Below are 57,671 nucleotides of genomic sequence, written 5' to 3' on the forward strand. Positions count from 1 at the left end.
ATCGCCACCAAAATTAACATCGGCGTTAATAACTGAGCCGGAGTAAAGTTGAGCATTTTTTTCAAGCCAGTAGTAATAAAGCCTGAAGAATCAGCAACGCCAACCCCAAGCATCGCTACGAGTACAATGCCTAATGGAGCAAAACTGGTGAAAGTGGTCACCATATTGGCTAAAAAGTTAGCTAACTCTTTGCCGGTTAATAAATTATTAACTTGCAGCGCTTCGCCAGTACGAGGATTGATCAAATCGAAGCTTGCCTGCGATAGTAAAGCTGAAGCGACCCAAACGATAATGAGAGCCCAGAAAAAAAGTATCGCAGGATCTGGGATTTTATTGCCCACCCGCTCAATTAAATTTAAAAAACGATCCATACGACTCGATGGTTGCGTAGGTGCTGAGTTTACCGCTTGATTACTCATCCGAAGTTCCTAGTTCATGTTGTGTCTATCCCCTTGCTGATTAATGACGAGGTAAAACTCCTCCCGATCCTATTCATGGATCTTCGTTCGTCACTAACTGGGCAAGCCAAAGTGTCTAGGGGGATATCTGGTTAATCAGAGTCACAGTGTGCATTTGGATAGATTGATCTTATTGACGTTATCCTATCGATATCTGTGCTCAATTATTGTGAGTCATAGCCCATGATGAGATTCTATAAAACAAGCCTAGGCGAAGCACAAAGTTCCAAACCAATTGAAACATCTAGAGACACTTTGCCCAACCTTGCTATATCAAAGCAACATTACATCAACAAACCATCGACAACACTCCCTACAATTGAGTAATCAACGTATAAAGCTAGCGATAAATCGTAACGTCGATACCCAAATGACTTGGAGTTGCAGGTAGGCGGCGAATGAGTGAATACCCATGAGCATAGACAAACTATGCGATTGGGGTGAACGAACGTAGCCAACACCGCTGCAGCTTCAAGTAAGAAGGGTAGATAATGCAAAGATATATTGATTGGACCTGTATAAAAAGAAGCAATAAAACCTCTAATCGAACTCGCTGTGTTGGGAAATCATCGTTTTGAGTTGTACGGATTGATCTTTGCCATACCTGTCTTTCCAAGTGGCTTGAACAACGATGGTTTTTAATGCTCCGGATAGCTGGGTAGAGGGTACGCTCCACTGCAACAGGTAGAGAGGATGACTACTATCCTCCCCATCGACAAAGTCATGAGGATAATTCGCGACTAAACTCGCCGTCGCGGCTGAAGCACCACGGGTGCGAAACCATTCTAATTTTTGCTCAGCAAGGTTGAGTGCAGTAATGCTGTGCTGCGCAGAATCTGCACGCTGCTCAACAAAGGCTTGCAACTTAACTAAACTCAATGCGCCGACGCCGATGAGCAGAAAAGCAATCATCACTTCTATCAAACTAAAACCATATTGTTTAATAGCCATTCCAGCTCCCTTGTTGTAATGAAAGGATCTCTAAGCGATCATAGGGGTTATTACTCGATCTATAGTGCAAAGCAAACGCACCGCCAATCACTATTTCTGCACCATCAGCATCAAACACGATTCCTCCATCCGGTCGAAAAGCACCACGATCAACGTACACCGTATTACTGGTTAACAAGTCCTTTATCGCCTCGTAAAACGGTGCTTGTTGCCAAGCGTTCGATAATGTCGCTGAATTAGCAAACTTAGGCAAAGACGTATCGACCATATGGAAAAATGCGCCTCCATACACTGAAGCTCCATTCGTCGCAAATAAACCGTTTTCTACCACTAAAGAACGACCATTCGGTGCTGAGAAGCCAGCATTGATAAAACAATCCCCCTGCAACCAAACTTTCTTATGACTTTCAAAAGCCTGTTGGATAACATGACTACAATTGATCGACTTCTCAGCATTTAGCTCAATTAGATAATGTTCACTCTTAATTTTTTGATAGTTATCAGGGGTATAAGCGAGACCAAAATAAGACTCAAACGGCTTAATATGCTTATCTTGTACAAAATCGGTTTTAAACTCTGGCGAATCTTTGGTACTAAATTCTCCTTCACGGCTACCTGCTATCGAGGTTTTACTATTAGGTTTACAAGGTTTAGTACCAGCATCGGCATCTTGAGTCTGTAATCCACTGCCTGAGCTGGGATGAAACTCAACTTGATACTTATAACGCACTGCGATGCAATCATAAAAACCGTCGTTATCGGCTTCTCCTACTGCCTCCGGTTGGATATCAAAACTTCCCACTAAACGTAAATTCGCATTGGTTTGAATCGCTCCCGTACCGGGCGAATGTAAGTAAAATTGCTTATTAACTTGGCTATAGCCTGCGCGAGAATAAATGCGATAAGCACTATTAACCAATGCTTGACTGTACAATTCATCAAGTTCAAGCGGCTGCTTACAAATCGAACCTAGCTCGTGATTAGCGACGTAAGAAAGGGAAGCCACGCGAGAAGGATCTTGTGCGATATAAGCATACAAACATTCAACGCCACCTTCTGCTAACCAATAACTTTGCCGAGCACTCACTTCATTTTGCGCCCTCTTAATTTGATAGAACAAATTTTTATACGAGCCAAGAGTTATCACTAAGGTAATAGAGAGCAAGACTGCTGTGATCAGTAATGTCGCGATGCCTTGTTGATGACGCCTCATGATTGCCAATTCCTTTGCGTAATATGCAATTGCATCGAATGAGCCACCTCCGGGTTAGCAACTAAAGAGGCACTAACATCAATCGAAATGACTGCACTTTGTACCGCCTGACCGTTAAGAGGGAAACGCTTTACAACAAAGTCCGTCACTTTGACTTGTTTGGGTTCAAACAAGTCATAGCAACGTTGTGAGCTTATTGATTGCTGAGTTTTGATCTGATCACTATTTGCTTGGCAATATTTCAACATTTTGTCGCCTACACGATACAAAGTATGACTGAATTTTCCAGACGAAGAGTTAGGGGTATAATAGACATAACCTATCGAGGTTTCGGTCACTGCCAGCAAGTCATCTTGATCGCTAAATATGACTGAATGATTACTGATACCATTATAACCAGCACGTAATACATCGCGTTTCAATTGATACATCACCATACTCATTTGTTGCTGAAGCATAATGTGTTGGCTACGCTGCAATGCTACACGCTGGTTAGAGAGAAAGACACTACCTATGATTGCCAAAGCGATGCTGCCTACTAAGCTAGCTATCATAAATTCAACTAAGCTGGCCCCCGATTGCCGGTATTTAGCACGCTGAAAAGCCATACAACTCTCCTTGAATACTGCAGATCCTTACTCGCCCAGCACCATTATGAAATCTCACATTAAGTCCTTGGATGCCTCCCCCTTGCCCTTGAATCGTAATCCTGCCAGCACTCGTCGGATTGCCCATAACAGGCTCAAATGTAACTGGATTGATTCGACTATTATAAGAAACAGATAAGCTATGATAGCGATCGCCGTTCAAGACAGAAATGATCGTTTCTGGTGACAAAGTAGAATGATTTTCATGGCTAGAAAGTAATAAACGCCATTCTCCTGTATTCGAGGGCATCCCCTCTATATGAACCCAGATCTCTTGGTTACGAAACACCGCCTCAGATTTGGCTTGCATAAAAAAGCCATGTAAATCATTGGCCAGTGCCGTCATTTTAATTTGCTGATTTACCTGACGATAACTCGGCGCAGCAAAGGCTAGCATCAGCGTCACAATACTGAGCGTAATTAATAGTTCTAAAAGAGTAAAGCCGCGAACCATTTCCCAAAATCCTTTGCAAACATAGAGATAGTCGTAAATCAACTTGCCTCGATATTAACAGTAATCAACACTAGGCAAGGATTGGTTAACAGAACGAATGGACATGATTCGAATAAATAAATGCAATGAATTGCACAAAAAGATGGGCGGCATGACACTGATCGAATTAATGATTGCCGTGGTGATCGTCGGTGTGCTGGCAAGTATTGCTTACCCAACTTACAGCCACTACGTGAAAGAGGGGCACCGTCGCCAAGTAATGGCTGATATGGTCAAAGTACAGCTCTATTTAGAAGAGAACTATCGCCATAGTGACGGTTATCCTATAGACGAAATATTTGACAACAATAGCGTCTGTTCATTTTGTGACTACGATAATGAACGATTTGAACTTACCATTAAATCTATTAACGATAACAGGCAATACACCATCATCGCTAAGCCACTGCTACAAAGAGGACAAAACACCGATACCTGTCGCGGAGAACAATATGATCAATTAGAACTGAAAAGTAATGGTGAAACGCTGCCTCGGATATGCTGGTAAATGAGATGAGACGAACCAAGCGTAGACAAGCTATAGCAAAGATTACCCCAACAAAAGCCAGAATGCGACTGCGAGCATTAGCGTTCCCGAAATCCGGTTCATCAAACGAACGTTATTGGTATGACCTAAAGCATGTTTCAAGCCTTTACCGCCCGTTGCGTAAATCGTCATACAGACAAACTCCGAAATCATGATGATTGAAATCAACCAGAACAATTGCGGTGCAATCGGAGCTTGGCTATTAATAAAAGGCGGCAATAATGCAATCATAAACGCCCACCCTTTGGGATTAGCAATGGCAGTCACAAAGCCTTGGACAATCAAATCCCAATCTTTACGAACAATAGGGGTTTCAACATTTTGATTCAACGCTAATTTACCTTTTGAGCGCCACATTTGAACCCCGATATAACCAAGATATGCCGCACCCAATGTTTTAAATACCGTAAATAACCAAGGATAATTGAGCATAACGGATGCCATCCCCAATACTGCCGCTATCGCTACTACAGCAACGCCAATCAGTTCGCCGAACATCATCCATAAGGTACGTCGATAACCAATGCTCATCCCCAAGCTCAGCGCTAATGTCATGCACATACCGGGAGTGATAGAGACAAAAAAGAAAGTCGGCACAAAAGCGAAAAGTAGCGCACTCGTCATGATCGATCCAAATGAAAAAAGAGAGTTAGAAAAGAAAAACTACGGCGTGGTATTGAACCTTTAATCTACCGCAGTTGTCTTGCGTATTTCAAGTAACAAAAAAGCTACCTAAAGTAGCTTTTTTGTCAATCATAGTACAATTACTTGTTGCGGTTTTTTAAACGGTTCATCATTGATAAACGACGTTCAGCAGAAGCTTGATCTGGCTTATCTTCATTCGGGTTGTTACGACGGCCTTGACGATCTTTAAAAGCCGCTTTCGTCTGCAATTTTTCAAGGTAAGCATCGCGTTTTTTCGGTTCATACCCAGGCTGCTCAACACGACGAATGCGTTGCTGAATAAGCTTCTCAACTTGAATTAGTGTTAACTCTTCTTCACGACTGACAAACGATACTGCATGACCTTGCTTACCCGCCCGACCAGTGCGCCCAATGCGATGCACATAATCCTCAGCTAAAAAAGGCATATCATAGTTAATGACATGAGGCAGATCGACAATATCTAACCCACGCGCAGCAACATCCGTAGCGACCATCACTCGGGCTTTGCCCTCTTTAAATTCATCCAATGCACGGCGACGGGCACTTTGTCCTTTATCACCATGACAGATCACCGCTTTAATGCCATCTAATTTGAGTTCTTTAACCACTTGATTAGCGGTTTCTTTGTAGTTCACAAACACCAAAACCTGCTGCCAGTTTTTACGGCCAATCAACTCAGAAAGCAGCTCCGTTTTACGTTCTTGATCCACAGGATAAACTACATGCGCAACAGTACTTGCTGTCGTATTAGCACGATCGGCATTAATCCGTTTCGGCTTACGTAAAATATCACCAGCCAATTGGTTGAGTTGAGTTGATGTGGTCGCTGAGAACATCATGATTTGTGGCGATGTTTCAACTTCCAGCATGATCTTGCGTACTGGGTTGATAAACCCCATATCTAAAATACGATCCGCTTCATCAAAAACCAAAAACTCTAAATTGGCCAGTGAGACATTGCCTTCACTTAAATGCTCTTCTAAACGCCCCGGAGTTGCGACCAAGATGTCAACCCCACTCTCGAGTTGACGTACTTGCGAAGACATTTTATTGCCACCGTAAACGGCGGTAACACTCAGCGAAGTATATTTAACGTAGTCTTTAATATTTTGAGCGATTTGAGCAGCTAATTCACGAGTTGGCGCTAAGATCAACGCTCGCGCAGTATGCGGAGAGGGCTTTTTGCCACTATCTAATAAGCGTTGGATAACTGGTAATGAAAACGCGGCTGTTTTGCCAGTACCGGTTTGCGCCGTTGCAAAAATATCATGCCCTTTGCGAGCCTCGGGGATCGCTTGTTGCTGAATTGGGGTTAATTTTTCATAACCACATTCTGTTAGCGCTTTAACCAATTCAGGGGCAAAACCTTGAGATAAAAATGACATTTAACGGGTTCCTTAAACAGACAGCCGATGATTCTTAATATTAGCCGAGCACTATAGCGGATTTAGGGTGATTTATCTCACATTTATCGTAACCAAGGATAAATTCTCTTCTTGTCACTAACAAATATAGTATCAAGTGATTGGTGGGAAAAACGAAGTGAACGAATCCCGATAACGATAGAGGACCGCATGACGAGGCTCAGAAAGGGAGTTAAGGCTGGAAATTCATCTTTCCAGCCTTATTATATAAAACCGCGCTAATTAACTGGTCAAATCATCAAAAAACTTTTTAACGCCGTTGAAAAAGCCCTCTGATTTCGGTTTATGCTTATTTGCCGCATCTCCACCACAAGAGTCTTCAAGCTCACGCAGTAACTCTTTTTGACGTGCGCTGAGTTTAACCGGCGTTTCCACGACCAATTTGACAATTAAATCACCAATAGCACCGCCACGAACACTCTTAACCCCTTTACCACGCATGCGGAACATACGTCCGGTTTGAGTTTCTTCTGGCACTTTGAGATTCACTCGCCCATCGAGCGTCGGTACTTCAACTTCACCACCTAAAGCGGCCATAGCAAAACTCACCGGGACTTCACAGTACAAGTTATTACCATCACGCTCAAAAATGTGATGTTCTTTAACATGAACTTGTACGTATAAATCTCCGGCTGGTGCGCCCATATCTCCCGCTTCACCTTCGTTGGCTAAACGGATGCGATCCCCAGTGTCGACTCCCGCAGGAATTTTGACGTTAAGGGTTTTGGTCTTCTGCTTACGACCTTGACCATGACAAACATTACAAGGATCTTTAATGATTTTGCCTTTACCATGACAGGTAGGACAGGTCTGCTGAACAGCAAAGAAGCCTTGACGCATCTGCACTTGTCCGTGACCATGACACGTTCCACAGGTTTGAGCTGAAGTTCCTTTCTTAGCACCGGTTCCATCACATGAATCACAATGAACCAGGGTTGGGACTTCAATCTCTTTACTGCAGCCACGAACCGCTTCTTCTAAGGTCAACTCCATATTGTAACGCAGATCTGCGCCACGCTGTGGACGAGGAGCGCCACCGCCACGGCGACCACCGCCAAAAATATCACCGAAGACATCGCCGAAGATATCTCCAAAATCGGCACCGCCACCACTAAAGCCACCGCCGCCAAAGCCACCAGCGCCTTGTTCAAAGGCTCGATGGCCATATTGATCATAGGCCGCTTTCTTTTGCGGATCAGTTAGAATTTCGTACGCTTCTTTTACTTCTTTAAACTTATCCGCAGCACTGGCATCACCCGGATTGCGATCGGGGTGAAATTTCATTGCTAGGCGCTTATAGGCCTTTTTAATATCGCGCTCTGAGGCATCACGGCTAACGCCTAATACTTCGTAAAAATCACGTTTTGACATGTTTTTAATCACCAATTATTACTACCAACGGGTTTACCGCTCGGTGTTTGTATCAATATAGATAAAGGTGCTAAGAATATTACTAATGGTTCCCTTATCTTTATAGACACGGATATCACCACAAATTTACGGGCGTTAGAGTTCCCCCAAACGCCCGCAATCAGACCGTTTCAGACTCTCGGCAGACAAGGCTACCGAGTCAAGAAAACTTATTTCTTGTCGTCTTTCACTTCTTCAAACTCAGCATCCACTACATCGTCTTGTGCAGATTGCTGTTCAGCGCCCGCATTTTGTGCTTGAGCCTGTTGCTGAGCAATTTCCATCAGTTTTTGAGCAGCTGCCATCAGCGCTTGAACTTTCGCATCGATCTCGGCTTTATCTTCGCCTTTCTTCGCTGTTTCTAGCTCATTAATTGCCGCTTCAATTTTCTCTTTTTCATCGGCAGGTAGCGCATCGCCCGCTTCTTCCACTTGCTTACGCGTTGCGTGGATCATTTGGTCAGCTTGGTTACGAGTGGTTGCCAACTCTTCAAACTTCTTATCCGCTTCTTTGTTTGCTTCCGCTTCTTGAACCATTTTCTCGATTTCAGCTTCGCTCAAACCACCAGACGCTTGGATAGTGATGTTTTGCTCTTTACCAGTTTGCTTATCTTTAGCAGAAACGTGCAAGATACCGTCAGCATCCAAATCGAAAGTCACTTCAATTTGTGGCATACCACGAGGCGCGGCATTAATGCCTTCTAGGTTGAACTGACCTAGCGACTTGTTATACATCGCTTGCTTACGTTCACCTTGTAAAACATGAATCGTTACTGCACTTTGGTTATCTTCTGCTGTTGAGAATACTTGATTCGCTTTAGTTGGAATGGTCGTATTTTTCTCAATCAGCTTAGTCATTACCCCACCCATAGTCTCAATACCAAGAGACAGAGGGGTTACGTCAAGCAGTAGAACGTCTTTCACATCACCAGCAAGAACACCACCTTGAACTGCAGCACCAACGGCGACCGCTTCATCTGGGTTAACGTCTTTACGCGCTTCTTTACCAAAGAATTCAGCCACTTTCTTCTGAACCATTGGCATACGTGTTTGACCACCAACCAAGATGACATCGGTAATGTCTTTTACTGACAAATCCGCATCAGCAAGTGCAACTTTTAATGGCTCAAGAGAACGCTGTACCAAGTCTTCCACTAATGACTCAAGTTTCGCACGAGTCACTTTAATGTTCATGTGTTTAGGACCAGTCGCATCCGCCGTAATGTAAGGCAGATTAACGTCAGTTTGCTGAGCCGAAGAGAGTTCGATCTTCGCTTTTTCTGCCGCTTCTTTCAGACGCTGCATCGCGAGTGGATCGCTTTTCAGGTTGATACCTTGCTCTTTCTTGAACTCATCTACCAAGTAATTGATCATACGGTTATCGAAGTCTTCACCACCAAGGTGGGTATCACCGTTAGTTGCTAATACTTCAAAGGTTTTCTCGCCTTCAACTTCATCAATTTCGATGATAGAAATATCGAAAGTACCACCACCAAGGTCATAAACCGCGATAACGCGATCGCCGCCTTGCTTATCTAGACCATACGCGAGGGCCGCTGCCGTTGGTTCGTTGATGATACGTTTAACTTCTAGACCCGCGATACGGCCAGCATCTTTAGTTGCTTGACGTTGCGCATCGTTAAAATAAGCAGGTACAGTAATGACTGCGCCAGTGACTTTCTCACCAAGAAAGTCTTCCGCCGTTTTCTTCATTTTTTTCAGAACTTCAGCAGAGACTTGTGGTGCCGCCATTTTTTGGCCACGAGCTTCAACCCACGCATCGCCGTTGTCAGCCTTAACGATTTTGTAAGGCATGATTTCGATGTCGCGCTGAACTTCTTCATCTTCAAAACGGCGACCGATTAGACGCTTAATTGCAAATAGCGTATTTTCAGGGTTGGTTACCGCTTGACGTTTGGCTGGCTGACCAACCAAGGTTTCACCATCTGTATAAGCAATAACAGAAGGGGTTGTACGCTCACCCTCTGCGTTTTCAATCACACGAGGTTTGTTACCATCCAATACAGCAACACATGAGTTTGTCGTACCTAAGTCAATACCAATGATTCTACCCATCAGGCTATCTCCAAAATAATTCTATGTTCGTTTTTTGCTATACCCCTTATGTGGGGGTGGAGAATCGGGATTCAACCCCGATCACAAACAAAAACGTGAATGTTTGCTTCTCTTATGCCCCATAGATAAGGGCGAGCCCATGCATTTCAAGGGGAAATAGTAAAAAAATCTAATTTTTAATGACGATATACCGAGTTATCTGCCCTTGCATCGACAACTGGGTATTCTTCACTCTCTCAATCTCTAAAAACAAGAAGCGAAGTCTCACTGACTTCGCTTCAATAATAACGGCGTTTAATCAACCACGTTATTTGGCAACCATCACCATCGCAGGGCGAACAACGCGACCGTTAAGTTCATAACCTTTCTGCATCACAAACATCACGGTATTCGATGGATGATCTGGACTTTCTTGAATCGACATCGCTTGATGGAACTCAGGATTAAAAGTTTCGCCTTCTGGGTTAATGACCGAAACGCCAAATTTCGTCACTGCATCGACAAAACTTTTGTGCGTTAGCTCAACACCTTCAAGGAAAGGTTTAATCACTTCGTTTTCACAATCTGCCGCGTCAATCGCACGCTCGATATTATCCAGCACTGGCAATAACTCTTCGACAAAACGGCCAAGGGCATACTTGCGCGCTTTATCAACTTCTTGCTCGGAGCGACGGCGCATGTTCTCAACATCGGCCAAGGCACGCAGCATCGCTTCATGATTTTCCTTAGCGCGAGCTTCACTGGCTAATAACGCCGCTTCTAATTGAGCAATTTTCGTTTCTTGGCCTTCTTCTGAGTCAACCTCTTGATTCCAGTCAATATCGGCATCCGTCCCTACAACTTCAGCTTCGGTTTCTACTGTTTGTTGTAGCTCTTCTTCTTGGATTTTTTTCTCTTCTTGGCTCATGATCTCTCCAGAATACCTATCAAGATTGTGCAAAAGAACCATATTATCGTGGTTTCTTGACACAAAAATTCGCATAAAAGCGTCACTTGCCCTTATTATGGGGATGAAGAATTCTGATTCAAGCCTAATTCAGTTGGAAAACGTATGAAAAATCCATTTAGCGTGATCGCTATCATAGGTAAACCAAGAAATAAACAAGCAATTCAAACACATAAAGAACTGTACACTTGGCTTATTTCGATAGGCAAGTCAGTATTTATTGACGATCGCTTGCGTGAACTATTGACTGACATTCCTGCCGAACACTTTGCCAGTTTAGTCGAACTTGGCAAGATCGCCGATTTAGCCATCGTTGTCGGGGGAGATGGCAACATGCTTGGAGCCGCGCGCGTTTTGTCACGCTTTGATATTTCAGTGATTGGTGTTAACCGTGGCAACCTAGGCTTTTTAACTGACCTCAATCCAGATGACTTTGAAGAACAATTAACGGCCGTACTCGCTGGTGATTACCTTGAAGAAACTCGTTTTCTACTCGAAGCCGAAATTCATCGTCATGGCCAAGTAAAAAGCCATAATGCGGCGCTCAATGAAGCGGTCTTGCACCCTGGGAAAATCGCGCATATGATCGAATTTGAGGTGTATATCGATGACAACTTCGCCTTTTCACAGCGTTCAGATGGCTTAATTGTCTCAACACCGACAGGATCAACCGCTTATTCATTATCAGGAGGCGGCCCCATTTTATCGCCCAGTTTAAATGCGATTACCTTAGTCCCTATGTTTCCACATACCTTATCCTGTCGTCCTTTAGTGGTTGATGGAAATCGACGCATTAAGTTGGTTGTATCACCAGAAAATAGAGGGATTCAAGAAGTCAGTTGTGACGGGCAGGTTTCATTGCCTGTTTCACCCGGTGATGAAGTGCATATTTACCAAAGCCCAAATGTGCTAAGACTCATTCATCCAAAAGATTACAGCTATTATCGTGTGTTACGTAATAAATTAGGCTGGTCAAGTAAGCTCTTTTAGTACTGACCGACTATCCGCTGTGATCTGAGTTAAATTTTTCCGCCTGGACAACTTTACTGTATAAAGAAACAGTATATACTGTTACTATATACAGTATTGTTTAATTATACAGGTGCACAAATGCTGGCTCATCTTAGTGTAAATAATTTTGCGATTGTCAAATCACTGCAACTCGAATTGTCTAAAGGCATGACAACCATCACCGGTGAAACCGGTGCAGGAAAATCGATTGCCATCGATGCACTCAGTTTGTGCCTAGGAGGACGAGCAGAAGCCAGCATGGTGCGTCAAGATGAAGAAAAGACGGAAGTCAGCGCCGCTTTTATTCTTGATAACAATCTGCACGCCACACGATGGTTAGAAGATAATGATTTACTGGATGGTAAAGAGTGCATTTTGCGTAGAATCATCAGTAAAGACGGGCGTTCAAGGGCCTTTATTAACGGTAGTCCAGTCCCTCTTTCGCAACTAAAGTCACTAGGTCAACTGCTGATCAATATTCACGGTCAACACGCCCATCAGCAACTGATGAAACCCGAATTGCAACTGGCTATGCTCGATCAATATGCCGGACATCTGGATTTACTCAAGCAGACTCGACTGACCTATCAACAGTGGCGTCAAGTTAACCACCATTTAAAACAGTTACGTGAAAACAGCCAACAGAACCAAGCTCAATTACAGCTTCTTGAATATCAAATCAAAGAACTTAATGAACTGGCGCTGGGTGAAGAAGAATTCATCGAATTAGAGCAGGAACACAAACGTTTATCTAACAGTGGCGATCTGGCTATTAACTGCCAAAAAGCGATCAACTTACTGTATGAAAGTGAAGAAGTGAATGCGTTAAACTTACTGCAGACCGTCAGCCATACCTTGATTGAGCTGGCCGAAATGGACAGCCAACTAAGTTCGCTACCTAACATGCTCAACGAAGCAATGATCCAACTGGAAGAAACCAATAACGAACTACGCGCCTATTTGGATCACATTGATGTTGATCCAGAACGCATGTCTTACGTTGAGGAGCGCTACTCTCGTGTACTATCTCTAGCCCGCAAGCATCATGTGCTCCCAGAAGAATTGTATCAACATCATCAAGCACTTTTACAGCAAATTGCCTTGCTCGATTGCTCCGAAGAAAAAATCCAAGAGCTAGAAAATGACGTTGCAGTCCACTACCAAACTTTTGCAAGCTGCGCAGAAAAACTTCACAAATCACGCGGCCGTTACGCTAAAGAACTGGATAAGTTGATCAGCCTTAGTATGCATGAATTGAGTATGGAAAAAGCGCAATTTAAAATTGACGTGGTTCAGCATCAAGGACAACCTTCACCGCTTGGGTTTGATCATGTGACGTTTTTAGTCTCAACCAATCCAGGGCAGCCATTACAACCGATTGCCAAAGTTGCTTCTGGTGGCGAGCTATCACGTATCTCGCTAGCGATTCAAGTGATTACCGCTCAAAAAATTGATACTCCGAGCTTAATATTTGATGAAGTCGATGTTGGTATTTCTGGACCAACCGCTGCAGTGGTTGGAAAAATGTTACGTAAGTTAGGTGAGTCGACCCAAGTACTCTGTGTTACTCACCTACCTCAGGTCGCGGGTTGTGGTCATCATCAACTGTTTGTTGCCAAACAAACCAAAGGCGGCAAGACCGAAACGCAAATGGTCAAACTCAGTGAAGAACAAAGAATCGCTGAACTCGCACGCTTACTCGGCGGAAGTCAAATCACGCCATCGACTTTAGCGAATGCCAAAGAATTACTGATTGCAGCTTAATAAAAACATTTTTTCTGCTAAGGTTTGCAACCTAATTCAAAATTTGTAGTCTGAACAAGCTCAGAGTAGCGTGAAGTTTTTACTTCTGCTCTGGGCTTGTTTATTATCACCCTAGTTTTGACACTTACCAGTAGTAGAATATTACCTATGCAGTTAACCAAATGGCTTGTTGCCATCCCTCTTGCCGTGACGATGTTATCCGGCTGCTCTGTTTTAGAACGTTTGGTGTATCGTATTGATATAAACCAAGGAAATTACGTTGAGCAACAAGCTGTTGAACAACTCCGATTTGGTATGACCAAAGAACAAGTCCGGTTTGTTTTAGGTTCACCGATGTTAATCGAAAATGGCTTTCCTAACACTTGGTATTATATCTACCATCATACTCCCGGCCATAATCCGTCCGTGCAAAGAAACCTGATCGTTAACTTTAACGATGCTGGTCAACTGATTGAACTGTCTGGTGATTTTCAGCCCAGTGACTCGTTTTTTGAAACGCTAAATTAAAGCGGCTTGCCGATGGTCTGAAACAGACGATTACTATACAAAAGCCCATCCAGTTGGTGACAACTTAGATGGGCTTTTTAGTCGTTAAAGCGAACAATCACTCACCGAGCGATCACAAACCCAACCTCAAACCACGACTAGGCTTTCTTAGTCGCGCTTGAACTGGCTAATTTGGCTTGCTCAGCACGCTTACGACGAATGTCTTTAGGATCAGCGAGCAAAGGACGGTAAATTTCAATTCTGTCATGATCTCGTACCGTCGCATCCAGTTTTACATTACGGCTAAAGACGCCAACTTTGTTTTTGCTGAGATCAATCTCAGGATAAAGAGTTAAAATGCCCGATGTCTGAATGATTTCTTCTACCGTCATATGACGATTGACAACTAACGTCATCACCCGCTGCTCATGGGGTAACGCATAAACCACTTCCACATGAATCATATCCGACTCAATACTCATAAGGCATACACCTGCTTTGCTCGTTGGGTAAATGCATTAACCATATTACTGGTCAACTCTGTAAAAATTTTTCCAAAGGCGAGTTCAATCATTTTGCTGGAAAATTCAAACTCTAACTTCAACTCAACCTTACACGCGTGTTCATCCAATGGAGTAAAATACCAACCTCCACGCAAAGTTTGAAAAGGGCCATCAACTAAATGCATGACGATCGACTTAGCAGGACACAGCTCATTTGCCGTTGTGAACGTTTTGCTGATCCCCGCTTTAGACACATCGACCGAGGCGATCATTTTATCTGCTGAAGACTCTAAAATGCGTGAGCCAGAACATCCCGGTAAAAACTCAGGATAACTCGCCACATCATTGACTAAATGAAACATCTGCTCAGCACTAAACGATACTAAAGCTGAGCGACAGACTTGCTTCATTATTTCCCCTTTTATCTCAGCGACTACGATAGCTCGAATTGTACTTTTATCCCTAGCTCACCTCAAGCTAAGCACCTTTTCTTGTCAAACTTAGTTATCCGATTCATCAGACAACGAACTTCGCTAAATGAATTCGCTCAAGAAAGCGCAAAATACCACTCACGACTCGCTTTACTGAAGATTACACCTTGAACTGCTTGAAGTTACTGAGGGATATCCTTATGCTACGCAAAGAAAGACATTCCTTAACTTTTAACCAATCCGTATAATGCATCCACTATGGTAAAGAAAAAATCAACGAAAAAAGCGGGTAGTAGCACTATCGCGCTCAATAAAAAAGCTCGCCATGAATACTTTATCGAAGATGAAGTGGAAGCAGGTTTAGAGCTTCAAGGCTGGGAAGTGAAATCCCTCCGTCAAGGTAAAGCCAATATTGCTGAAAGCTATGTTTTCTTGCGAGACGGCGAAGCCTTTATCTCAGGTATGACGATTACTCCATTACAACAAGCCTCAACTCACGTGGTTGCCAACCCAACGCGTGTTCGAAAATTACTGCTTTCACGCCGTGAACTCGATAACTTGTTTGGCCGCATTAATCGTGAAGGGATGACGTTAACGGCACTGTCGTTATACTGGTCACGCTCTTGGGTCAAAATCAAAGTCGGCGTTTCAAAAGGTAAAAAACTGCACGATAAACGTGATGACCTCAAAGAAAAAGACTGGGCAAGAGAAAAAGCACGAGTGATGAAGAGTTCATTGCGCTAATTGTAACCACTTAACCATTTGATGCTAGACAGAATCTTTGATTCTGGTACTATGCACCAACTACCTCTGGGGCTGATTCTGGATTCGACGGGAATTTTGAAGTCTGAGGTGCATGCCGAGGTGCGGTAGGCCTCGTTAACAAACCGCAAAAAAATAGTCGCAAACGACGAAAACTACGCACTAGCAGCTTAATACCCTGCTGAGAGCCTTTCTGCCCTAGCTTCCGCTCGTAAGACGGGGAATAACAGAGAGTCAAAACCAAACAAGCTCGTGCCGCGTCTCCCGCCTGAGAGACAAAGCATTAAAATGAATTCAGGATAGCCATTAGATAGCGTGTCGGTTCGCAGTTTGACGGTGAAATTAAAGATCGACTAAGCATGTAGTACCAATGATGAATGATTTTCGGACGCGGGTTCAAATCCCGCCAGCTCCACCAATTCATAGTTTAAAGACGTCTCAGGACGTCTTTTTTCTTGCCTGCAATAACGTTAAATCAACAACTTAGCATCCAATAACGTTATCTATTCGCTTTCTCTACTTCATCGAGCTAAGTATTACGCTCATTAGGTAAATCACTTAAATATTGTACAAACTCCACTTCAAACCCATCGGGATCAATAAAGTAAACATTACGACGAAAAGTCTCATTAGCTCCATTATCAGCAATCTCAAAACCCGCTTGCTCTAAACGTACGATCACTACATCAAGGTTTTGAGTTTCAAAAGCAAAATGCGCTAAGCCAACACTGTGCCCAGTACGATCTCTGTTCCTCCCTTCGCCAAACTCATTGAGCGCAAGATAATGATTGTCATCGCCAAAATGTACCCAAGTTCTGGCTTTTCCGTACCACTCTCCTCCACCTTTCGCACGTATTTTCCAATGTGGGAAAGCGGCTCGGTAAAAACGCAATGACTGTTCTAGATCTTTTATTACTAGGTTAATGTGTTCAATTTTCATCGTTCTTCTCCTTGTGCTTGATGAAGATACAGGCTAAAACCTTAACCTTGGTTGAGGTAAAGTGTTTTTTTGATTTTTTATAGAAAAATGTACAAAAGACGGGGCTGAGCACAAGATGTCAAACGATTGGACAGTGGGGAAAGTCGCACAGCGCAGTGGGATAAGTATTAGTACACTGCATTTTTATGAACGTAAGGGACTGATTAAGAGTGACCGCAATGCAGGTAATCAACGCCTTTATCGGAAAGATATTTTACGTCGTGTTTCCGTGATAAAAGCAGCTCAGAAGCTAGGGATTTCTCTGGCAGAAATACAGCAAGCATTAGCAACATTACCCGATAGTCGGACGCCAACTCAAAAAGACTGGCAAGCACTATCAGCACAGTGGAAACAGAGCTTGGATGAACGAATTGCTGGATTGGAAAAGTTGCGCGATACGCTTGACGGTTGTATCGGCTGCGGCTGTTTATCGATGCAAACTTGCCCACTGTATAATCCAGAAGACACACTGGCCCAATTAGGGACTGGACCTGTGCTTTTAGAGCAGTGCCATATAAAATAAGGAAGACAGCAGCAAGCCATAGATTGGTCTAGATAATCCATAGTGCCAATGAGCCTAGATAGACTCTAGGCTTTGGGGAAAACGAACGTAACCAATATCGCTGCCACTGTAAACAAGGAGGGGATAGCCTTATCGCTTCCTATTCAAAAACTTAAAATAGCCATCTAATAAGCTGGCTCAATCGTACCGTTAAACGTTTCGGCAAGAAAATCACTCACCGCGGCCGATTGAAAAATCTGTACAAACTGTTGATACAAAGGGTTGTCTCGCTCATTTTCACGAGTGGCAATAACCATTACCGCCAATGGTGCTTGATTGGATTCAAGAAAAATCCCCTGTTTTTTAGGATCAATACCAGCCGACATCACATAGTTCATCGTAATCGCTGCCGCATCAACTTCATCTAACGTTCGCGGTAACTGAGCAGCATCGACTTCAAGAAACCGCAAGTTTTTCGGGTTTTCAACAATATCCCTTGGGGTTGCATTGAAACCGACACCATCACGAAGCGTAATTAAATTCGCATCCGCTAACAGCAGTAAACCACGTCCACCGTTAGTCGGATCATTGGGAATCGCAACCCGTGCATTATCAGGTAAGTCTTGTAATGACTCATGACGATTAGAATAAATCCCCATCCGCATTAAAATCGAGTTACCAATCGATACTAACTTTGCCCCATGATTACGATTGTAGTTGTCTAAAAAAGGTTGATGTTGATAACTATTTATATCGATACTGCCATCGGCCAGTGCGGCATTGGGAGTAATAAAATCAGAAAATTCAACAACTCTTACCGTTAAACCGTGTTTAGCCGCTTCTTTAGCCACAGCCTCAACCACTTGAGCATGTGGCCCAACGGTTGCTCCGACCTTAATTTCAGAGCGTTCTTTTTGACCGCACGCCGTCAGCCCCAGCAGTAATGTTATCGCTAACGCGTAACGAATCGTATTTTTCATTTTCAGCATCCTTTCTACCCACAAAAAAACAAAGACTTCTAGACGTCCATAATAAACGCAATAGAATAATTCGCAACTCGATTTGCTTTTTATTATGTCGTCCTTTATATTAGGTTAATCTTATTTAGAAAAAACTAACAAAGAGGTTATATGAAATCTTATTCTCAGTTACTCAAAGATAACAATACCTTAGGTAAATCTTATAAACAGCAAAGCCCTGATACCTTATCTGCGTTTATGCAATTACATAAAGCCGCTATGGCTCCTGGTGAGCTGGATCTGAAAACCAAAGAGATGATTGCACTCGGTATAGCTATCGCGGCACGTTGCGATGGTTGTATCGCCGCTCACGTTTTTGCGGCATTAAAAGCTGGAGCGACACAAGCCGAGCTGGTTGAAGTGATCGATGTTGCTGTACTGATGGGAGGAGGCCCTTCCTTAACTTATGGCATTCAAGCACTGGGAGCAATTGAAGAGTTTGCCGCTGAATCACAATAAATAACGGCTGAAGCTAAAATAGGTTGGGGAGATAAGCGTAAACGCTTTCCAGCAACAATCCCCAACCACTTATGGCAATATCATTTTTATCAATCAACGTATTATCAACGACGAGTGATTTGATCGAATGTTGCGCCTTGTGCAAAATGAGTTTGATGTGCCTGCTGCCAACCGCCAAACACCTCATCGATAGTAAATAGCGTTAAATGAGGAAACACTTGCGTATATTTCTCAGCGATATCAGGATCTCTTGGTCGATAAAAATTTTGCGCTGCAATCTCTTGGCCAACTGGAGAATATAAATACTCCAAATACGCTTGTGCTACCTCACGAGTTCCTTTTCTATCGACTACTCGATCAACCAAACTCACCGTAGGCTCAGCAAGAATAGAGCGACTCGGAACTACGATTTGTAAGCCATGATGATTTAATTTGTTCACCGCGAGCAGAGCTTCATTTTCCCAAGCAATCAACACATCGCCTATTTGTCGCTCAACAAACGTGTTCGAAGCGCCACGTGCACCCGTATCTAGAACGCTGACATTTTCATAAATCGACTTAACAAATTGCTGCGCTTTTTCTTCATCACCTTGATACTGATCTAAAGCATATCCCCATGCGGCAAGATAATTCCAGCGAGCACCACCCGAGGTTTTCGGATTAGGCGTAATGATTTCCACATCAGGTTTGATGAGATCATCCCAGTCTCGAATATTTTTGGGGTTACCCTCTCGGACCAAAAAGACAATCGTCGAGGTATAAGGCGCTGAATTATAGGGTAAACGAGTAATCCAAGTCGGAGCAATTCTTCCCCCCTCGGCAATCGCATCAATGTCATAAGCGAGTGCTAAAGTCACGACATCGGATTCAATACCATTCATCACGGAAACCGCTTGTCGACCTGATCCGCCGTGGGATTGCCTAACTGTGACATTACCTCCGTTTTCTGCTTGCCAATAAGTGGCAAATGCGGCGTTATATTGCTGATAAAGCTCTCTGGTCGGATCGTAAGAAACATTCAATAACACGGCATCTTTTGCCAAGGTATGTTGAGAAACACTGAATAGAGATAGAGCGAGTAGCCATGTACGCATGAGTCATCTTCCTTAGTTAATATGCGACAAGCAAATTAGCACAACATTTATAACCAAGTTAGAAACATAAATCGATTTCGTATTCTTTTTTGGAATATTAAAACCATGCCTAGCAGGCCTCAATATTAACTTGAGCACACCTTGGAAATTCAATCTGGTAACCAGCAAAACGGATGCATTCTCAATCTATTCTGTGTTGGTACGATCAGGATTTTGCAACGGATATCACAATTTACATTATTATGACTACCATCCCCCTCATGCCGTTCACTTAAGGTGAGCGCCATGAGGGGCTAAAGCCCCTTTTTAGATAACACTGACGGTAATCGCTGACTAAATTTTAAACTGCGATACTTGTTGATGAAGTTGATCCGCTTGCTCAGTAAGAGTTTGCGTCGCCTCGGTTAACTGATGCGATGCCTGTTCTGTTTGTGATGATAAATCATTAATATTTACCACGTTTTGGTTAATCAGCTCAGCCACGGATGATTGCTCTTCTGCCGCAGTGGCTATTTGTAAGTTCATATCGGCGATTAAAGTAATCGCTTGATTAACTTGCTCTAAACGAGCTGCCATATCTTCGGCTTTCGTCACGGTAGTTTGCGCGGCGGAGCGACTTTGAGCCATCACATTGACCACATTTTCCGTTTGCTTAAATAGGCGATCAACCACTTCTTGGATCTGCTGGGTACTTTGCTGTGTACGACCCGCTAATCCACGCACTTCATCGGCAACCACCGCAAAACCACGGCCATGCTCTCCCGCTCGGGCTGCCTCAATCGCCGCGTTTAAGGCGAGTAAATTGGTTTGTTCAGAAACGGCGCTGATCACATCCAGCATGCCAACAATATCTTGCGTCCCAGTTTGTAACTCTGCAATCGTTGAACTACTGCCTTGCAAGGTGTCATCCAAATGTTTTAATTGTTGTAAGGTATCGCGCAGTAACACTTGTCCTTGTTTAGTTTCATTATCTGCTGCTGAGGCTTGACTTGCCGCTTCACTGGCATGACTCGCAACCTCTTGTACGGTGGCGGTCATTTCATTCATTGCGGTCGCGACCTGATCCGTTTCTGAACTTTGCTGAGCGACCACACCTGCGCTTTGTCGTGTCACTTGTGCCAAAGTGCTGGAAGCCGCCGACACCGATTGAGCGGTATTATTGACTTCGTTCACCAACAGATGAATCTTTTCAACAAAGGTATTAAACGCTTTGGCAATAGTGGCAATTTCATCGCTGCCATGCGCTTCGATCCGTTTGGTTAAGTCCCCCTCTCCTTGACCGATATCGGTCATTGCCAAGCTGACTTCTTGTAAACGTCTAAACCCTGAAGCGCTAGAAATCCACATCACACCGGTGGCAACCAGACCAATCAATAGCACCGCAATAACTGTCCAACGGATCATGCTATAGATACCCGATAAGGCATCTTGTTTATCGAGAGCAATATTCAGCGACCAGTTGGTACCCGGTATTGCCTGACTGGTGAGATAAATGGCTTGGCCTTGCAACGTGAGCTCGCGATGACCTTGACGTTGAATATCACTTAACATGTTTTGCGTTAAACTGGGGTTCAAATCACGTAAGCTTTTTAAACTCAAGTTTGGATTCGGATGAGCAATAATGGTGCCGTTGTTATCGGTTAAAAAGGCAAAACTGTTTTGTGTTGGCGCAATCGCACGTACCGTATCAATAATAAAGGTTAAAGGAATATCCCCCGCTAACACACCGCGACTAGCATTATTACCTAGGCCATGAGTAAAGGTGACCACTAAACTGGTTTGGCCATCTAGCGCATCTTCATAAGGTGCCGTTGTCGCAACGCCGCTCTGCGTAGCCGCTAAACGATACCATTCACGAGTCAATGGATTGTAATCACTCGGTGGTTGCCATTCATCAGAAAACACCGCAGAGCCATCAGGACGTGCGAAATACGCCGCTAAAAAACCACCGCCATCACTGAGTTGTTTTAGAGCAGACAAAGGATCTCGATGTTCCAAAACCTTTCCGGTGGCCATCAGCATGGTTTTTCGCTCATCCATCCAATTAGAAATTGAGCTCGATTGAGTTTGTAGCTGTTGCTGTAAATTACGGCTGATTTGCAAACGGAACGTTTCAGAGCTAACTCTCACGATTAAAACCGCCGTAACAACCAATGACATCACAATCAATCCCACGCTGATCGCGGTGATTTTTGTTCGAAAAGATTTAAACATCCTTGCACTCCTAATCTAGCTACCTGTCAATAATATCGCCCTTCACTATCGGCGAATCGAAGGCAACCTTTATCATAAATGAGCCAACAGTGTACCAATTTCATCCCGACATCTTTTTGACACTACTCTCGCTTTGATTAAACCAACGAATCACAGCCAAGAATTCTGCAGCAAGGTAACAGTATCACCTACCGCTATTGATAACTAAGGGTTATCAAACCTTGAAGATACTTTAGCTCACTTTCTCCTGATGTTTTTTTTGTGATCTTGAGCCACGAATTTTATTTAATTTGTTTCAAATTGTTACCACAAAACATATTAATAGATTTAGCAGTAATGGATCATTTAATAACCACATGAATACGTTATCTGCTGCAACCCAAGGGACGAAGATGTTCAGCCATAGTGCAACGTTAAGTCACAGGGTAATACCATTCATCAAGAGGTAATCCTATGCCTATCTATAACAATAAAACCATCGCGTTAGCCGCGATATTATCAGGCTTGGTATGGAATACCGCCTATGCAGATATTCAGCAACCACAAGGTGTGGCGGTTGAAATGCTGAGTACGCTTCAGGATGATAGCCAAGTCAGTTATTTAAATGCCGCTGAATTATTGGTGGCAGAAGGGGCAGCGCCAACGTTAAGTGATGTGCGCGATAGCGTGCTACGCCAGCATCAGCGCTACTTAGTTGATTTTAGCAATATCAGTGATGAACAGGGTAAAACACAAGCCAAGGCACTATTACGCAGTCAATTAGGCGTCGCCCTGAGCAGTGATTTCTGGCTAATTACCGAACATAAAGGGGAATTACTCTTCACGGGTTTAGACGATGAAAATGATCCAAGTATTCAGTTGCTTGAGGCCAAACCTATTAACCATTCTCGTCAACGGCGTAGTATTGATAGCCGCGCTAATGCGACGAGCGAAGCCAACAGCTTGCCGCATGTTGCCTTTTATCTGAATGTCCATCGCCCTATCAGCGATGAAGAGTGCACCTTTAAAAACTCACATTTATGGGATAAAGGAACTCGCGTTTTTTGTGATAACCCGAATATCTCGTTGATCTATCGAGTCAACTATGAGCGCTCTCTGCAATTTGGTACGACAGGCTCAGCAACACCAGATGCCAAAATCGTGCGTATCAGTTTGGATGACGATACCACTGGAGCCGGTATTCATCTCAATGATCAGTTAAGCTGGCGTCAATTTCTCCCCGGCTACCTCACTCTCGATGCCTATTTCAGAGATTGGTCAACAGATGCCATAGCACAGGATTATCAGTTTGTTTTCAACGCATCGAATAATAAAGCGCAAATTTTAAAAACGTTCCCGCGTGAAAATATTAATTCTGACTATGAAATCAAAGAAGTGTCTGGTTTCCAAGTTGGTGTCAATGGCGGTGTTGAAGTCAATAAAGATGGACCGAAAGCCAAACTAGAAGCCAATGCTAGCTACAACCAAAGCCGTTGGCTAACCTTTAAAACTCACGATTATAAAGTGGCACGCAGTACGCCAAGCCCACAAAAAGTTCGTTTTACTTGGGAGCGCGATCAATACGCAACGGCGGAGTCTTTACTGGATCGCTGGACAGATGCACTATGGGTAAATACTTATCCGATTGATACCAATAAGATCAACCCGATTGGTTACGCCAGCTTTGTACCAAAAATGGATGTGATCTACAGCGCTGCTCCAACTGAAACTGGCACTACCGAGTTTACCATTGATTCTTCGGTTAATATCCGGCCAATCTATAACGCTGCTTATAAGCATTATTACGTCATCGGTGGCCATCAATCTTACCATGGGTTTGAAAACGATGGACGTCGCCGAGTCGGTAAAACCGCCAGCTTCACCGTTGATTGGCAACATCCGGTATTTACTGGTGGCAGACCAGTTAACCTACAACTTGCCAGCTTTAATAACCGCTGTGTTGAGGTGAATGGCGATCAATCGATAACCGCTAGTGAGTGTATCGATAACAAACAAGCTCAATCGTTTATTTATGATCAGCTAGGACGTTACGTGAGTGCAGTGAACACCGCTTATTGTTTAGATGGTGAAAACCTGAATGCTCTTCAGCAATGTAACTCAAGCTTAAGCCAGCGCTGGGAGTGGATCCCTAATAGCGATACCTTAAGTAATGTGTACAGTCATCAAAGCCTAGGCCATGATACAACAACGGGACAACTTGGTTTATACGCCAGCGATCAATCCAATATCAGCGTGCGTACCATTACCAGCTACACCAATGTGTTTAATCCTGATAATCAATAATCAGGTTTACTAACAAAAGTCGTTAATAAAAAGCCGCCGCATGACGTCATCTTCCGCGGCGGCTTTCATCCCATTGAAAGGCCCTATCAGTACGATAAATAGGCGCTATCCATCTTATTATTCAACAATCGGTTTATTCAACTATCGGTAGCGTTTGTTTCACATAACTGCCCGGCGCAGCTTCGATGGCAGGGAAATTATCACTGCCGATGGGATAAGCAGGAACTAATGACTCAGGGTTAAACTGATCAAGCCATTGATCCCAATGCGTCCACCATGAGCCATCGGCCCGCTGCGCATTGGCTAACCACTCATCCGCCGATTCATCTAAGCTGTCATTCACCCAATAGCCGTACTTATTTTTGGCTGGTGGATTAACGATGCCAGCAATATGACCGGACTCACCGAGCACAAAAGTCTTATTGCCACCCATAGCTAACGCGCCGCGATAGGTGCCTTGCCATAAAGCAATATGATCATCTTTGGCGGAGATAAAATAGCTAGGAATACGAATTTTATTCAGATCAATCCACACGCCACCGATTTTAACTCCTTTATCTTGCACTAGCTGATTATTGAGGTACAACTCGCGCAGCAAAAAGTTATGGGTATTGGCCGCGACGTTGGTGCTATCGCTATTCCAATACAAAAGATCAAAATCAACCGGGCTGGTGCCTTTTAAATAGTTATCGATGTAATAGTTCCAATACAGGCTATTTTCACGTAACAAACTAAAGGTCACACTCAGCGAACGACCATCCATAAACCCTTGCACATTATTTTGCGCTTCAATGGCACTAATGATGGTATCGTTAATGTAAGCACCCACTTCGCCAGGTTGAGAGAAATCCAGTAAAGTGGTAAAAAAGCTCGCCGATTTAATCCGTTTTTTCATCCGCTTTGCAGCATAGTAAGCAATGGCACACGCTAATGCTGTACCACCAATACAGTAACCTGCTGCGTTGATTTGTTCTTGTCCGGTAATATCTTCAATCACCGATACCGCTTGCACCACGCCATCTAAGACGTAGTTATCAAAACCAATATCACGCTGTTCTTTACCCGGATTGCGCCAAGAGATCATAAATACACAGTGCCCTTGCTCTAGCAGCCAGCGCACCATGGAATTTTTCTCAGTTAAATCTAAGATGTAGTATTTATTAATAAATGGCGGCACGATCAAAAGCGGAGTTGCCTTAACTTGCTCAGTAACCGGTGTGTATTGAATTAACTCAAACAGCTGATTGCGAAACACCACCTTACCTTCTGTACTGGCTATCTCTTCACCCAATCGGAAAGCTTGCTCGTTGGTCATACGAACTTTCAGAATATCAGCACTGGACTGCAAATCTTCTTTCAGCAACTCCATACCTTTGAGCAAATTCTGCCCATTATTTTCAATGGTGAGTTTGAGTAGCTCAGGGTTAGTGGCAATAAAATTCGAAGGCGACATCGCATTGATCATCTGCCTTGAAAAAAAGCTGATCCGCTCTTTGGTTTTGTCATCAACACCTTCAATCGTATTGATGGTCTCCATATAGGTTTTACAAAACAGTAAGTACGACTGCTTAATAAAATTGTACATGGCCTGTGACTGCCATGTTTCATCGTTAAATCGTTTATCGCCTTTCTCAGCCTCAATCACATTTTGGGTATTACCAGATAACACCACTTGCTGCCATATTTGCATTTGTTGCTCCCACCACTGGGTTTGCAACTGCAGCAACGCCGTCGGTTGATTAACGGCTTGTTCAAAAAACTTCGCGCTATCTTCAAAGTTCACTGCTTGAATGGCTTGATTTAAAGGAGAGTTAGCGGCCATCTTGTTCGCTTCAAAATCCTGCCACCACTGTTGATTGGTTTCTTGCAGCTTAACCAGATAGTCCGAAAAGAAATGTTGCAACATAAAGTACTCCCTTACTCGGAACAGCGCCGCCAAAAAGGGCGGCGCTTTAATAGACACCTTGATCACCTGAAGCCTCCTATCTAGCAAACACTTCAAGTTATAAAACGATCACAGGCTATTGTGGAGTTGCCGTTTTGATATTTTCTGAAGTCAACGTTTCAATATCTTGCTTGAACTCTTTCGCCGCCGCTTGCAATTTATTGCTATCGTCTAACATCTGCTGCGACAGTTTACTTAGAACGCCCAACTGCTGACTACTGAACGCCGCGAGTGTATTAACATCTTTAATCTCTGACGCCGCTTTCATCTGAGCCATGCCCATTTCGCTGTATGTGCGCATCGCATTCAGTTGTAGCTCTGTCAATAGCTCAACATTTTTGGTCATTAACTGATTAAACTTCAAAAACGGTTGCATGTTTTTTTCTGCTTGATCGGTGAAAGTTTTAAAAAAGTCCGTGTACATAAGTATTTCCTCATTAATTAACACTGTTATCGATACCTAACCCAAAACACCATTGCTTGGGTAAAAGTCATCATGATGAAGAGACGTTGGTGATTAACCCAAGCCGCTTCACTATGTTAGTTCATGTATAAACTAGTTCATGTATAAGCTAGTTCATGTATAAGCCGCCATTGACAGAGAGCGTCTCACCAGTGATATAAGCCCCGCCATCTCCCGCAAGGAAAGAGACGGCTTTAGCGATCTCTTCTGGGGTCGCTAAACGCTGCATCGGGATCTGAGATTTAATAGACGCTAAGACCTCTTCTCGCATCTGCTCAACCATCGGCGTCGCGGTATAACCGGGCGCGACCGCATTGACCGTTACCCCACTACGCGCACCTTCTAAGGCTAACGCCTTGGTGAAACCGATCATCCCCGCTTTGGCCGCCGCGTAATTAACTTGGCCAAATTGGCCTTTTAAGCCATTTACCGAAGAGATATTAATGATTCGCCCTTGGCCTTTTTCACACATCGCCGAAAATAAGGGGCGAGTAACATTAAACACACTGTTCAGATTGGTGTTAATGACATCAAACCAATCCTCTGCGGACATTTTTTTCAATTGAGAATCGCGCGTAATACCAGCGTTATTGACCACCACATCGATGGAACCCTCTTCACTCAGTAGCTGAGTTAAACGTTCACTGCACTGCTCGGTATCAGTCACATCGAGCTCAAATAAACGCACTTGTTGCTCGGTAAATCCCTTCTCATTGAACCAATCGATAGCGCATTGATAATTTCCGGTGTAATACGTCGCAACCACTCGATAACCATCGGCAACCAGTTGTGAGCTGATCGCAGATCCGATGCCCCCTTTCGAGCCGGTAATTAACGCTACTTTTTTCATGCCTACACTCCCTTGCTAAGCCTAAGGTTCACCTGAGCTAATCTTGATGATGAATCACTGTCCACTTTTAACGTTTATTCAATAATTCGAACAGTTGTTTAACTTACTTAAAATAAAGCAACAACATGACATTGCAATTGTAAAAATCAACTTGTTGCATAAAATTGAAATGGATCTCGTTTTTACTGAAAAGCGAAGAAAAGGAAAAAACCACAATAATGAAAGATAAGATCGCGATCTGGATTTTTATCGACACGTTTAACGATAATACACAGTGGTCAGATGAGAAAAACAAAGAAAATAGACATAAAAAAGCCATCATACCCAGTGGCTATGATGGCTAATTACAACTCGATGTTAAGAAGACGCCAACCTTACTGGCGGCCTATCGCATCACAAGTAAGGTGTTGTTTTATTAAATTGCATTCGGTAACCACATCACTAACGATTCTGAGAAGGTGAGCAGCATCAATACCGCCAATAGCGCAATCAAAAACGGAATCACCTCTTTCATAAACTCGATCATCCGAACTTTCAAAATGGAGCAAACGGTAAACATCATCGATCCAAACGGTGGGGTTATGCCACCAATCATGATATTAACAATGACGATCACGCCAAAGTGCACCGGATTGACTCCTGCATTCAGGACGGCAGGCAGCAATAATGGCGTCAAGATGATCATCGCCGCACCACCTTCAATAAACATCCCCACCACCAACAGCAATAAGTTAATCAGCAGTAGTAGCAACAGTTTATTATCGGTTAACTCAATCAAAGCACTGGCCACCGTCTGCGGAATGCGCTCCAACGTCATGTAGTAGCCAAATACCATCGCCCCAATAATGATGAACATCACCGTACTGGTACCTTGTACGGTTTCGCGCAAAATCGCCGCAAAATGATGCGGTTTTAATTGACGATAAATGAACAAGCCAATCAGGCTACACAGCATCACGGCAATCGCACCAGCTTCGGTGGGCGTAAACAAACCAAAACGCATGCCTAAAATAATCCCGAAAGGGATCAACAGCGCTGGTAAAGCTTGTAAAAAATAACGCCCGCGTTCGCCCCAAGACGCCGCTTTATCACGAGAAGGTGGATACCCCCGCCGACGAGCGATCCAAGCGACGGTAATCATCAGTGAAATAGCCATCAAAAAAGCCGGCACATAACCAGCCAAAAACATTTGGTGGACAGAAACGTTGGCCAGCAAGGCAAAGATGATCAAATTAATCCCAGGCGGAATAACCGGGCTAATACTCGAAGAAGCTGCGGTTAACGCCGCAGTAAACGGTAAACCATAACCTCGCTTGGTCATCTCCGGTGCCAATATTTTCGATTGCATCGCCGCATCGGCATTGGCTGAACCGGAAACTCCGCCCATTAAGGTACTTAATGCCACGTTGACTTGCGCTAAACCACCGACTTTATGGCCAATCAACGCATCAGCGAATGCTAATAAGCTGCGGCTAATGCCGGAATAGTTCATTACCGACCCCACCATAATAAAGAATGGAATCGCCAGTAGTGGAAAAGAAGAAGCGGCAGAGATAAAGCGCTGCATCACCAAACTGACTGGAATGACATCATTAATAAAAATGAAGTAAACCATGGCAGAAGCGATCAACGAAAAAGCAATCGGTACATTAAGTAAAAACAGTAGAAACAAAATACCGATCGGAAGATAACTGATCATGATGCTTTGTCCTCACATCCTGCCCAAGATTGACCGCGCATCTTGGCGATCTCTTGATAAAGAAAAATAAAACTGTGTAATAACATCAATCCAAATGACAGAACCAAAACACTGTTAATGGCAAAGTAAGACATGCCCATGACTGGCGTTACCTTGTTCGATAACATGGTGTACTGATAACTTAAATGAGCCATGCCACCATTAACCGCAATCAAAAATAACAGAGAGAGAATTTTAAACGGCGATTGAAAACGCTCGGGTAATAAAATCACCAGAACGTCGACACCCATGTGCATGCGATGTTTGTAACATGAGCTAATGCCAAAATAGACCGCCCAAATAAAACAGACCACAGCAAGCTCTTCACTCCATGGCACGACAAACCCAAACCCGTAACGCAAAATAACATTGGCGACAACCATTAAAACGGTTACCGATATGGCCAGCGAAGCAAGCACTTCTTCTAAATAACGCCAAACTAAAATCACAACCTTCATTGGTGCTACTTCCTATCCAATGGCTTGAAAATAAAAACGCGTAACCAACAGATTCAAGGCTTATATTCAGCCTGTTCAGCCGGTTACGCGATACCCTTCTTCATCAATCACTGAGACGTTGGGCTATAACGTCGATCACTGCTTATTGTTGAGCGCGGATCTTCTCTAACTCAGCTTCAATCCGTGAGTAAATATCTGGGCTCCACGCTGGGAACTGGCTATAAACAGGCTGAGTCAGTTTGTTAAAGGCTTCACTGTTCACCTCATTAATAGTCACGCCGAGTTGTTGCAGTTTTTCAGCGTATTCAGCGTCTAAACGCACCAGTTCAGTATTGTTCGATAAAGCGCCCTTCTCGAACTCTTCCATCACAATCGCTTGCTGCTCTGGGCTAAAACGTTCCCACACTTTAGGTGAAATATAGACCCCTACTGTACCGAGGAAATGCTTGGTTAAAGATAGATTTTTCGTCACTTCATACATTTTATTCGAGTACATGGTCAAAATAGTCCCTTCTAGACCATCAACCACACCTTGTTGCACTCCGGCATAAGTTTCAGGGAAAGGCAGCGCTGCAGGCGCTCCGCCCATTGCTGATAACGTACTGATGAATAATTGGCTACCCGGAACACGAATACGCATGCCACGCATATCTTCTGGCTCAACGATTTCACGATTGGTCATCATGTGTCTAAAGCCAAAGATATAATCGGTATTTAAGACTTTAACGCCTTTATCAAGCATCTGCTGTTTAAGATCGCTCACCAAATCGGTTTGCATCATCGCCAAATACTCATCATAAGTTTGATACAGCATTGGCCCAGCCAGCGCGGTAAAATCAGGCACGTAATCACCGAGATAGGTCAAATCTTCAACCGCAATCCAGTTTGCACCATTGACCACCTGCTCAAGGTTATCTTTATAAACCGGTAACTGACCGCTCGGGAACACCTGAATGTTCACCCCGCCATCGGTCTTTTCACGGATAGAATCTGTTACTTTGATCAACTCTTGAGTGAGCAGTTCACTGGGTGCAAACACCAAACTAAGGTTGATATTAATTGGGCTAGGTGTGTCTGAGTCGGTGGCGGGTTTATCACCACAGCCTGTTAGCAAAAGCGCTGAAGAGATCAACGCGGCAGAGAGCAACTTTTTCATTATATTTGTCCTTCAATTACTTTATCTAAGCTGATTAACGTGGCAAACCAACGCCAACATTAAGCAACCGAGAAGTATCCATAAGGTGGATAAATCAGCTTATCCAAATAGTCGCCGTGATTATCCTATAAGGTTCAAACAGCCCAAATAGTTTGTTTATTATTTGTGACATATTTATTAAAAATGAGCATTTGAATACAAAAAATCAATCATAGGTAACTTTTTGCCCCTCGATATCACTCTAGCTGATAGAAAAGAAAAAAAATCACCACTTTCGCGCAGCGATTTACGCTCGAATAACAAATCTATCTTGGCCGAAACGTTAAGGATGAATATCAATAAATTGCACCTCTAGACGCGGTAAGCCATCTACGGACGTAAAGCGTTGTTGCTTAACTTGCCCTTGGAAATAATAAGGTGCAAGTCGGCTCTGCTCTGTCGGTTCAAAAGCAAAATATAGCGTCGCGGCTTGCTGATTGAGCTGCTGCGCGGTCAAATACCCCACCAACGCATGCTCAAACTGATGGTAGCCATTCCCCCAATGAAAAGCCTTGGTTGATTTCGGGTTAAGCCCCACACCACCGTACTGCTCATCCACCCAGACCTGCATAAACGCTGGCGCGGTGTAGGCTAAAACCGGCTCTAACTCCCCCTTCAAGTAATGATAGGGTCATCGCCGCCTGATCAAGCTCAGCCCATTCCCATGAAGAAATGCCATAACTCATCGGCCTATTACGCCAACTCGCCACAAGCTTACCTTGCCACTGGCTTGCTAACGAATCAGGTAGTAACGGATCAATATCTGACCAATTAGGCTGATATTGCGCTTGGCTAATCGTATTTAGCATCCCCTGCCTAGCTAAGCTTTGCCACTGTGAGTTTTGCAATACACTTCCAGTGAGATACGTCATCCAATACGCTTTAATGGTATGGCCAAAATCATTATGTTTAGCGCTTTGCGTCATCACTGCTGGATGATGTATTGCGCCATAAAAGCGCTGCTCTGGTTGATGATGATAGTGAGTTAACATCACATCCGTTAACCAAGACAAATCTTGCAACCATTGACTACGATGCGGCTCAGGTAACAAGGGAGCCACCAGCAATAAATAACCATTGATTTGATCAAGCTGGGCAACCAATTCACGCTGCTGAGCGCTTTCACCATCGCCGTCTTTTAATACCCACGCTAACCCTTGATCATCGGCTAATCGATAATGGTCAAAAATAAACTGTTGCTGTTTAATTAGCACCGCTTCCAATTGCGGGTCACGGGTTAAATAGTAGAGCATCGCTAGCCCCACCAAGGCATAGGCTTGGTCTTGCGAGGTGCGCTGTTGCCATTCGAGCCCCGGCTTACCGTTTTCGGTAAAACTGATAAAACCGCCGTTTTGCTTATCTTGCAAATGGTCAATTAAATAGTGCGCCCCAGCCTTGGCGAGCGCTAAAGCCTGCTCATCACCGGTTAAATGATACAGCACCGCATAAGCATAAGTTTGCCGCGATTTCATTCGTGTATAGTCGCGGCCAAAGTGTGGCGTTATCCAACCTTTGTTTAACTCCTGGCAAATTTGGTGGATATTCAGCAATTGGCCATTATCACAGCGAAAGGTAGGAAAGTTACCCACTGGTTGTCCGTGGGCGGCTTCCATCATCCAGTACGGTGCTAAGCCCTGCTGCGCATGGTTTAACCATGCCTCACCATCTGGAAAACTGGCCAACTTATCGGTTTGTGCCTGCGCTAAGGCACTGCATACCCCCAAACTCAGTAGCCACAGCGAGGGTTTTAGATTGTGTTTCATTTTGCTCTCGACGTCGTCTTGTTCATGAACCGCACTATACAAGAGAGCAAACGCGCATTTCGTTGAAAGGGTCACAGTTAACATGCAACTGATTGAGAAGTAAGGATTAGGAGATAAGTCTGAATTGAAAAGGCTAAACCGCCAATGTTCAAAATTTAAATAGGCAGTTCTGATTCAGAGCAGAACTGCCTAATACGATTATCACAAACCATTGTTAATGGTCATCGGTTACCAGCGAATTAAAACCTACTGACCAAGGATCTCAGCCAAACGACCATTGCTCTCTAATTGCTTAAGTCCATCATTAAATGCGGCAATAATCTCTGCCGCTTTTGGATGTTTACGAGACACAATTAAATGATAAGGCACGAATTTAATACTTTTGTCAAAATAAGCCACTTGGCTAAAACCAACACTGGCCGCCAAACCAGAGCCGACTAACCGCTCTTCCATTACACCATCCAAACGGCCTGCTTGCAGCTTACGAAAGTTGTTTTCAGGTTGGCTAATGCGCTCAATGGTGTAACCTGAATCTTCGCGGACAAAACCATAATCATAGGCCACCACGCCACCGAGCGTTTTACCTAATAAATCTTGCTCACTCTCCCAGCGCAGCGGTTTATCGGGATGATAAAAAACCACTGTACTCAAGGTTATCACCGGCTCGCTATAGTGAAAGCGCGCAGCACGATCTTGATTAAAACTGTACAAAAAAGTCCCATCCAGTTCAGCATTCTCAGCAGCATTGAGCCCCCTAGCCCAAGGAAGGTATTGGTAGTTCACCTGCCAGCCCGATAGAGCAAACGCTTCGCTCACCACCTGAGCAGCCGGCCCGCCACTAGCTAAGCTTTGTCCTTGATAAGGCTCCCATTCACCACTGGCAAGCGTAATGGTATTCGCCAAAGTCACACTCGCCCAAAACACCAATGAAGCAAGTACCGATTGCAGTATTAATTTCATATTCAGCTCCGAACTCACACGATTGAATCATAGTGTAAATCTAGTTCAGCTTGGTCTATTTACAAGCTTGTGAACCATGAGCCTAACATGGCTAATGCCGTATGAGAGCAGAAAAGAGAGGGCGATTTCGCAGATAGGGTCACACTTAACATGCAACTCATTGAGTGAGAAAGCGTAGACAGTTACAATCTGTTGGCAAATCAGGAGTGCTTATGTCTATTGACTTTTATAACCAACATGCCGCGCAGTTCTTTTCATCGACAGTGGACATCGATGCGTCGAGCTTACTTAAGCCATTTTTAGATTACCTACCAGATGGTGGGTACATCCTTGATGCCGGATGTGGTTCAGGTCGTGATAGTAAGTATATGATTGAACTTGGTTATCAAGTGCAGGCTTTCGATGCCAGTCCAGCCCTCGCCGCATTAGCACAGACGCTGCTCAAGCAACCCGTCACCGTTGCCACCTTTCTTGAATGGCAAACAGACCAACACTTTGACGGAATTTGGGCTTGCGCATCGCTGCTGCATGTTCCGCGCTCATTGCTCACCCAAACTTTTGCACACCTAGCCTCAATGCTCAAAACCGGAGGCGCTTTTTACTGCTCATTCAAATACGGGCAAGATGAAGTCATGCGTGATGGCAGAAGCTTTACTAATTGTGATGAATCATTACTTTCCGCACTATTAAGTGATGTGCCTCTGAACATCGAAAAGCTATGGATTACTCAAGATCTGCGAGCCGGCAGAGAAACTGAACAATGGCTTAACGCTATATTACTAAAGGCATAATCCACCATGCCTAACGCAACGACTGGTCAATTGTATTCTGGGCATCGACTCTCTTCGGGTGGGGTAAACGATCCGCTCCTACCAAGGTTAATTCAAGCCATCAACCATGCCAGCGAAATCGAAATCTCGGTCTCCTTTATTCAACCGTCAGGCTTAGCACTACTGTTTGATCCTCTGTTCGATGCAATGCAAAGTGGCGCGAGGATAAAACTCCTCACCTCCGATTATTTAGCCATCACCCACCCCGTCGCCCTGCGCCGCCTGATGCTATTGGTTGAGCGAGGCGCGACCTGTCGCATCTTCCAATGTGGCAATGATAGCTTTCATATGAAGTCGTACATTTTTGTTCGCCAGCAACAAGGGGAAGTCGTCGAAGGCTGCGCATGGATAGGCTCGAACAATATCAGTCGCACCGCTTTGTTAAGTAGCCACGAGTGGGCTTTGCGCCACGACTTTGAGTTACCAAAAGATTCACCAGCAGCGATTGAATTTACTCATATACGTCAACAGTTCAATGCCATTTTCACCCACAACCAGAGTCAGCCATTAAGCCATCAATGGATTGATAATTACCTCTGCCGTTATCAACAAACACAGCAGCAGCGTACCATTGCTCAATTGGTCACAGAGGATGAACAAGAAACCATCGACGTTCCAACACCAAATTCAATCCAAATTGAAGCTTTAGCCGCACTGGATGCCACTCGACAACAAGGTTATTCAAGGGGGTTAGTGGTGCTTGCGACAGGCATGGGAAAAACTTGGTTATCCACCTTTGATGTGATGCAAATGCAAGCGAAAAACGTGTTGTTTGTTGCCCATCGAGAAGAGATCCTACTGCAAGCAGAAAAAACCTTTAGCCAGTTGATCCCCCATGCCAAAACTGGTCTCTACAATGGCTCGGTACAAGATGATCAAGCAACGCTATTGTTTGCCTCTGTCGCAACCTTAGGTAAGCAAAATCACCTACAACGTTTTGCCGTTGATCACTTTGATTACCTAATAGTGGATGAGTTTCATCATGCCGCAGCAAGAAGCTATCGTCAGTTGCTTGCCTATTTTCAGCCTAAATTTCTCCTCGGTTTAACGGCGACACCAGAGCGCTCTGATCAAGCTGATATTCTCTCTTTATGTGATGATAACTTAGTCTTCGAACGCAATTTAGTGCATGGCATTGATGATGAGATTCTCGCACCGTTTGATTATCACGGTATCTACGATCAAGCGGTAAATTATCAAGAGATTCCGTGGCGTAACGGTAAGTTTGATCCTAATGCGCTTGATAATAAACTGGCTACATCGCGACGCGCTGAACATGTCTATCGTGAATGGCAAGCCAAAAAACAAACGCGAACCTTAGCCTTTTGTGTCTCGAAAAAACACGCGGATTTTATGGCGCAGTATTTTGTCGCCAAAGGCATTCATGCCGTTGCAGTGTACAGTGATTCAGCCGTTAGGCGTAATCAAGCGCTGCAATGGCTAGACCAAGGTAAAATTGAGATTATTTTCTCGGTCGACCTGTTTAATGAAGGTACCGATCTCCCCTCGATTGATACGATTTTAATGGCTCGCCCAACCGAATCAAAAATTCTCTTTCTACAGCAATTAGGTCGCGGCTTACGCCTTTCTCCCATTACCAACAAACGCAAACTTGTCGTGCTGGATTTTATTGGTAATCACGATTCATTTTTAAACCGCCCAGCAACCTTATTTAATGTCAAAACACTCAGAGAAGTGATAGGGAAATTACAAACTAACGCGCCACTTGCCAAAGGTTGTCATGTTAATTTTGATATTGAGCTGATCAACTTTTGGCAACGTTTAGCCAAACGGCTACGCAATAATGTGCAAGATGATTATCAACAATTAGCGCATCAATTAGCTCATCGCCCAACCGCCAGTGAATTTTTCCATCATGGCTATCCGATGAAGAAAGTTCGCCAGCAAGCCATAAGCTGGTTTCATCTAGTCGCCAGCCAAGAAAATGATCCACACCTCAGCGAACTCGTCAGCCATTATGGTGATTTTCTCCTCCATGGCATTGAAAACACAGCGATGAGCAAATCGTTTAAAGCGATCTTGCTCGAAGCCTTACTGGAACTTGATGGTCTGCGCCAGCCACCAACACTCAGCGCGTTAGCCGAGCGAAGCCATCATGTGTTGTCACGTCGCCCACAGTTAATGGCGCAAGAGCTCACCGAAAGTGCCAAGCAGTTTCAAGCCAACGATCAAGGCTGGTTAAAATATTGGCTAGCAAATCCAATCAAAGCTTTTACCAAGCCCAATAATAAATCGGCTCCTTGGTTTACAATTAACGATCAAAAATTTGTCGCTACCTTCGCGATAAAAGATCAGCATATCGAGTTATTACACGATGCCATGCAAGAATTGGTTGATTTACGCTTGGCTGAATATGCCCAGCGACCACAGCAAAAACAGCCATCGAATCAGCCAGACATTGAACACTTACCTTCAGCCCAAGTGCTCGAGTTTGCCAAACAAAGTGATCCGCAAGGGACGATGTTGCCTTTTTACCCTGAACTTAAAATTGCTTGCGGCCATTTTAAACGCGGCTCTCATGAAGCGGTTCAATATCACTGTGTTGCCGATGGCTATGGCAAGTTAGACCCTAGTCGCCATTTTGTTGCCCCCGCAGCGGGAAACTCTATGAATGGCGGCAAAAATCCGATTCAAGACGGGGATCTGTTATTACTTGAATGGGTGACACCAAGTAGCGCGGGTTCCATTTCTAACTTAACAATGGCAATCGAAACCCAAGATGAGACCGGTGATAACCACTATTTGCTGCGGGTAGTACGCAAAATCGCACCGAATCAATACCAACTGCAAGCGCAAAACCCAAGTTATCCAGATATGCCAGCAACCGATAAAATGAAGACCTTTGCTCGGTTGAAGGCGGTATTGAGGTGATAGCTAAGCCAATCATTAATCGGTGAAGGGTTTTATTATTATTTAATAAAATTAACCAACCAAACTGTATAATTATGGCTCAAATCACAATTGATATTGTTACACCTCTTTCGTTTGAATCACGACAGAATCGCTTGGTGATCACAAGCGATGTATTACCCTAGTAACAAACTTTTGGACAATTTCGTGATAGCTATTTTATTAAATTAGTAATTCACAAATTACTTTATGTATTGAAAAATCGCTTAATTCACCGTCTAGTTTCGATTGTTCAGCTCATTATCTAACGTATCTATATCTGAGACATTTTCTGATAGTGTTCAGCATACCCCGTGATTTTGAATAGTAACCTTAAACCTTCTCTAAACGCCCCATAATCAAACTCTTTGAAATCAATAATATTCTGACCAAGTGAGTGTGATTCTCGGTTTATATATCGAATGAAAGCCTGATACTTCACATCTTGGAGCTCTGGTTTCTGCATTACGTTACTCAAGTCTGATTTCTGCACAAAGTTGAAGAAGTATTCAACTACGTTCCTCATACAGTTTGCAATCAAAGCAGCAGGTTGATCCTTGTCATTAATAACAGACCAGTATGATTGATAGTCATTCTGTACTTCTTCATACTTCATCGTTTCAATAGTTGTACCTTTCGTATTTTTAGATAGCCGATATAGAGATTGGTTTTCTTTTCTGCGTTTGTGATTGGAATCAACAAGCTCATAAAAGAAGTAAAGGCTGTGCGTGAGGACAAAAACTTGCTCCACCCCATCACCATTGAAGAAATCGTTCTTTATTAGCTGCCCGATATTGTAAACAAAGATATGAGACAAACTTGAAACTGGGTCGTCGATTACCGCAATTTTTTTAACGTGCGCCTCATCAGCCGTTTGTTTACCTTTAAACAATTCTCGGAAGTACAAAAAGCTAATTATCATTTTTTCACCCTCCGATAACGACAAGAAGATCGGTCCCTCTGTTCCAGTTCTTACAAGTCGATATAGGGCTTTTTCGTGCTTCTCAATATGAAAATCAGTAATCCCAATATCAACAAGGCCTTTATTGATATTTTTAATCGAATCGTCAATGTTAACTGTTTGTTTTTGTTGCTCGGTTCGTTCAGCTTCGAGTTGAACTATCTCAGTATCGACATTTTCCTTATCTGCTTTCCACTTGATTATTTTGTCATTACTGTCTTTTTTGCTTGATTCATACCCTTTGATGGTCTGATCGTATTCCCAACGAACGATTTTCCAAAACTCGTCTTTAATACGTTTCAATTCTTGCGTTGAATTAGCAATTTTTTGGTTGTGAATGCCAATACTGGCATTAACAGCATCTACATGTTTATTAAAAGAGGCAACGTGATCACTAAGTTCTTCCAACTCAACTTTCAGGCTTGGCGTTTGCTCTTTTTTCTGAACTTTGAGTAAATTGGATTTTAATGTTCCAGCAATTAACGCATAAGACTCTGTCATTTCTGCAAGGAACTCGATAGAAAAAGGCGATGTCTTGTAGGTTTCTAAATCAGTAAGAGAATCAACTATCTTTTGGTATTTGGTAAGTATTTTGCCTATATTCTGCTTACTTTCTTCATACGTCTCATCAAAGTAGTCTTTGATCTGTGCGATTAACTCAGGCGTAATCGTCTTAGACTGGCAAAACGGACACGTTTCATCTTTAATATCATCAAGGTACCGCAAACCATCACTAACCCAGTCAGAGTTTTTCAACTGATTAATCAGTTTTGCGATTGGGCTATCTTCATTACCAATCACTATTTCTTTGAGTAGTTCTAATTCCTCTGGTAAAAGCTCTGACAATGAAATCTTAGGTAAGACGGTGTAAGTAGTGGCTTTATCACCATCAATTGCAGTAACTTCCTCTTTAAGCTGTTCAATCGTTTTAATTGGTTTAACGGTTGGCAAAGGGACAGAAACAAGATGATCGAACAAAACGGTTTTGTCCCCCATTAACCGTTCAAGGCAAAATTTCAGAACGCGATCACCGCCAGAGTAGTTCGTCTTTATTTCCCAGGCCTTTTTTTCTGCCGTATCTTTCGCTTTCTTCAAAGCATCAATTTCTTTGTCAATGTCAGCTTGGTAGCCCTTGCTTTTTTCACTCAGTTGATCGATATCTTTCCCAAGCTGTTCTACCTTTTCCTTAACTTCTTTGTTCTCTTTGGATAGGCTAAAAATACCATTAATAGAATCTTTGGAATAAAAGTTATCTTGAATAAACTTCTGATTATAAACAAGAACCTTACACCCATCGTTTGTGTAAGAACAGTCTTTATATTTAGGATCATCAGGCGCATAAAAGTAGTTTGAGAATGTACTTTTTCCAGTACCATTTAAGCCATAAATGATGTTTACTTTTTTATCTGTATTGAGAGTTGTTGTGTTTCGATAACTTGCTACATCACCAAGGTTTATTTGTGTAATCATATTCGGCCTATACAAACTGGAAATTGAACTTATTAGCCATGCTGATTTGAAACATCGAACCAGATGCATCCAATATCATATCAACTTTTAGAATGAGAAAAAGTATGTCAAATCACGGCTCGGCAATACGGTGAATTAATTAGGTGTAACTTAAAAAGGGGCAAAAACGTGTTTGATCCCCCCCATACCCCTGTAAATACCCAGTACATTTTACCTTTACGTGGTGGCCATAAAACCATAGCTGGGGTTAGCTTACCAATCGAAAGCATCGCCCATAATTGTTTATTATTTCAGGTGATTTTTCGGTAACTGAGATTGCCCCAATACAGCTACGATTAAGATGAAATTCTCTTCCTTTGTGAAGTAAGCAGTGTGTTTTCCAATCGGAAAGTAAAAGCCGTTACTATATATTTCATGGCAGCTTCGTCCTAAATCAGGATTATCAGCGAGCATTTGAAAGCCAGAAAGTAGTGTTTCTTTATAACGTTACCACTGTAATTCGGAAAATTGTTGATGATATAATTTTTTACTTTACGTAAATGAGTTTGAGCCAAACTACTCAGTTTATATTGTTTACTGTGCATATTGTTTGTTATAACTCATTCAAAAAGTCTTTACCATCAACGACATTGCCTTTTGCCAAGTCATCTTTAGCCGCGTTGAAACAATGTTTAAGATATTCTGTTTTCATCATTTCAAGCTCTTCGTAGTCATGTATAGACATCACGACAACAGCATCTTTGCTGTTTTTACTGATCTTAATTGGTTGGCGTTGAGCATTAAGAAGCAATTCACCAAAATTTCGTTTAGCGTCATTTGCTGTTAATGTATACATGGTTATTCTCCACAGTCTTAAGTCTAATCGGAGTATAGCTCATCACACGAAGCGGTCAATGTGATTAAATCGCACGAAGCGTGTGAAAAGGTAAGCTAACAAGGCGTTAGATCGCTCGTTTGTGCTGGGCGTGAGATAATCTTCGATTAACTCAACCATTTTTAAGGATAAAAATGTCTGCCAGTGCTTACCTTAACCAACTCAACCAAGATTACTTGGCCATTCACCGCCGCAAAGAAGATTACTTTTGGCAAACCTACATGGGCATTAGTGATGATCAAGCGGGGGCAACCAAAGCCCAAACCGAGTGGACTCACTTTCTCTCACAAGGATCAAGAATAGAAGAAATCCGCCAACAGATCGCCGCGGCAGAAAACATCAGCGATAACGAGCAACGAGAGCAAACCCTGCAAGGGCTAAATGGCTGGTTAGCCATGTTCCAAGCCCATGCGATAGAATCTCGCCAAGCTCAGCAACTGAAAAACGAACTGATCGAGTTCGAAGCTGAGCTATTTCGCAAAAAGCAGCAACATGTGCTGACTTACACAAACGAACACGGTGAGGCGATTGAAGCCAGTTTACCGGTGCTCAGTTCAACCATTCGTGCCAATAATCTTGAGTCCGTGCGTCAATCAGCCCATCAATCGCTGCTAGCACTCGAGCAATGGTTGCTTGAACAAGGCTTTTTGCCATTAGTACAAAAACGTAACGCCTTTGCGCGCGCCATGGGTTATGCCAATTACTTTGACTATTCGGTACAAAAGACCGAAAAGATGAGCAGCGAAGCGCTGTTTACCATTTTGGATGATTTCGAGCAGCGCACCCGTCAACGCCATCAAGAGAGCTTAAGCACACTGGTTGCTGAGCAAGGGGAAGAATGCCTCAAAGGGCACAATTTTGTTTTCTCGTTTGCTGGCGATGTGATGCGTGATCTCGACCCTTATGTGCCGTTTTCGCAATCCTTACGCCGTTGGGTAGAATCGTTTGGCCGCTTACATATCAACTATTCAGAGGCTGAGCTGACTTTAGATTTGCTGGATCGCAAAGGAAAATACCCCAATGGTTTTTGTCATGGCCCGATCCCCTCTTTTTACCATCAAGGACAATGGGTTGCGGCTAAAGTCAACTTTACCTCCAATGCCAAACCTGACCAAATCGGCAGTGGCTATGATGGTATCAATACCCTGTTTCATGAAGGTGGCCATGCGGCGCATTTCGCCAATGTGAAGCTCAATGCCCCTTGCTTCTCACAAGAGTTTGCGCCAACCTCCATGGCCTACGCTGAAACGCAATCGATGTTTTGCGATAGCCTACTCAACGACGCCGATTGGCTAAAACGCTATGCCTTGGATAGCAAGGGCAACCCGGTTCCTGATCGTGTCATTCAAGCGATGGTGAATAACCGCCAGCCATTCAAAGCGTATCAAGAACGAAGCATTCTGCTGGTGCCTTATTTTGAACGCGCCTTGTACCAATTGAGCGATGAGCAGTTAACCGCTGAACAGGTGACGGCTTTAGCCCGTGAAACCGAGCAGCGTATTCTTGGCCTTGAGTCGAGCCCTCGCCCACTGTTGGCGATCCCGCACCTATTATCCGATGAATCAGCCTGCGCTTACCAAGGTTACTTATTGGCTCATATGGCGGTGTATCAAACGCGGGCTTACTTTATGGAAAAGTTTGGCTACCTAACAGATAACCCACAGATTGGCCCATTGCTCGCTAAGCATTATTGGCACAAAGGTAACCAAGTCTCACATTCTGAATCGATCCAAAGTCTTACTGGTGAAGGCTTTAATGCTAAATATCTGGCCGATGTCTGTAACCTTTCTGCCGAGCAATCTTGGCAACAAGAGCTACAAAAAATCGCGGCGATGCAAAGCCGTCAACCGAGCAGTCCTGCGCCACTGAATGCGAAAATCACCATCGTCGATGGAGAGCAAGTGATTGCGTCTAATGCGGTGTCTGATGACGAGATGTGCCAACAGTTTGAAGATTACATTATGCAGACTTACGGCTGTTAACGGCTCTATCCCCTGACGACTTGAGCAGCGGTGATCTTTATTGCCAGCAACCTCAAGTGGTTTGGGGATAGAAAACCCACAGCTTAAACCTGCTTCGGATAGTGCTTTTTCAATAAGCTATGCATATTGCGCTTACGTTTGTAGGTTTCCGCCAGTGATGTTATCGCGAGATAAAAATCAGCGAGTGCGGCTGGGTGTTTAGCCAATAAGCGCTCGACGCGTTGTAAATGGTGAATGGCCTCTTGATAACCTTGGTTACTGGTGCGGTCAATACACACGCGAGCAACACGAAGGTAGTAATCCAAAGTATGTTTGGGTTTGTCCGCTACGATTTCATCGGCCAGTGTTAGCAATACATGGCTATCGGTTGGCCGAGTAGCGACCCAATCACACGCTTTTTCCCACGCTTGTTGCTCAATATAAAACTCGACTAAGGCGCTATTGTGGTGGCTAACAAACCCGCGAGCATCGGCAGGTTGATAGTTATTGATCAATACCTGTTCGATACGAGTTAAAAACTCTGCATCCTCAATCTGGTGTGCCACTTTAAAAGTGCTCAACTCTTGGTAGCCTTGAAAAGTCGGAGCGTCAGTAAACAATCGATTAGCCAAATTCCACGCCTTAGCAACCTCGCCCAAGCTAATATAGAGGTTAACTTGCAGTTGCTCGCATTGTTGCATCTCAATATGGTTAGCTTGTTTTTTCGCTTTGGCTAACCAAAATTCGGCTTGAAGTGGTTCCTGATGCTCAAGATAGAGTTGCACGATTTCCAGAAAATCGTCGCAGCGCCACGCGATTTTTTGCTTGATAGCGATACGCTCATGCCAATCACTGGCGGTGCTTAGCAGTGGTATCGCCCATGTTTTCAGGTTCCATGCGTTATCACGGTTAAGTGGGGTTTTCTCAATCGCGGTTTTGCACAATTCAAGAAATGTCTGATTGCTGCGCCAAACGGGCTCGAAGTGAGTGTCAATCGTTGGGTAAACATCAAACTCATAGTGAGTCATGCGCTCAAACATCCACTGCGCTTTTTCCGCTTCACTCCAATCCAACTGATTGAGGATTAACGGCATTTGAACATTGATCAGCGCTTCAACCCCAAACCGTTCTCCGTTCGAATCATCAATCTGCTCTAACACGAGATTTAAACGGGTCACTATGTAGTGAATTAATTTCCACTGCTGATCCGCTTTCAGTTCTTTCGCGGCTTCACAGATCAGTTCGAGTTGATCTTCTGCGTAAGAGAAGTAGTCGCCAACTTCACGCCAATTCCAAATCGGTTCACGGGGTAGCGCTTGGGTCACCATTTTTTTCAAATCGTTATAACTGACGCTCCGTTCAGTGAGCTGTATTTTTGCTATTAGCGTTTTCCAAGCGGATTCATCTTGTTCGAGGTAATCGAGTAGCTTCTCTAAGATTGCCTCTTCCCCTAATGTTTTTAGGTGCTTGCGGATCCGCTCGCGTTCATCATCTTGATCAATGGGCGAATCGCTAAGTAAGCAAAACGCAACGGCAGCACCATGTTTACACATCTCTTGGTATTCAGCAGCTGGGCAAGTGCAGTAGCTTGATAATGTTTGACCACCATTGAGTTGCACACGATAAAGCTGAGAGCCTTTTACTTCGGCATTGGCGGTATGACCATTAACGGTCAATTTACGCACCGCTCCACTGTTCGCGAGCTGCATGCCTTTTTGTAATGAGCTCGGTTCGCACAGGGCAAACAGAGCAGTAAAATCAAAGAAAGAAGAGGAATTATTAGGCATAAGCAGATCCGTTTTCGCTATCGTCGGCCTTGTCTGAACAAGACGTTGCTAGAGGTTTCACGCACTTTGCCTGTTTTGGATTGGAGCTTCAAGTCAAACATCGTGATAATGAACAAAACGGTGGCTCGTTTAACTTCATAACTGGTTTGCAATTAAATGGTTTATTTAGGAATTTCACTGAGCGATAATCTCGCACATAGGCTGCTCATATAATCAGCCTGATGATGAATATAAAATGGAATTTTTAATGCTTGCCATCCCTCTTCCCTTTATAGCATCTTTGCTATTTATCATTACCGCCTTATTCATGCGTCCCAAACGTAATTGGCTAAAGTCTGGAGTATTTTGGTTCAGTATACTCTGCTCTACGATGACCGCCGTCGTCGGATTAAGGTGGACATTTGATATTGCTTTATTACGCTGCATTCAACCTATTCTAGGCGCGATGTTGCCTGTCGCAGCCTGGCTTTGCTTTTCTAAAACTCAGCACGCAAAGACTAAATATCTCCACTGGCTTGGTCCTATTATTGTCGCAATTGCTTCTACCAATCCATCACGAGTTTGGTTAGTCACTATTGATATTGTTTTGATTTTTCTTTATTTAGCCTACGGACTCTTACTCATAAAAGAATCATTAAAAATACCAACCCATGTCCGCCTTAATCAAATTACCACGGTTTTATTTGCTCAAAGAGCAGCAGGGCTCTTGTTACTAATGTCAGCTCTGATTGATGGGATGATCAGTTATGATTTAATTCGTAACAGTGCTGAGCACATCAATCTTATTTTATCCTCTAGTTATCTAGTCCTGATCGCAGGAATCGTCACAACGGTAACTATCGCTAGTCAGCATACTGTGGTTGAGCCAACAAATAACGTGATAACACAGCCCCCACTAACGGAAATAAAATCTTCATCTTTATCAATGAGTAAGCAAGAAGCAACACAGATTTGTGACAAGCTCAGCCACTTACTCACAGAAAAAGAACTGTATAAGGATGTTGATTTAACTCTAGCGAAGCTCTCAAAGTGGCTCGGAGTGCCAGCGAAGCCACTTTCTCAAGCAATCAATCAGGTGTACGGAGAAAATATTTCCAGAGTGATCAATTCATTTAGAATAGAGCATGCTAAATCACTGCTCTTAACCAGTAATATGTCGATCACCGAAGTTTATTTAGCGTCAGGGTTTCAAACTAAATCCAATTTCCATCGTGAGTTTTCACGTATCACGGGGCAAACACCCAGTGGCTACCGAAACTCATCATCATAATGCTATCAAGCCCTTCCTAAATATGACACTAAGCTTGCTCACGCTCCTTGCTTAAAAACAATAAAATATCGGCAAATATGCTTTGATGGAGATCGCTACGCGTTATGCCTCTTCCATCTTTACAAATGATACCGTCACCTTGCACTTCTTCTTCAAGTAAATGGATTGCACCAGGCTTGCAAATGGGTAAAAAACTAAAATGCATCGCTTGCTCATACACTTTATAACGCCGTGATAGTAGCGGTATGTGTTCAGCTAAAAAACCTGACTCTTGAGTTTGAGGGAGATCGCCAATATCAATGCCAGCCGCCAAAATCAAAACTGGTGTTTTTATTTTACGAAGACTAGAGGAGGAAAAGCTGCGCGCTAAGCCTAGATCTAAGCTGATTACTTGCTTAATACGCTCATCGTGCAATCTTGCTGATAGAGGTTCATTGGGTTGTGACTCGGCCAATCCTAGCTCTTTTGCCAACCCACAGGTTCTAGGGTTTGGGTACAAAAGACATTGCTGATGAAAAAAAGTGCGATCTACCTGAGCGCCAACCAGTTGTAACACGGTCCAGCCACCTAAAGAATGCCCTATCGCAGTCACATTCGTACGATCAATCACGCCGGACCACTGCTCATCAGACAATAAATAATCAAGCAGCCGGCTTAAATCCTTGGGTCTTTGCCACCATTGCGCCGCTTGTTGAGGAGATGAATCAAGTGTCGTTGTTCCAGGGTGATCAACCGCTGCAACAACATAACCCTGCTCAACCAACTTCACCGCTAGCCAATGCTGGTTTCGCCAGTTACCTCGATAACCATGAGAAAGCACCACCAAAGGGGCAGAAGCGGTATTTACTGCACCATTTCCTATCACTGAATTACCTTGAAAAACTGGATTATCAGCAATCAAAGTGACTTGATTGGACGGCTTAGCTGGGTACCAGATGGATATAGATAAGGGCCTTTCTAAAGATTGGCTGATAACCTTTTGTTGGAAGCCAATCTCTGTAGCCGCAATACTTGATGGTAACATCAGTACCATAGTAATAAATGAATAAAACCAACGCATAACCCGCTCCTTTATAAATGATAATCTGCAGAGCTAGGTTCTGATATCGCGCTTTCTAATGCGTCCTCAATCCGGTTTTAGGACCTAAAAAATAAACCAAACCCACCCAAAAACTGGCACTAGTCACACAAAAATATATAAACAAGAATCTTCTTACACCTTGAGTGTGATTTTTATCACTTACAACAAGTAAGCATATCCTTACCATTCAGATAACGAATCAATGTGTCTTATCTGTCTGTATCGTTTAAATCGGTTTTGTTTTGAATGGACAGTTACTCTATGGTGTGAATAATGAAAAAAATGCGACTTGCTCCGACCGCTTTGCTGCTCAGTAGCGCACTGCTCGTGGGCTGTAATCAGGATATCGATACCATGGCAACACCTGAAAAAACGCTTAAAATTGCTACCTATAATCTCTCTTTTGACCGTAACACCTTTGCACAACTGGTGACTGAAATGCAGGTCGAACCTGCGCAGCAGCAAGCTTTGGTTGAAGCTTACTTAGCGGGCAAGATTGAACAAAAAGACAAAACATTAGCGCAAAACGTTATCCAGATCCGCAATGTCGCGGCGGTTATTCAACATAATCGCCCTGATGTATTGATGATGGCGGAATTCAATAATGATGGTACTGGTGAAGATACTTCGGCGTTGATCGGCTTTCAAAACAATTATTTATCTGTCGCACAAAGCCGACAAGGCGCAGGAGGCGAGCCAGATCTAGAACCGATTCATTATCCGTTTGCTAAAGCCTACGCCACTAATACCGGGCTATTGAGTGAATTTGATTTGGATAATAATGGCCAAAAGGGTCAGTTACCGGGCGATGCTTGGGGATTTGGTTTTTATCACGGCCAATACGCGTTTGCTTTACTGTCTAAGTACCCGATTGATGCGAGCCAAACGCGCACCTTCCAGCACTTTAAATGGAAAGATATGGCTGGAGCAGAAAACCCCAAGATCACCATCTGTGATGGCTCACAAAAAATTCCTCAAGGCATGGTGTGTGGCGATGCTTGGTATAGCGATGCAGAATGGCAACAGGTACGTTTATCGTCTAAAAACCATGTGGATGCGCCGATTGTGATTCCAACTGTCGATGGGGATCAAGTGATCCATTTACTGATGTCTCACCCGACGCCCCCAGTCTTTGACCCTGGTAAAAATCAGCAACAAAACGCTGCAGAAGTGCAGTTTTGGCACCATTACATACAAAATCAGCCCTATTTTTATGATGACAAAGGTAAAACAGGGGGATTAGCCAACAATGAGAAGTTTGTCATCATGGGCGATTTAAACCTCGATCCGGTCGCTGGTGATGGGTTAAGTGAAATAATGCAAGCGCTGCATGCTGATCCGCTACTCAATCAAAAGGTGACTCAAGGGACGCTTTACCCAAGTAGCCTTGGTGCCGCTGAATTTGCTGCGCAGCGATCATCAACTCATCCTCATCCACAGCGAATCACGTCCACTTTTGGCTTAGGCGTTGATTATGCTCTGCCTTCGGCCAACTTAACGGTTATTGATTCAGGTGTTTACTGGCCAGCGTCTGATCAAGTGGGTTATCGTTTAATGAATGACTCGCGTTTGGGCCGTTATGGAGATGGTAAAGATGTCTCTTCCGACCATCGCCTACTATGGGTTGAAGTGAAGTTATAGGGCATCCCAAGTTGTTGGGGGGATAAGAAAAGAGGCTCTATTTAGAGCCTCAATCAAGCAAGTTTAACCAACCGCTGGAAAATCTAAAATGCTGGTGGCGACTGAGAAATAGATAATAACCCCGACCGCATCGGCAATAGTGGTAACCAGTGGTGCACTGGCCGATGCCGGATCAAACTTAAGTTTACTGAGAATAAATGGCAGTGACATCCCGACCAGCGATCCAACCACCACCACGATTTGCATGGTTAACGCTACCACTAAAGCAATTTCTGGACCACCGCGCCATAAACCAAGCAGCGATACCGCAATCGCCATAGTGATACCCAGTAAACCGGCGATAAACAGTTCTTTAGCCAGCATTTTCGCCCAGTCTTTACCAATGACTTCGCCGGTTGCAATCGCACGGACCATCAGCGTTGCCGACTGTGCCCCGGCGTTACCACTACTACCAATCAATAAGGGTAAGAAAAAGACCAGCGCAACATAGGCTTGAATTGTATCTTCAAAATAGGCGATCCCCGCTCCAGAAAAGAGATTACCGAACACCAGTAATACCAACCAAAACACGCGCTTACGGTACATTAAGCTCACTGATGCATCTTTGAGGTTACCGGAGAAGTCAACCGCGGCAGATTTGTGAATCGAACGATCGGCCTCTTCTTCTGCAACGTCCATCGCATCATCATAAGTCACAATACCGACCATGCGATTTTGTTGATCCAAGACCGGAAGAGCGAGTAAGTCATATTTACTGATCGCTTGCGCGGCGACATTTTGCGCTTCATCCACCCGCACAAAAATCAGCACTTGGGTCATGATTTTGCCAACCGTTAGACTTGGCTCAGAAATCATCAAATCACGCAGGGAAACGGTACCTTGCAGATGCATTTGCTCATCAACAACGTAAGCTTGGTAAATAGTTTCTCGCTCACTGGCGATTTTCCGTAGTTGGTTGATGGCTTCTTCAACGGTTTGATGGGCATCGAGTGTTGCGAAATCCGAGGTCATTAATGCCCCGACGCTCTCCTCTGGATAAGAGACTAAGCGCTGAATATCGCGCCGGTCTTCATCATCCATTTGTTGTAAAACTTCATGCTGAAACTCGGGCTCTAATTGGGTCAGTAAATCGGCGCGTTCATCATGAGGCATGAGCTCCGTCATTTGTGCGAGCTCTTGCGCATTAAGCTCTTCAGCGAGCTTTTCTTGCCAACGCAAGGAAAAATAACCAAATAGAGCGGCTTGTTTTTCTAACGAAATCAGTAGTAATAATTGCCCCGCTTCTTTAGCGGTTAAACTTTGATTATCCAACAATTCGGTCAAGGCTTCTGCGCAGTCAGCCAGTGGGTGCTCTTCAACAAAGCGTTCCATAGCCTCGGCATTTTGACTGATGTGCAGCGCCATGAGGTCTTGGGTCATGATATTGATTGACATTTAAATACTCTTTTCATTGTCATGTGAGCATGAATCAACATCATTATTGTTTTATCTTATCAAATGCTCTTAGCTGCTAAAGACACTGAGAGATAAAATAATAATGAGACGAATAGCATGCAAATGGCTGATTTTAGCACAGTTATATGACAACCAGAGTGAAGAAAAAGAAAAATCAGGTGATTCTGACAACCAACTAAGACAATGGATATCGACAGAACCGCCTGATTAACCTTGGGCATAGCAAGAGAATTCAACGTCCCTAGGCGATAGTGAATTAAGCCTCAACCACTTGCCAACTTGCCAGTGAAACAGTCGGCTCTAAACTTAGTCGACCAATGACTCGTTCAATGTGTGAATCAGTCCGCTGTGTTGCCATTACCGAAGAGATGACACGTACCTGAGTCTGTTTATCTTGGATTAAAGTTTCACTTTCTAACTTTTGTAATTGCAAAGCCCCCGAAGAGACACCTTGCAATAATAAAGCTCGAACATGCGCTTCATCAGTTTCTAAACAAACTACCTCTAAACGGTATTGCCACCAGCATTCCGCTTGTTGGACCGATTCTACAGGGCGATGGTTTATAAACCTGACTAATGGCCGTAATAGGGTATTGGTGGCTAAAATAACGATCGTCACCGCAAGTGCGCCTGCCCACTGATTGGCACCAATCATCACTCCTATCGCGGCAGAGCACCACAAAGTAGCCGCGGTATTTAAGCCGCGAATATTGGCTCCTTCTTTCATTATGACGCCAGCACCGAGAAAACCGATACCTGAGACCACCTGCGCTGCCACGCGTGTTGGACTGGCATCGCCATCAACCATCATCGACATCAGAGTAAAGCTTGCGGCACCAAGGGACACTAAAGCATTCGTTCTTAGCCCAGCCATACGTTGATGCCATTGACGCTCAAGCCCAACCATAGCACCTAAACCTGCAGCTAACATGAGCGGCAGAATAAAATCAAACATTTCCCACATGATTTACTCTCCTTGCTAGGACTATGAAGCCTTGACAAACGTTAGCAATGCCAAAGCTCCTAGCCTATCAACCCACTTAAACCGTTGGTGGGAAATCCAAAATCATGGTTGCTACGGAGAAGTAAATGATGACTCCCACCGCATCGGCAATCGTAGTGATCAATGGCGCACTGGCTGATGCAGGATCAAACTTCAGTTTGCTGAGGATAAATGGTAAAGACATACCAACAACCGAGCCAACAATCACTACAATTTGCATGGTAATTGCCACGACTAAAGCGATCTCTGGCCCACCGCGCCATAAGCCAAGCATCGATACCGCGACAGCCATGGTTACGCCGAGTAGCCCCGCTATCATCACCTCTCTACCAAGCATTTTGGCCCAATCTTTACCAATAACTTCTCCGGTAGCCAGTGCCCGCACCATCAAGGTGGCTGACTGAGATCCCGCATTACCCCCACTGTCGATAAGTAGCGGTAAAAAGAAGACCAACGCCACATAGGCATGGATGGTATCTTCAAAATGGGCAATCCCCGCTCCAGAAAATAGGTTACCAAAAACCAGTAACACCAGCCAAAATACGCGCTTACGGTACATTAATCCCACTGAGGCCTCTTTTAAGTTGCCTGTGAAATCGACCGCTGCCGACTTGTGCATATGACGATCGGCTTCTTCTTCTGCCACATCCATCGCATCGTCGTAAGTCACAATACCCACTAGACGATTTTGTTCATCGACTACGGGTAACGCGAGCAAATCATATTTACTGATCGCTTGTGCTGCGACGTTTTGATCTTCATCGACTCGGACAAAAATCAACACTCGGGTCATGATCTTACCCACAGTTGAGCTGGGTTCTGAAATCACCAAATCGCGCAGTGACACTGTACCTTGTAAACGCTGCTGTTCATCGACCACATAAGCCTGATAGATAGTTTCGGTTTGCTTAGCAATGCTGCGCAATTTTTGCATCGCTTGTTCAACCGTATAATCAGCAGCAAGCACAGCAAAATCAGAGGTCATCACCGCACCAACACTCTCCTCTGGATAAGAAACCAGCCTTTGAATGTCGGAACGCTCTTCGCTATCCATTTGCTCTAATACTTGCTGCTGAAGCTCGGGCTCCAACTGAGTCAATAAATCGGCTCGTTCATCGTGTGGCATCAGCTCAGTTAATTGAGTAAGAAGCTGAGCATCCATTTGCTCAGCCAACTTTTCTTGCCACGTTAAACTAAAATAACCAAACAGAGCCACTTGCTTTTCTAATGGCAGTAAGGCGATCAGTTGGCATACCTCTTGTTCCGTTAATTGTTGCTCAGTTAATAACTGCGCAAAAGCTTCAGCACAGTCCGCCAAAGGATGTTGGTCGATAAAACGTAGCATCGCGGATTGATTATGGCTGATGTGCAGTGCCAACAGCTCTTGAGTCATGATAGAAACAGACATCGTGCTCTTCCCTTAGTGCTTCCAAAAACGCACAAAGCGTTTCCAGCCAGATGAAGTTTTAGCCACACCTTGATCATTAAGTTCAAGTTGGTGACGAATGATCGCGCGGGCAGCGTTTAATTCCAAGACACCCACGACACGGTGGCGGCTATCCAAAATTGGCAGCACGGGCCATTGGCTTTTTCTCAGTTGTAATGCGGCTGGGTAAGCTTCGCTTAAGGCGAAAGTATAATGATTAGCCCCTTGCACCAGTGCTGTGACAGGCTGAGTTTTATCAGCACATAATAAACGGCTAATAGACACCAAACCTTGGTACTCAGCGCGATCATTAATCAACGCAATAACATGAACGGAAGAAGAAAACAGCGGGCTCGCTTTGAGCATAGTGATCACTTCTTGCACCTGTAATTGGTCACTGACACAGAAAAAATCACGCTTAGCGTGGCTCAATACTGCGCGTTGTACTGGGGTACGGGCTTTTTTTACATCAGCGATGTAATGCGTACGAAAAACTGTCATCTTTGTCTCTCCTGAGTTGGGCTCAGGACAAAGAAACCTGGTGATCGCAACCACAAATTTTGCCTAAACGAAAAACGCTTAGCGCAACAGTAGGTTTGCGAAGCACGACGTGTCGGCTCACAGCGTGTGAGCATCAGTCATAGGTTACGCAAAGGCAAACGTTGCCTTACTGCGCAAAGTATTAACGTATGGAATTAACGATGGAAGGAAAGAGTTCGCTTTGCCAAGGGTAGTTACCGCCTGACAACAGCTAAAGAGAATTTAGCGACAGGCTAGCAAGAAACCGTTGGTGTTTTCGAACCATCGAAAAGACCATACTGTGATATTCGACTACTCGACGAGTCCATAGGTTTCTATTGTACCTCGATAAATTAAAAGGGATCGGTTGTTACTCGGTTTAACGCTTAAAGTGTAGCGTTAAATTGCATCAACCGGGTTATTTTTCGCGCTAAATATTATTGATCAACCAATTGAAAGTCAATTTAAAATTAAGCGCGAACAGATTTTTTTTACCATTTATCTCACACTAGCAACAACGGTTCTTTTAGAAAGCGGACCGACTAACGCAACGTCTCTTGATTGACACCGAGGTTCTCACCTAGCCACATCACTTGATGTTCACTATGATCATGCCAATCATCCCCAGAAACAGGATGAATTAAGACACTCAAAGGGCCACGCGCATTATCCAGCCAACCAATGAAGGATTTTTGCTGTTCGGTAAAATGAATTTCAAACATCGGTTTGCGATGGGGGCCAACCAAACGCGGAACCAAAGGAAAGATGGCACTAATCTGCTCGCGGCATTCAGCAATAATGGTTTGTTGCAAAGCATAAGCGAGTGGCTGCTGAGATAAATCAAAATAAACATGAGCGTGATACATCATTTACTCCTTGGGCAAGTAGGACAAGTTCTCACTATTATACGGGGCGTAGCGATGAAACCTAGCCTGAGTTTTTCAGCAACTTGGTTAAGATTTTTGAACGATCAGATTTATTCATCGTTACTTGCCAGTACATATCACCACTGAGTAAGCGGCCATCGCCAATCGTATCGATTAATCAGCTCGATAAACTTGCCCTTTTAACCATTCGATAAAAATCGCCGTAGTATCACTTTGATTATGAGCAATTAAGTAATAGCCAGCGTTCGCGGCTATTGGCTCAAATGGCGTGACTAATTTGCCCTGTTCTAATTCATTACTCAGTAGAGCCAGCCTTGCCATGGCGATACCAACACCCGCCTCTGCCGCCGACATGGCCATGTCGGTTCGATTAAAAAAATGGCCTTGATGCGTCGCCAATTCAATGCCCATTTCCGAAGCCCAGTACAACCACTCATAATCCCGAGCCGCTTTTGCCCATGGCATAGCATCATGCAACAAAACGACCTCGCGCCACGCCGATGGGCGACGTTCATGCGTCATTAAATCGGGATGAGCTGCCAGATAAGCTGGGCTCATCACTGGTAATAAATACTCTTCCAATAATAATTCTGCGTTGGCTTTAGGATAAGGAAACGGCCCGTAGTCAATCGCCAGATCAAAATCGCGCCGATCGCTATCTACCAATGCTCCTTCTGCGAAGGTTTGAATTTGAATATCAGGATAATGACGATAAAAGTCTTCCAGCCGGGGCACCAACCATTTAAAGGCAAATGATGGGGTGAGTTTTAAACGTATCTCACGTCGATTGGCTCGTTGGTTAAGATGCTCAATTGTACTGTCAATATCTTGCAAGCTACGTTGAACAACCACCAATAAGGTTTGCCCCGCTTCGGTCAACCGCACCCCTCGCGAGTGCCGTTCAAAAAGACTAAAACCTAATTGCGCTTCAAGCTGCAATAATTGCTGGCTAATCGCGCCCGTCGTAATGTGCAAACTTTTCGCAGCACTACTGAAACTGGTATGATGAGCGACCTGTACAAAGGTATGTAATGCTGCAAGGTAAGTATTCTTTAACATGGCAACAGCCTTTAGAAAAACTAAACACTGATGATAATTTTTATCGATTGTTAACAAAAGGTAAAGCAAAGAAACTACTTACGTTGTTAATTTGGAGGTTGTCATGGAAATTATTGTTTTAGGTAGTGGTGTTATTGGCTTAACCAGTGCTTGGTATTTATCACAAGCAGGGCACAGTGTGACGGTTATCGATCGTCAAGCCAGAAGTGCAGAAGAAACCAGTTTTGCCAACGCAGGGCAAGTTTCCTACGGTTATTCTTCGCCTTGGGCAGCCCCAGGTGTGCCGCAAAAAGCCATCAAATGGCTACTGGAAAAACACGCACCGCTGAAAATTAAGCCATCACTTGATCCCAAGTTACTCAATTGGACAACCCAAATGCTGGCGAACTGCCAGTTATCCCGTTATCAAGTCAATAAAGCTCGTATGTTGTCGATTGCTAATCATAGCCGAGAGTGTTTGATTGAATTGAATAAAAATTACGATATTCAATATCAAGGCCGACAAAAAGGTACCTTGCAAGTATTTAGGAAACAAAAACAATTGCAAGCGGTTGAAAAAGACATGCAGTTGCTGGAAGAAAGTGGCACTCGTTTCGAACTGCTGGATGTCGCTGGCTGCTTGAAACAAGAGCCGGGATTAACGCCGGTTCAAGAGAAACTGGTTGGTGGCTTGTATTTACCCGATGACGAAACTGGTGACTGTTATCTGTTTTGCCAGCAATTAACCGAATTGGCAAAATCAAAAGGGGTACGCTTTGAGTTTAACACTCAAGTGCAAGGCTTACTTAGCGAAGGCAATAAGATCACTGGTGTTCAAACCGATAAGGGATTGCTTAAAGCCGATGCTTATGTGGTTGCGATGGGTAGCTACTCTCCGGCGCTACTCAAACCATTTGGCATTGATCTCCCCGTTTATCCGGTAAAAGGATACTCATTAACCGTACCGATCCGTGACGCCGATTTTGCTCCGCAATCCACCGTGATGGATGAAACCTATAAGGTTGCCCTAACCCGTTTTGATGAACGGATTCGCGTCGCTGGAACGGCTGAATTAGCGGGTTTTGACCCTTCAATTCCCGAAGCGCGTAAAGCCACGATTGAAATGGTGGTGAAGGATCTCTTCCCTCAAGGCGGTTATTTCGAACAAGCGGAATTTTGGACTGGCTTTCGCCCCATGACCCCTGATGGCACGCCAATCATTGGCGCAACCAAGCTCGACAACCTTTATACTAACACTGGTCATGGAACATTAGGCTGGACGATGGCTTGTGGCTCTGCAAGCTTACTGGCCGATATTATCAGCCAACGTCCGAGTAAAATAAAAACCAGTGAACTCAACGTGTCTCGCTATGGTCAGGCGGTATCGTAGGACTATGAGCGTCTAATCAATCCGTAATGTCACCTCATTTCTGGCTCAACACCGTTAGGGTATATGAGCCATTTTTGTTGAGCCGCAATTACTCCCCGCACAAAACACCACTAAAAATTAACACAATAAGACCACTTACGTGATGAATACCACATAAACACGCAAGAGAGAAAAAACCAGTTAACAAAATAGTTACAAGAGATCTAAGATGTGGATGCAAAACAAACACAACAATTCGTTAACAGGGAAACTTTCATGCAGTCATTTGTTGATTTTATTAATGGAATAATTTGGAGCCCAGCCCTAGTGTATTTATGTCTTGGCGCTGGTTTGTTTTACTCAATCAATACTCGCTTTGTACAAGTTCGTCATTTCACAGAAATGTGGCGCTTGCTACTGTCAGGCAAAAGCTCATCAAAAGGGATCTCTTCTTTTCAGGCATTGGCCGTATCTTTATCCGGTCGAGTCGGAACAGGTAATATCGCCGGTGTCGCTGCTGCGATTGGTTTTGGTGGACCAGGTGCGGTATTTTGGATGTGGATGGTGGCCTTTTTTGGTGCTGCCACCGCCTATGCAGAGTCGACCTTAGCGCAAATTTATAAAGAAGAAGACAAAGATACTGGTCAGTTCCGTGGTGGACCGGCTTATTACATTGAAAAAGCCATAGGTCAAAAATGGTATGCATGGATCTTTGCCATTGCGACTATTTTAGCTTGTGGGGTTTTACTGCCGGGTATTCAATCGAACAGTATCGGTAATGCAGTTGAAATGGCGTTTGGCTCTGGAGAGATGGTCGAAACAGCCATGGGCACCTTTAGTTTTGCGAAGATCTTTACTGGTGCATTAATCTGTATTGTGCTGGCTTTCATTATTTTCGGTGGTGTTAAGCGTATTGCTCAATTTACTCAGTTTGTCGTTCCTTTTATGGCCCTGGCTTACGTTATCCTCGCCTTTATCATCATTCTTTTAAATATTACTCAAGTTCCCGCTATTTTCATTATGATTATTGGTGACGCTTTCACTCCTATGGCTGGCTTTGGTGCTGCTATCGGTTGGGGGGTTATGCGTGGCGTATATTCTAATGAAGCAGGTCAAGGCACAGGGCCTCATGCTGCAGCTGCAGCGAGTGTCCAACACCCAGTGCAACAAGGGTTAGTTCAGTCATTTTCTGTCTATATTGATACTTTACTGGTTTGTTCAGCCACTGCTTTCATGATTCTCATCACCGGCGCTTATAATGTTCACGGCGCAGAGGGGATGATACTGCAAAATTTACCAGCCGATATTGCAGCTAACAGCCCAGCCTTTACCCAAATGGCGATTGAAACCACCCTACCAGGGATTGGTAAGCCATTCGTTGCTATGGCACTGTTCTTCTTCTCATTTACCACGATATTAGCTTATTACTATATCGCAGAGACTAACATTGCCTACATTCGCCGTAGCTTCAAAATCAGTA

At 43.9% G+C, this 57,671-nt stretch carries 48 protein-coding genes, 1 other RNA gene and 2 pseudogenes (2 of these 51 only partly in view); 16 read left to right on the top strand and 35 right to left on the bottom strand.

The features are described from left to right. The 5 genes from BSR11_RS01310 to BSR11_RS01335 all read right to left on the bottom strand — a co-directional run. A protein-coding gene (locus BSR11_RS01310) for an AbgT family transporter (protein ID WP_072668701.1) crosses the window boundary here: on the bottom strand, positions 1 to 419 show its 5' portion. The gene continues 1,141 nt to the left of window position 1, outside the view; 419 of the gene's 1,560 nt are visible here — the first part of the coding sequence; its start codon is at positions 417 to 419; its stop codon lies beyond the left edge, outside the window. Positions 420 to 998: 579 nt separating this feature from the next. Next, positions 999 to 1,409, bottom strand: coding sequence for a type IV pilus modification PilV family protein (locus BSR11_RS01320; RefSeq protein ID WP_072668703.1), 411 nt, complete (start codon positions 1,407 to 1,409; stop codon positions 999 to 1,001). Then, positions 1,399 to 2,622, bottom strand: a complete 1,224-nt coding sequence (locus tag BSR11_RS01325; RefSeq protein ID WP_072668704.1) for a hypothetical protein — start codon at positions 2,620 to 2,622, stop codon at positions 1,399 to 1,401. Before BSR11_RS01325 ends, BSR11_RS01320 begins: the two co-directional genes overlap by 11 nt. Continuing rightward, positions 2,619 to 3,230, bottom strand: coding sequence for a hypothetical protein (locus BSR11_RS01330; protein ID WP_072668705.1), 612 nt, complete (start codon positions 3,228 to 3,230; stop codon positions 2,619 to 2,621). Before BSR11_RS01330 ends, BSR11_RS01325 begins: the two co-directional genes overlap by 4 nt. Continuing rightward, positions 3,211 to 3,723 carry a GspH/FimT family pseudopilin gene (locus BSR11_RS01335; RefSeq protein WP_072668706.1) on the bottom strand — a complete coding sequence of 171 codons (513 nt, stop codon included), beginning with the start codon at positions 3,721 to 3,723 and terminating at the stop codon, positions 3,211 to 3,213. The genes BSR11_RS01330 and BSR11_RS01335 overlap by 20 nt, the downstream gene beginning before the upstream one ends. A gap of 97 nt (positions 3,724 to 3,820) precedes the next feature. Between BSR11_RS01335 and BSR11_RS01340 the strand changes: the two genes are divergently transcribed. Next, positions 3,821 to 4,270, top strand: a complete 450-nt coding sequence (locus tag BSR11_RS01340; protein WP_072668707.1) for a type IV pilin protein — start codon at positions 3,821 to 3,823, stop codon at positions 4,268 to 4,270. A gap of 42 nt (positions 4,271 to 4,312) precedes the next feature. On the opposite strand, the gene BSR11_RS01345 is transcribed toward BSR11_RS01340, so the two are convergent. From BSR11_RS01345 to grpE, 5 genes are all read right to left on the bottom strand, one after another. Then, complete coding sequence (locus BSR11_RS01345; RefSeq protein ID WP_072668708.1) at positions 4,313 to 4,933, bottom strand: LysE family translocator; 621 nt, start codon at positions 4,931 to 4,933, stop codon at positions 4,313 to 4,315. A gap of 140 nt (positions 4,934 to 5,073) precedes the next feature. After that, positions 5,074 to 6,360 carry a DEAD/DEAH box helicase gene (locus tag BSR11_RS01350; protein WP_072668709.1) on the bottom strand — a complete coding sequence of 429 codons (1,287 nt, stop codon included), beginning with the start codon at positions 6,358 to 6,360 and terminating at the stop codon, positions 5,074 to 5,076. A 261-nt stretch (positions 6,361 to 6,621) separates the two neighbouring features. Next, complete coding sequence (gene dnaJ / locus BSR11_RS01355; protein ID WP_072668710.1) at positions 6,622 to 7,770, bottom strand: molecular chaperone DnaJ; 1,149 nt, start codon at positions 7,768 to 7,770, stop codon at positions 6,622 to 6,624. A gap of 209 nt (positions 7,771 to 7,979) precedes the next feature. Beyond that, positions 7,980 to 9,884, bottom strand: a complete 1,905-nt coding sequence (gene dnaK, locus BSR11_RS01360) for a molecular chaperone DnaK (protein WP_072668711.1) — start codon at positions 9,882 to 9,884, stop codon at positions 7,980 to 7,982. A 307-nt stretch (positions 9,885 to 10,191) separates the two neighbouring features. Next, positions 10,192 to 10,791 carry a nucleotide exchange factor GrpE gene (gene grpE, locus BSR11_RS01365; RefSeq protein WP_072668712.1) on the bottom strand — a complete coding sequence of 200 codons (600 nt, stop codon included), beginning with the start codon at positions 10,789 to 10,791 and terminating at the stop codon, positions 10,192 to 10,194. 144 nt (positions 10,792 to 10,935) lie between these two features. Between grpE and nadK the strand changes: the two genes are divergently transcribed. The 3 genes from nadK (at position 10,936) to bamE (ending at position 14,112) form a co-directional block, all read left to right on the top strand. Next, complete coding sequence (nadK, locus tag BSR11_RS01370) at positions 10,936 to 11,820, top strand: NAD(+) kinase (RefSeq protein ID WP_072668713.1); 885 nt, start codon at positions 10,936 to 10,938, stop codon at positions 11,818 to 11,820. 120 nt (positions 11,821 to 11,940) lie between these two features. Next, on the top strand, positions 11,941 to 13,605 hold the full coding sequence (gene recN / locus BSR11_RS01375) for a DNA repair protein RecN (protein WP_072668714.1): 1,665 nt from the start codon (positions 11,941 to 11,943) through the stop codon (positions 13,603 to 13,605). A gap of 147 nt (positions 13,606 to 13,752) precedes the next feature. Then, the gene (bamE, locus tag BSR11_RS01380) at positions 13,753 to 14,112 is read left to right on the top strand and encodes an outer membrane protein assembly factor BamE (RefSeq protein WP_072668715.1); all 360 of its coding nucleotides are present in this window, start codon (positions 13,753 to 13,755) and stop codon (positions 14,110 to 14,112) included. Positions 14,113 to 14,249: 137 nt separating this feature from the next. Here bamE and BSR11_RS01385 read toward each other — a convergent pair whose 3' ends face one another. Both BSR11_RS01385 and BSR11_RS01390 read right to left on the bottom strand, forming a co-directional pair. After that, positions 14,250 to 14,573, bottom strand: a complete 324-nt coding sequence (locus BSR11_RS01385; RefSeq protein WP_072668716.1) for an RnfH family protein — start codon at positions 14,571 to 14,573, stop codon at positions 14,250 to 14,252. Beyond that, on the bottom strand, positions 14,570 to 15,004 hold the full coding sequence (locus tag BSR11_RS01390) for an SRPBCC family protein (protein WP_072668717.1): 435 nt from the start codon (positions 15,002 to 15,004) through the stop codon (positions 14,570 to 14,572). Before BSR11_RS01390 ends, BSR11_RS01385 begins: the two co-directional genes overlap by 4 nt. A gap of 279 nt (positions 15,005 to 15,283) precedes the next feature. Between BSR11_RS01390 and smpB the strand changes: the two genes are divergently transcribed. Both smpB and ssrA read left to right on the top strand, forming a co-directional pair. Further along, positions 15,284 to 15,769 (top strand): SsrA-binding protein SmpB, encoded by a 486-nt coding sequence (gene smpB / locus BSR11_RS01395; protein ID WP_004395790.1) that lies wholly within the window; start codon positions 15,284 to 15,286, stop codon positions 15,767 to 15,769. 68 nt (positions 15,770 to 15,837) lie between these two features. Next, positions 15,838 to 16,205: a transfer-messenger RNA gene (ssrA, locus tag BSR11_RS01400) on the top strand. 111 nt (positions 16,206 to 16,316) lie between these two features. On the opposite strand, the gene BSR11_RS01405 is transcribed toward ssrA, so the two are convergent. Then, on the bottom strand, positions 16,317 to 16,727 hold the full coding sequence (locus BSR11_RS01405) for a VOC family protein (protein WP_072668718.1): 411 nt from the start codon (positions 16,725 to 16,727) through the stop codon (positions 16,317 to 16,319). Positions 16,728 to 16,842: 115 nt separating this feature from the next. Between BSR11_RS01405 and soxR the strand changes: the two genes are divergently transcribed. Further along, on the top strand, positions 16,843 to 17,289 hold the full coding sequence (soxR, locus tag BSR11_RS01410) for a redox-sensitive transcriptional activator SoxR (protein ID WP_072668719.1): 447 nt from the start codon (positions 16,843 to 16,845) through the stop codon (positions 17,287 to 17,289). A 164-nt stretch (positions 17,290 to 17,453) separates the two neighbouring features. On the opposite strand, the gene BSR11_RS01415 is transcribed toward soxR, so the two are convergent. Beyond that, positions 17,454 to 18,257 (bottom strand): MetQ/NlpA family ABC transporter substrate-binding protein, encoded by an 804-nt coding sequence (locus BSR11_RS01415; RefSeq protein ID WP_072668720.1) that lies wholly within the window; start codon positions 18,255 to 18,257, stop codon positions 17,454 to 17,456. Between the two features lie 141 nt (positions 18,258 to 18,398). On the opposite strand from BSR11_RS01415, the gene BSR11_RS01420 reads away from it, so the two are divergent. Then, complete coding sequence (locus BSR11_RS01420; RefSeq protein ID WP_072668721.1) at positions 18,399 to 18,746, top strand: carboxymuconolactone decarboxylase family protein; 348 nt, start codon at positions 18,399 to 18,401, stop codon at positions 18,744 to 18,746. A 104-nt stretch (positions 18,747 to 18,850) separates the two neighbouring features. Here the strand turns inward: BSR11_RS01420 and BSR11_RS01425 are convergent, their stop codons facing one another. Both BSR11_RS01425 and BSR11_RS01430 read right to left on the bottom strand, forming a co-directional pair. After that, positions 18,851 to 19,840: a sulfate ABC transporter substrate-binding protein gene (locus BSR11_RS01425; RefSeq protein WP_072668722.1), complete on the bottom strand. Its 990-nt coding sequence runs from the start codon at positions 19,838 to 19,840 to the stop codon at positions 18,851 to 18,853. Between the two features lie 333 nt (positions 19,841 to 20,173). Further along, positions 20,174 to 22,054: a methyl-accepting chemotaxis protein gene (locus BSR11_RS01430; protein WP_072668723.1), complete on the bottom strand. Its 1,881-nt coding sequence runs from the start codon at positions 22,052 to 22,054 to the stop codon at positions 20,174 to 20,176. Positions 22,055 to 22,507: 453 nt separating this feature from the next. Between BSR11_RS01430 and BSR11_RS01435 the strand changes: the two genes are divergently transcribed. Beyond that, positions 22,508 to 24,337 (top strand): leukocidin family pore-forming toxin, encoded by a 1,830-nt coding sequence (locus BSR11_RS01435; protein ID WP_072668724.1) that lies wholly within the window; start codon positions 22,508 to 22,510, stop codon positions 24,335 to 24,337. A 133-nt stretch (positions 24,338 to 24,470) separates the two neighbouring features. Here the strand turns inward: BSR11_RS01435 and phaC are convergent, their stop codons facing one another. The 8 genes and pseudogenes from phaC to BSR11_RS01475 form a co-directional block, all read right to left on the bottom strand. After that, the gene (gene phaC, locus BSR11_RS01440) at positions 24,471 to 26,243 is read right to left on the bottom strand and encodes a class I poly(R)-hydroxyalkanoic acid synthase (RefSeq protein WP_072668725.1); all 1,773 of its coding nucleotides are present in this window, start codon (positions 26,241 to 26,243) and stop codon (positions 24,471 to 24,473) included. Between the two features lie 115 nt (positions 26,244 to 26,358). Continuing rightward, positions 26,359 to 26,706, bottom strand: coding sequence for a phasin family protein (locus tag BSR11_RS01445; RefSeq protein ID WP_072668726.1), 348 nt, complete (start codon positions 26,704 to 26,706; stop codon positions 26,359 to 26,361). Positions 26,707 to 26,854: 148 nt separating this feature from the next. Then, positions 26,855 to 27,595 carry an SDR family oxidoreductase gene (locus BSR11_RS01450; RefSeq protein ID WP_072668727.1) on the bottom strand — a complete coding sequence of 247 codons (741 nt, stop codon included), beginning with the start codon at positions 27,593 to 27,595 and terminating at the stop codon, positions 26,855 to 26,857. A gap of 415 nt (positions 27,596 to 28,010) precedes the next feature. Further along, entirely contained in the window at positions 28,011 to 29,294 is a 1,284-nt protein-coding gene (locus BSR11_RS01455; RefSeq protein ID WP_072668728.1) for a TRAP transporter large permease, read from the bottom strand. Further along, the gene (locus tag BSR11_RS01460; protein ID WP_186460320.1) at positions 29,291 to 29,779 is read right to left on the bottom strand and encodes a TRAP transporter small permease; all 489 of its coding nucleotides are present in this window, start codon (positions 29,777 to 29,779) and stop codon (positions 29,291 to 29,293) included. Before BSR11_RS01460 ends, BSR11_RS01455 begins: the two co-directional genes overlap by 4 nt. A gap of 154 nt (positions 29,780 to 29,933) precedes the next feature. After that, positions 29,934 to 30,947 carry a C4-dicarboxylate TRAP transporter substrate-binding protein gene (locus BSR11_RS01465; protein ID WP_072668730.1) on the bottom strand — a complete coding sequence of 338 codons (1,014 nt, stop codon included), beginning with the start codon at positions 30,945 to 30,947 and terminating at the stop codon, positions 29,934 to 29,936. Between the two features lie 322 nt (positions 30,948 to 31,269). Further along, a pseudogene (locus tag BSR11_RS01470) lies at positions 31,270 to 32,824 on the bottom strand (AGE family epimerase/isomerase). 171 nt (positions 32,825 to 32,995) lie between these two features. After that, positions 32,996 to 33,709: a substrate-binding periplasmic protein gene (locus BSR11_RS01475; protein ID WP_072668731.1), complete on the bottom strand. Its 714-nt coding sequence runs from the start codon at positions 33,707 to 33,709 to the stop codon at positions 32,996 to 32,998. 212 nt (positions 33,710 to 33,921) lie between these two features. On the opposite strand from BSR11_RS01475, the gene BSR11_RS01480 reads away from it, so the two are divergent. Together BSR11_RS01480 and BSR11_RS01485 are read left to right on the top strand one after the other, a co-directional pair. After that, positions 33,922 to 34,500, top strand: a complete 579-nt coding sequence (locus BSR11_RS01480) for a class I SAM-dependent methyltransferase (protein WP_072668732.1) — start codon at positions 33,922 to 33,924, stop codon at positions 34,498 to 34,500. A gap of 6 nt (positions 34,501 to 34,506) precedes the next feature. Further along, the gene (locus BSR11_RS01485) at positions 34,507 to 37,431 is read left to right on the top strand and encodes a DEAD/DEAH box helicase family protein (protein WP_072668733.1); all 2,925 of its coding nucleotides are present in this window, start codon (positions 34,507 to 34,509) and stop codon (positions 37,429 to 37,431) included. 292 nt (positions 37,432 to 37,723) lie between these two features. Here BSR11_RS01485 and BSR11_RS01490 read toward each other — a convergent pair whose 3' ends face one another. The 3 genes and pseudogenes from BSR11_RS01490 to BSR11_RS01500 form a co-directional block, all read right to left on the bottom strand. Then, positions 37,724 to 39,880 (bottom strand): AAA family ATPase, encoded by a 2,157-nt coding sequence (locus BSR11_RS01490; RefSeq protein ID WP_072668734.1) that lies wholly within the window; start codon positions 39,878 to 39,880, stop codon positions 37,724 to 37,726. Positions 39,881 to 40,165: 285 nt separating this feature from the next. Continuing rightward, positions 40,166 to 40,464: pseudogene (locus BSR11_RS01495) on the bottom strand (type II toxin-antitoxin system RelE/ParE family toxin). Positions 40,465 to 40,472: 8 nt separating this feature from the next. After that, a complete protein-coding gene (locus tag BSR11_RS01500; protein WP_072668735.1) occupies positions 40,473 to 40,715 on the bottom strand; it encodes a type II toxin-antitoxin system Phd/YefM family antitoxin in 243 nt (80 codons plus the stop codon). A 173-nt stretch (positions 40,716 to 40,888) separates the two neighbouring features. On the opposite strand from BSR11_RS01500, the gene BSR11_RS01505 reads away from it, so the two are divergent. After that, on the top strand, positions 40,889 to 42,736 hold the full coding sequence (locus BSR11_RS01505; RefSeq protein ID WP_072668736.1) for a M3 family metallopeptidase: 1,848 nt from the start codon (positions 40,889 to 40,891) through the stop codon (positions 42,734 to 42,736). 83 nt (positions 42,737 to 42,819) lie between these two features. Here the strand turns inward: BSR11_RS01505 and BSR11_RS01510 are convergent, their stop codons facing one another. Further along, positions 42,820 to 44,502: an SWIM zinc finger family protein gene (locus BSR11_RS01510; protein WP_072668737.1), complete on the bottom strand. Its 1,683-nt coding sequence runs from the start codon at positions 44,500 to 44,502 to the stop codon at positions 42,820 to 42,822. A 235-nt stretch (positions 44,503 to 44,737) separates the two neighbouring features. Here BSR11_RS01510 and BSR11_RS01515 point away from each other — a divergent pair, with 235 nt between their 5' ends. Beyond that, positions 44,738 to 45,772, top strand: coding sequence for a helix-turn-helix domain-containing protein (locus BSR11_RS01515; protein WP_240004027.1), 1,035 nt, complete (start codon positions 44,738 to 44,740; stop codon positions 45,770 to 45,772). A 28-nt stretch (positions 45,773 to 45,800) separates the two neighbouring features. Here BSR11_RS01515 and BSR11_RS01520 read toward each other — a convergent pair whose 3' ends face one another. Further along, positions 45,801 to 46,832, bottom strand: a complete 1,032-nt coding sequence (locus BSR11_RS01520; protein ID WP_072668739.1) for an alpha/beta hydrolase family protein — start codon at positions 46,830 to 46,832, stop codon at positions 45,801 to 45,803. 294 nt (positions 46,833 to 47,126) lie between these two features. On the opposite strand from BSR11_RS01520, the gene BSR11_RS01525 reads away from it, so the two are divergent. Beyond that, complete coding sequence (locus BSR11_RS01525) at positions 47,127 to 48,494, top strand: endonuclease/exonuclease/phosphatase family protein (protein ID WP_072668740.1); 1,368 nt, start codon at positions 47,127 to 47,129, stop codon at positions 48,492 to 48,494. A 63-nt stretch (positions 48,495 to 48,557) separates the two neighbouring features. Here BSR11_RS01525 and mgtE (BSR11_RS01530) read toward each other — a convergent pair whose 3' ends face one another. The 6 genes from mgtE (BSR11_RS01530) to BSR11_RS01555 form a co-directional block, all read right to left on the bottom strand. Beyond that, positions 48,558 to 49,928 (bottom strand): magnesium transporter, encoded by a 1,371-nt coding sequence (gene mgtE / locus BSR11_RS01530; RefSeq protein ID WP_110167540.1) that lies wholly within the window; start codon positions 49,926 to 49,928, stop codon positions 48,558 to 48,560. 277 nt (positions 49,929 to 50,205) lie between these two features. Then, the gene (locus BSR11_RS01535; protein ID WP_072668741.1) at positions 50,206 to 50,913 is read right to left on the bottom strand and encodes an MgtC/SapB family protein; all 708 of its coding nucleotides are present in this window, start codon (positions 50,911 to 50,913) and stop codon (positions 50,206 to 50,208) included. 76 nt (positions 50,914 to 50,989) lie between these two features. Then, on the bottom strand, positions 50,990 to 52,360 hold the full coding sequence (mgtE, locus tag BSR11_RS01540) for a magnesium transporter (protein ID WP_139299779.1): 1,371 nt from the start codon (positions 52,358 to 52,360) through the stop codon (positions 50,990 to 50,992). Between the two features lie 12 nt (positions 52,361 to 52,372). After that, entirely contained in the window at positions 52,373 to 52,879 is a 507-nt protein-coding gene (locus BSR11_RS01545) for a CBS domain-containing protein (RefSeq protein WP_072668742.1), read from the bottom strand. A gap of 560 nt (positions 52,880 to 53,439) precedes the next feature. Beyond that, complete coding sequence (locus tag BSR11_RS01550) at positions 53,440 to 53,763, bottom strand: DOPA 4,5-dioxygenase family protein (protein ID WP_072668743.1); 324 nt, start codon at positions 53,761 to 53,763, stop codon at positions 53,440 to 53,442. 174 nt (positions 53,764 to 53,937) lie between these two features. Next, positions 53,938 to 54,843, bottom strand: coding sequence for a LysR substrate-binding domain-containing protein (locus BSR11_RS01555; RefSeq protein ID WP_072668744.1), 906 nt, complete (start codon positions 54,841 to 54,843; stop codon positions 53,938 to 53,940). Between the two features lie 103 nt (positions 54,844 to 54,946). On the opposite strand from BSR11_RS01555, the gene BSR11_RS01560 reads away from it, so the two are divergent. Then, a complete protein-coding gene (locus BSR11_RS01560; protein ID WP_072668745.1) occupies positions 54,947 to 56,212 on the top strand; it encodes a D-amino acid dehydrogenase in 1,266 nt (421 codons plus the stop codon). Positions 56,213 to 56,467: 255 nt separating this feature from the next. Continuing rightward, a protein-coding gene (locus BSR11_RS01565; RefSeq protein ID WP_072668746.1) for an alanine/glycine:cation symporter family protein crosses the window boundary here: on the top strand, positions 56,468 to 57,671 show its 5' portion. It continues 341 nt past the right edge of the window; 1,204 of the gene's 1,545 nt are visible here — the first part of the coding sequence; its start codon is at positions 56,468 to 56,470; the stop codon falls past the right edge of the window.

It is taken from the genome of Vibrio injensis, from assembly GCF_001895205.1.
Classification (GTDB): Bacteria; Pseudomonadota; Gammaproteobacteria; order Enterobacterales; family Vibrionaceae; genus Vibrio; species Vibrio injensis.

Bases quoted from the DNA above. Each gene is read 5' to 3' on its own strand.
- BSR11_RS01320 (WP_072668703.1), bottom strand. From the start codon at position 1,409: ATGGCTATTAAACAATATGGTTTTAGTTTGATAGAAGTGATGATTGCT.
- BSR11_RS01325 (WP_072668704.1), bottom strand. From the start codon at position 2,622: ATGAGGCGTCATCAACAAGGCATCGCGACATTACTGATCACAGCAGTC.
- BSR11_RS01330 (WP_072668705.1), bottom strand. From the start codon at position 3,230: ATGGCTTTTCAGCGTGCTAAATACCGGCAATCGGGGGCCAGCTTAGTT.
- BSR11_RS01335 (WP_072668706.1), bottom strand. From the start codon at position 3,723: ATGGTTCGCGGCTTTACTCTTTTAGAACTATTAATTACGCTCAGTATT.
- BSR11_RS01340 (WP_072668707.1), top strand. From the start codon at position 3,821: ATGGACATGATTCGAATAAATAAATGCAATGAATTGCACAAAAAGATG.
- BSR11_RS01345 (WP_072668708.1), bottom strand. From the start codon at position 4,933: ATGACGAGTGCGCTACTTTTCGCTTTTGTGCCGACTTTCTTTTTTGTC.
- BSR11_RS01350 (WP_072668709.1), bottom strand. From the start codon at position 6,360: ATGTCATTTTTATCTCAAGGTTTTGCCCCTGAATTGGTTAAAGCGCTA.
- dnaJ (WP_072668710.1), bottom strand. From the start codon at position 7,770: ATGTCAAAACGTGATTTTTACGAAGTATTAGGCGTTAGCCGTGATGCC.
- dnaK (WP_072668711.1), bottom strand. From the start codon at position 9,884: ATGGGTAGAATCATTGGTATTGACTTAGGTACGACAAACTCATGTGTT.
- grpE (WP_072668712.1), bottom strand. From the start codon at position 10,791: ATGAGCCAAGAAGAGAAAAAAATCCAAGAAGAAGAGCTACAACAAACA.
- nadK (WP_072668713.1), top strand. From the start codon at position 10,936: ATGAAAAATCCATTTAGCGTGATCGCTATCATAGGTAAACCAAGAAAT.
- recN (WP_072668714.1), top strand. From the start codon at position 11,941: ATGCTGGCTCATCTTAGTGTAAATAATTTTGCGATTGTCAAATCACTG.
- bamE (WP_072668715.1), top strand. From the start codon at position 13,753: ATGCAGTTAACCAAATGGCTTGTTGCCATCCCTCTTGCCGTGACGATG.
- BSR11_RS01385 (WP_072668716.1), bottom strand. From the start codon at position 14,573: ATGAGTATTGAGTCGGATATGATTCATGTGGAAGTGGTTTATGCGTTA.
- BSR11_RS01390 (WP_072668717.1), bottom strand. From the start codon at position 15,004: ATGAAGCAAGTCTGTCGCTCAGCTTTAGTATCGTTTAGTGCTGAGCAG.
- smpB (WP_004395790.1), top strand. From the start codon at position 15,284: ATGGTAAAGAAAAAATCAACGAAAAAAGCGGGTAGTAGCACTATCGCG.
- BSR11_RS01405 (WP_072668718.1), bottom strand. From the start codon at position 16,727: ATGAAAATTGAACACATTAACCTAGTAATAAAAGATCTAGAACAGTCA.
- soxR (WP_072668719.1), top strand. From the start codon at position 16,843: ATGTCAAACGATTGGACAGTGGGGAAAGTCGCACAGCGCAGTGGGATA.
- BSR11_RS01415 (WP_072668720.1), bottom strand. From the start codon at position 18,257: ATGCTGAAAATGAAAAATACGATTCGTTACGCGTTAGCGATAACATTA.
- BSR11_RS01420 (WP_072668721.1), top strand. From the start codon at position 18,399: ATGAAATCTTATTCTCAGTTACTCAAAGATAACAATACCTTAGGTAAA.
- BSR11_RS01425 (WP_072668722.1), bottom strand. From the start codon at position 19,840: ATGCGTACATGGCTACTCGCTCTATCTCTATTCAGTGTTTCTCAACAT.
- BSR11_RS01430 (WP_072668723.1), bottom strand. From the start codon at position 22,054: ATGTTTAAATCTTTTCGAACAAAAATCACCGCGATCAGCGTGGGATTG.
- BSR11_RS01435 (WP_072668724.1), top strand. From the start codon at position 22,508: ATGCCTATCTATAACAATAAAACCATCGCGTTAGCCGCGATATTATCA.
- phaC (WP_072668725.1), bottom strand. From the start codon at position 26,243: ATGTTGCAACATTTCTTTTCGGACTATCTGGTTAAGCTGCAAGAAACC.
- BSR11_RS01445 (WP_072668726.1), bottom strand. From the start codon at position 26,706: ATGTACACGGACTTTTTTAAAACTTTCACCGATCAAGCAGAAAAAAAC.
- BSR11_RS01450 (WP_072668727.1), bottom strand. From the start codon at position 27,595: ATGAAAAAAGTAGCGTTAATTACCGGCTCGAAAGGGGGCATCGGATCT.
- BSR11_RS01455 (WP_072668728.1), bottom strand. From the start codon at position 29,294: ATGATCAGTTATCTTCCGATCGGTATTTTGTTTCTACTGTTTTTACTT.
- BSR11_RS01465 (WP_072668730.1), bottom strand. From the start codon at position 30,947: ATGAAAAAGTTGCTCTCTGCCGCGTTGATCTCTTCAGCGCTTTTGCTA.
- BSR11_RS01475 (WP_072668731.1), bottom strand. From the start codon at position 33,709: ATGAAATTAATACTGCAATCGGTACTTGCTTCATTGGTGTTTTGGGCG.
- BSR11_RS01480 (WP_072668732.1), top strand. From the start codon at position 33,922: ATGTCTATTGACTTTTATAACCAACATGCCGCGCAGTTCTTTTCATCG.
- BSR11_RS01485 (WP_072668733.1), top strand. From the start codon at position 34,507: ATGCCTAACGCAACGACTGGTCAATTGTATTCTGGGCATCGACTCTCT.
- BSR11_RS01490 (WP_072668734.1), bottom strand. From the start codon at position 39,880: ATGATTACACAAATAAACCTTGGTGATGTAGCAAGTTATCGAAACACA.
- BSR11_RS01500 (WP_072668735.1), bottom strand. From the start codon at position 40,715: ATGTATACATTAACAGCAAATGACGCTAAACGAAATTTTGGTGAATTG.
- BSR11_RS01505 (WP_072668736.1), top strand. From the start codon at position 40,889: ATGTCTGCCAGTGCTTACCTTAACCAACTCAACCAAGATTACTTGGCC.
- BSR11_RS01510 (WP_072668737.1), bottom strand. From the start codon at position 44,502: ATGCCTAATAATTCCTCTTCTTTCTTTGATTTTACTGCTCTGTTTGCC.
- BSR11_RS01515 (WP_240004027.1), top strand. From the start codon at position 44,738: ATGGAATTTTTAATGCTTGCCATCCCTCTTCCCTTTATAGCATCTTTG.
- BSR11_RS01520 (WP_072668739.1), bottom strand. From the start codon at position 46,832: ATGCGTTGGTTTTATTCATTTATTACTATGGTACTGATGTTACCATCA.
- BSR11_RS01525 (WP_072668740.1), top strand. From the start codon at position 47,127: ATGAAAAAAATGCGACTTGCTCCGACCGCTTTGCTGCTCAGTAGCGCA.
- mgtE (WP_110167540.1), bottom strand. From the start codon at position 49,928: ATGTCAATCAATATCATGACCCAAGACCTCATGGCGCTGCACATCAGT.
- BSR11_RS01535 (WP_072668741.1), bottom strand. From the start codon at position 50,913: ATGTGGGAAATGTTTGATTTTATTCTGCCGCTCATGTTAGCTGCAGGT.
- mgtE (WP_139299779.1), bottom strand. From the start codon at position 52,360: ATGTCTGTTTCTATCATGACTCAAGAGCTGTTGGCACTGCACATCAGC.
- BSR11_RS01545 (WP_072668742.1), bottom strand. From the start codon at position 52,879: ATGACAGTTTTTCGTACGCATTACATCGCTGATGTAAAAAAAGCCCGT.
- BSR11_RS01550 (WP_072668743.1), bottom strand. From the start codon at position 53,763: ATGTATCACGCTCATGTTTATTTTGATTTATCTCAGCAGCCACTCGCT.
- BSR11_RS01555 (WP_072668744.1), bottom strand. From the start codon at position 54,843: ATGTTAAAGAATACTTACCTTGCAGCATTACATACCTTTGTACAGGTC.
- BSR11_RS01560 (WP_072668745.1), top strand. From the start codon at position 54,947: ATGGAAATTATTGTTTTAGGTAGTGGTGTTATTGGCTTAACCAGTGCT.